This is a genomic window from Streptomyces sp. NPDC087215, from assembly GCF_044744885.1.
Classification (GTDB): Bacteria; Actinomycetota; Actinomycetes; order Streptomycetales; family Streptomycetaceae; genus Streptomyces.
In genome coordinates this window covers 57,672-113,206 of record NZ_JBIUZD010000015.1, presented here as the reverse complement: position 1 = coordinate 113,206, position 55,535 = coordinate 57,672, and the positions used below count along the sequence as shown (strand labels likewise).

Below are 55,535 nucleotides of genomic sequence, written 5' to 3'. Positions count from 1 at the left end.
GCCGAGGTGTTCAGGGCCGGGATCGAGGCTGTCGTCGAGCAGGCCAGGGCCGCCGCACCGGCCCCGCTGCCCGCCACCCCGCCGACCGGCCTCCCGGACGCCCCGGCACTGCCCGCGCTCCCGGCGCTCCCGGTCGACGCGCCCGAACTGCCCGTGGAGCCTCCGCCGGTGCCCGTCGACCCGCCCCGGCTCCCGGTCGAGGTGCTGGTCAAGCCCCCGGTGGACGTGCCCGGACTGCCGGTGAAGCCCCCGCTGCCGACCCGCTGGCCGTCCTCGTTCCGTACCGGTCAGGCGTACGCCCGACCGGTACGGGTGCGTGTGATCGGCAAATAGCACCGGTCCGCATCGATCGGGTGCAGTGTCGAGAAATCCTTCCTCCCGGAGTTTCCGGGAAGCGCACCTCTCGTTACAGAAGCAGAACGGCGCACGGGATTCGGTCAAAGACCTTTTTCCGTACGTGACTTGAAAGAACAGAGGAAGGATTCTCCCCATGAAGCCCACCAAGGTAGCCGCGGTCGTCGCCGGTTCGCTGATGGCGCTGGGTGCCGCCGCGCCCGCCATGGCCACGGAGGCGCTGACCCCGACCAGCCTGAACGGTGGTCTGGAGGCGATCGCCGCGAACGGTCTGAAGTCGGACGCGCTGAGCAGCACCACGGACGGTTCCCCGGTCAAGACCGTCACGGACGCCACGAACCAGCTGAACAAGGCCACCAAGGGAGCCCCGCTGCTCGGTGGCCTGCCGATCCCCGGCGGCCTCCCGCTGGGTGGCTGACGCTTCCTCAGTACGCGGGATTCTCCGGGCATTTACGGAGCTGTTCGGCTCCATTACCCACGGTCGGCTGATCGAATGATTTTCTGATCAGCTGCCGTGTGGCCCGCGTAACGCTTGACGCGCGGCCCCCTACTCTCTTGTCCATTCCCACGCGAAGGTCGGCGTGGAACAGGCCGGTCGGAGCGAGGGGGGATCCTCGTCGGCCTCTCCCTTTCCCAGAGGAAGAGCGGTATGCGGTCCATCATCAGCAGGAAAGTACTCACCGCGGCGGCAGCGACGGGCATCCTGTCGCTGAGCGGCGGATTCGCCCTGGCCGCGAACGCCCACCACGGTACGGACGACGGGTACGGCACGACCGCCGCGGGTCACGCGCAGGCCCCCCGGCCCGCGGGCGTCTGCGGAGAGGGCTTGGATCTCGGCGGATACGTCGCCGCCGCCGTCGGCGATCTCTGCGCCCCAGCGGAGGGCCCCGGCGGCTACGGCGCCCCAGCGGAGGGCCCCGATGGCTACGGCGCCCCAGCGGAGGGCCCCGATGGCTACGGCGAAGAACCGACGCACCCGCCGACGAAGCCCCCCACGCACCCGCCGACGACACCTCCGACGAAGCCCCCCACGCACCCGCCGACGACACCTCCGACGAAGCCCCCCACGCATCCGCCGACGAAGCCTCCGACGCATCCGCCGACGAAGCCCCCCACGCATCCGCCGACGAAGCCTCCGACGCATCCGCCGACGAAGCCCCCCACGCATCCGCCGACGCATCCGCCGACGCATCCCCCCACGCATCCGCCGACGAAGCCTCCGACGCATCCGCCGACGAAGCCTCCGACGCACCCGCCGACGCATCCCCCCACGCATCCGCCGACGAAGCCTCCGACGCATCCGCCGACGAAGCCTCCGACGCATCCGCCGACGCATCCCCCCACGCACCCGCCGACGACACCTCCGACCAAGCCGCCGACGCATCCCCCCACGCACCCGCCGACCACGCCTCCCACCACGCACCCGCCCACCACGCCTCCCGCCACGCACCCCCCGACGGTTCCTCCGACCAAGCCCGGAGAGCCGCACCTCCCCGACACCGGAAGCGATCCCGCGCTCTGGGGCGCGGCCGCGATCAGTGCCGCGCTGATCGTCGGCGGCACCGTCGTCCGTCTGCGGGGCGGCCGGGTCAGCCGCCGCCACTGACCCCCACCGAGCCGACGCCGTGTCCGATCCCCCCCCGGGCACGGCGTCAACCAGGGCCCTCACCGTCACCGGTGAGGGCCCCGTGCGTTGCTGCACACGGGTTAGTTCCGCCACGTTTCGGCCAAGGGTCTCGTTCACCTCATATGAATCTGCGTTCTCACGCGGGCATGGGGCTCCTCATGACCGCCTTCGCCTCCGCCGCCCTGGCTTCCCCCGCAGCCGCCGTCGAAGCACCGGTGGTCGTTCCGCTCCAGGGCCTGGAGCCGATCCTGCCGATGGCCGCGCCGACCGTGGCGACCGGCGTGCCCGTCCCGATGCCCGGTGCCCCCACCGGTTTCCAGAAGGGCCTGGGAGCCCTCCCCGACCTCGCGCTGCCCAGCGTGCCGCTCACCGGCACCCTGCCGGGGACCGTCGTCGACGCCCCGCTGCCCCAGCTCGTCAAGGACAGCGAGCCCGGCCGCGCGCTGCTCAGCAGCCCGCACTCCGAGATGCGGGCCGCCACCCCCGGCGCCGTCATCGGCACCCCCCTGGAGGCCCCGCGCGGCGACGGGCTCGCCGGACTGCCCGAGCTGACGAAGCCCCGCGTGGGTCTGCTCACCCCGGTGCTCAGCGGCGCCCTCGAACCGCAGCTGGGCCTGGCGCCCTCGGGGCACTGACCCCGCCCCCGTCCGTTCTTCCGTACGGGCCGTCACCGGCCGGGTGAAGGCACGATTCCTCCCGCCGTTCCCCGGCTCCTCGCGCGCTGCGGGAGACGGCTCGTCGTCCGTACGCGGTCCGTTGTCCGAGAACCGTCCCGCCGCATCCGGCGGCGACCGGCATTCGGACGGCGGACCGTTCTTTCGGTTTTCCTTTCTCACTTTCGGCCCAATGCCCGTGACCCGTCCCGCCGACCGGCGTTGAACGGGAACGACGGCCGTGATCCCTGCGGCCGCTTTCCAGCTCAAGGAGTTCTTGATGTCTCGCATCGCGAAGGCTGCCGCTGTTCTCGCCGGCACGGGTGCCGTTGCCCTCAGCGGAGCCGGCCTGGCCGTCGCCGACGCCGGCGCCGGGGCCGTCGCCGCTCACTCGCCCGGTGTCGCCTCCGGCAACGCCGTGCAGGTCCCGGTCCACATCCCGGTCAACCTCTGCGGCAACACCGTCAACGTCATCGGTCTGCTGAACCCGGCCTTCGGCAACACCTGCGTCAACGCCGACGGTGGCCACGACGACGGCGGCTACGGCGGCTGATCGCCCGTGACACAGGTGTCCCCCCGGTCCTGCGGGCCGGGGGGACACCCGCGTCCGGGGCCGCCGCGTCAGGCGTAGCGGTAGATCCGGCTGTGGTCGAACAACGACGCCGGGGTCACCCCCCAGGGCTTCATCGCCTCGTGCCGCGCCACGACCTTCCGGTACTGCGCGTCGCCCAGCGGCGGCGGCTCCGCCGGGAGGTAGGCGGCCCCCGGATTGCGCTGCTGCCACCGCGACCACACCAGGTCCACGAAGGAGTGGTGCAGCCAGAACACCGGGTCGTTCACCGAGCCGCCGCTCAGCATCATCCCGCCGATCCAGCGGTGCACCCGGTTGTGGACCCGGAACCGCTCGTTGCCCCGGCCCCCCGCCCAGCCCTCCAGCCGGTTGCGGAAGCCCGAGGCGCTCGTCGAGTTCCAGGGCGCCACGTCGTACGCCCGCTCCCGCATCACCTCGTCGAGCTCCGCCGAGGTCGGCAGCGCGATCGGGTCGCGCGGGCGGCCGAAGTCCCTGGTCAGGAAGTGGTCCTCGGTCATCGACGCGGTGATGTCCCAGCGCCCCGAGGAGTACGCGAACGGCCCGGTCATCACCTGGAGGTCGGCGCGCCGCCCGTTGCCGCCCAGGAAGTCCTCGGCCCACAGCGACGACGTCGGGGAGTCGTCCTGGGTCCAGTCCCAGTACGGGACGGCGACCCTGGAGTCGATCCGGCGCAGGGCCGTCTCGAAGTCCAGCAGGAACTTGCGGTGCCAGGGCAGGAAGCTCGGCGCCATGTGGGCGGTCCTGAGCCGCCCCTCGCCGTCGGACGTGTAGTGGTCGATGTGGGTACGGACGAATTCGTCGTACCCCCCGGTCCTCTTGAGCTCCAGGACGGCGGCGACGAACGTGCGCCGCTCGGCGGCCGTCAGATCGCGCTGGTTCTTACGCGTGTACACCACGGGGACTCCCTCCCGTCGGGGCGGTGTGGACGCCGTGGGCGCCCGCGAGCGGGGAGAGCCGGGCGGTCCCCAGCTCGTCCACGGCCGCGCGGACGGCCGCCAGCGGCGTCGGGCAGGACTCGTAGTGGTCGATCGGGGTGATGTAGCCGCCGTCGGCACAGCGCATCAGCTGGAGCGGCCGGCCGTCGACGAAGGCGGCCGGAGCGCCCCCGGCCCCGGACCGGCCGACGATGCGGCGGCCCCGGTACATCTCGTCGAAGGCATGGGGATCGCCTGGTTCCGCCACGGGTCCCCCCGATGGCGGACGGTCCGTGACCCGGCCGAGCGCGCCCCCCGTGAAAGCGGTGACGGCGAGCGCGAAGAGGGACCGCAGTGCGACGCGGCGCGGGACGATCATCAGTGATCTCCTCGGGGTCGGCTGGGCGTCCCCCGCTCCGGGGAAAGGGAGAGGCCTCAGGGCACAACGATGAAACCCCGGGTTCGTTGCGCCGGAAATGCCAGCGGTGTGAATGTCGGCCGTTCGGGTGAAAGCGGCGCGGGGAAAGGGTGGTTGGAGCACTAGCATCCCGATTCATGACCACTTCCAACGTCGTTTCCTCGACGCGCAGTGCCTCCCCGCTGGGAACTCTCACGGTGATTCCGTGGTCCAGCGAGCCCACCGCCGAATCGGCCGGGACGCCGTTCCTGATGGCGTACTCGCTCGGCGACGGCCGGGACGGACCGGAGGCCGGTCAGCAGGCGCTGCGGGCGGCCCTGGAGACCATGAACCTCTCCGTGGGCGACCGGCTCTTCGACCTCGACAAGGACGCCGGGATCAACGCCTCCCTGATCGTCGAGGGCGGCTCCGCCGTCCTCAACCTGCCGTTCCTGAAGGTGCAGTGCCCGGTGCCCGACGAATGGCAGGCGGCGGCCCGCGAGTCCGGGAAGGTCTACCTCCTGTGCTCGGTGCGCCCCTGGCCCGAGGCCGTACCGGGGCGGCCGGTCGAGGAGGAACTGCTGCGGTCCTTCGTCGCCGACGAGGAGACGCTCGCGGACTGCGCCCACGTCCTCATGCCGGTCCGTCGCCTCCAGGGCTGAGACGGGAAGGGGTCGCGCCATGGCGACGGTGAACGTACGGGGCGGGGTGCCGGGACAGCGGCAGGAGGAGACGTCCGGGCGGGAGACCCCCGGGGCGCTCGGCGCGGGCCGGGCCCTCGCCTGGGTGCTGATGGTCACCGGGGCGGCGGGCACGCTGGCCGGCTGGGTGATCACCATCGACAAGTTCCACCTCCTGGAGGACTCCGGCTTCCAGCCCGGGTGCAGCCTGAACCCGGTCGTCTCCTGCGGCAGCGTCATGAAGAGCGAGCAGGCGGCCGTCTTCGGCTTCCCCAACCCGATGCTGGGGCTCGTCACGTACGCGGTCGTCGTCGCCGTCGGCGCCGGGCTCCTCGCCGGGGCCCGCTACCGCCGCTGGTACTGGCTCGGCCTCAACGCGGGCATGTTGTTCGGCGTCGGTTTCTGCACCTGGCTGATGTACCAGTCGCTGTACGAGATCAACGCGCTCTGTCTGTGGTGCTGCCTGGCCTGGGTCGCCACCATCGTCATGTTCTGGTACGTCACCGCGCACAACGTGCGGCACGGTGTGATCCCCGCCCCGGCGGGGCTGCGGACCTTCTTCGGCGACTTCGCGTTCGCCCCGCCCGTCCTGCACATCGGGATCATCGGGATGCTGATCCTGACCCGCTGGTGGGACTTCTGGACCGGCTGACGTGAACCGTCCCTCCCTCGGGCCGCGGGCCGCACTGACCGTGCTGCTCGCGGCCGTTCTCGTGCTCCTGCTCCCGTACGACCGGCTCGCGCCCGGCGACCGGGGCGCCGGTGTGTCCGGGCCGGGGCCGCTCCCCGGGGTGCCCTCGGGGTTCTTCACCGGCTCGGACGCGACGGGGGTGCGCCGGATCGCGGGGGCGCAGGCATGGCTCGGCGGGGACGCCCTGACCGTCGGGCACACCTATCTGCCGGGGGACCGCTGGTCCAACATCGAGGGGCATCCGGCGCTCTTCGGGCCGTGGGCGGGCTGGAAGGCGGCCCGGCCCGGACGGCTCTTCGTGCTCAACGTGCCGCTGCTCGACCGCAGCGAGGAGGGACTGCCGGACCGCGAGGTGCGGGCGGGGCTGAGGGACGGCGCGGCGGGCGCCTTCGACCGGCACTTCCGGACGCTGGGGGAGCGGCTCGTGGCGCACCGGCTCGGGGACGCGGTCCTGGTCCTGGGCTGGGAGATGAACGGGACGACGTACAGCCACCGCTGCGGCCCGGACCCCGCGGCCTGGAAGGCGTACTGGCGGCGGGTGGTGGGGGTGCTGCGGGCGGTGCCGGGGCAGCGCTTCCGCTTCGACTTCACGCCGAGCCGGGGGCGGGACGCCGTCGAGTGGCCGCGCTGCTACCCCGGGGACGACGTCGTCGACGTGATCGGGATGGACGCCTACGACCAGCCCGCGGGGCTCTCCTTCGAGGGGCAGGTGACCGAGGAGTACGGGCTCGCGCACCACGTGGCCTTCGCGGCGGCGCACGGCAAGCCGGTCTCGTACCCGGAGTGGGGGCTCTTCCGGAACGGCGACAACCCGGCGTACGTACGGGGGATGCTCGACTGGTTCGCGGCGCACCGGCCCGTCTACCAGACGCTCACGGACTACTGCCCGCACGGGGTGTGGGGGTGTGCCGGGAATCCGGCCTCGGCCCGGGTGCTGCGGAGGGCGCTGAGCTCCCCTGAGGGTCCCTGAGGGTTCCGGCGGGTCCTGGGGGGCCCGGCCGGTTCCTGGTGGGCCCGGCCGGGCGGGGCCGGTCAGGAGTGCTGGTAGGCGACCAGGGAGATGCCGACGTAGTGCACGATGAACGCGGCCAGGGTCAGCGAGTGGAAGACCTCGTGGAAGCCGAACCAGCGCGGTGACGGGTTCGGGCGCTTGATGCCGTAGATCACACCGCCCGCGCTGTAGAGCAGCCCGCCGACGACGACCAGGACCAGGACGGCGATGCCGCCCGCGCGCATGAAGTCGGGCAGGAAGAAGACGGCGGCCCAGCCCATCGCGATGTAGCAGGGCGTGTACAGCCAGCGGGGCGCGCCGACCCAGAAGACCCGGAAGGCGATGCCTGCCGCGGCGGCGGCCCAGACCGCCCACATGAGCGGCTTCGCCGTGGAGTCCGGCAGGAGCAGCAGGGTGAGCGGGGTGTAGGTGCCCGCGATGATCAGGAAGATGTTGGCGTGGTCGAGGCGCCGGAGGACGGCCTCGCCGCGCGGTCCCCAGTTCCCCCGGTGGTAGAGCCCGCTGACGCCGAAGAGCAGGCAGGCGCTGAGGACGTAGACCCCGCAGGCGAGGCGGGCGCGGGGCGAGTCGGCGAGGGCGACCAGGACGAGGCCCGCGACGATCACGGCGGGGAACATGCCCGCGTGCAGCCATCCCCTGAGCCGGGGCTTCGTCGGAAGCGACGGGGGACGCTCGATCGGGGGCACTTCCGGGAGGGCTGCTGTCATGGAAAGGAATCGTACCTACGGTTCCGTAGGTCCCGGATACGAGTGGCGATGCTCACATGGGCGGGCCCCTGGACATATGGGCGAATCGGGCGGATGATCAAATGAGTGCGGTCGGCACCGGATGAGCAGCTACGAAGCGTCCGGGTCGCGGCCCCCACGGGGCACACAACAAAAAACCCCTCGACAAGGAGCAATCGTGGCGCGCGACAACGCGGCTCCCCTCAACCTTCCGACCCAGCACCAGGAGCTCGTCTCCTGGGTGAACGAGATCGCCGAGATCACCCAGCCGGACGCCATCGTCTGGTGCGACGGCACCGAGGCCGAGTACGAGCGCCTGTGCGGGGAGCTCGTGACCAAGGGCACGTTCAAGAAGCTCGACCCGGGCCTGCGCCCGAACTCGTACTACGCCGCCTCCGACCCGTCCGACGTCGCGCGCGTCGAGGACAGGACCTTCATCTGCTCCGAGAAGGAGGAGGACGCGGGCCCGACCAACCACTGGAAGGCCCCGGCGGAGATGAAGGAGATCTTCACGGGCGAGCAGGGCGTCTTCCACGGCTCCATGCGCGGCCGCACCATGTACGTCGTGCCCTTCTGCATGGGCCCCGTCGGTTCCCCGCTCTCCGCCATCGGCGTCGAGATCACCGACTCCGCGTACGTCGCCGTCTCCATGCGCACCATGACCCGCATGGGGCAGCCCGTCCTCGACGAGCTGGGCACCGACGGCTTCTTCGTCAAGGCCGTCCACACCCTCGGCGCCCCCCTCGCGGAGGGCCAGGAGGACGTGCCGTGGCCCTGCAACACCACCAAGTACATCTCGCACTTCCCCGAGACCCGCGAGATCTGGTCGTACGGCTCCGGCTACGGCGGCAACGCCCTGCTCGGCAAGAAGTGCTACGCGCTCCGCATCGCCTCCGTCATGGCCCGTGACGAGGGCTGGCTCGCCGAGCACATGCTCATCCTCAAGCTCACCCCGCCGCAGGGCGAGCCCAAGTACGTCGCCGCGGCCTTCCCCTCGGCCTGCGGCAAGACCAACCTGGCCATGCTGGAGCCCACCGTCCCCGGCTGGACCGTGGAGACCATCGGCGACGACATCGCCTGGATGCGCTTCGGCGAGGACGGCCGCCTCCGCGCCATCAACCCCGAGGCCGGATTCTTCGGCGTCGCCCCCGGCACCGGCGAGCACACCAACGCCAACGCCATGAAGACCCTCTGGGGCAACTCCGTCTTCACCAACGTCGCCCTCACCGACGACGGCGACGTCTGGTGGGAGGGCATGACCGAGACCCCGCCCGCGCACCTCACGGACTGGAAGGGCCAGGACTGGACGCCCGCGTCCGGGACGCCCGCCGCCCACCCCAACGCCCGCTTCACCGTCCCGGCCGGACAGTGCCCGACGATCGCCCCCGAGTGGGAGGACCCCGAGGGCGTCCCGATCTCCGCGATCCTCTTCGGCGGGCGCCGCGCCTCCGCCGTCCCGCTGGTCACCGAGTCCTTCGACTGGAACCACGGCGTCTTCCTCGGCGCGAACGTCGCCTCCGAGAAGACCGCCGCCGCCGAGGGCAAGGTCGGCGAGCTGCGCCGCGACCCCTTCGCCATGCTGCCGTTCTGCGGCTACAACATGGGCGACTACATGGCCCACTGGGTCAAGGTGGGCGCCGACGCCGACCCGGCGAAGCTCCCGAAGATCTACTACGTGAACTGGTTCCGCAAGAACGACGCGGGCCGGTTCGTGTGGCCCGGCTTCGGCGAGAACAGCCGCGTCCTGAAGTGGATCGTCGAGCGCCTCGACGGCACGGCCGAGGGCGTCGAGACCCCCATCGGCGTCCTGCCGACCACGGACTCCCTCGACACCGACGGCCTGGACCTCCCGGCCGACGACCTGGAGTTCCTCCTCAAGGTCGACCGTGACGTGTGGCGCGAGGAAGCCGCCCTCGTCCCCGGCCACCTCGACACCTTCGGCGACCACACGCCGAAGGAACTGTGGGACCAGTACCACGCGCTCGTCGAGCGCCTCGGCTGATCCCACCCCCCGTCTCGTGGTGGGTTGCCCCGACATTCCGCCCTGACCAGTGGGGTCACGACGGCTCACCACGACGCGACCGGCCCCCGGAGCCCCCTCAGGCTCCGGGGGCCGGAGCATGTCCGCGGTCAGTCGCCGCGCTCCTCCACGTACCGGGTGTGGATCCGCTGCCGGAGCTCCTCCGCGTCCCGCAGGGCCCCCGCGACCGCGCCCGCCTCCTCCCGCAGCGCGGCCAGCTGGCGCTCCAGATGTGCCTCCGGCGCCTCCGTGCCCGGTGCGAAACGCGACCACCACCGGGTCCGTACGAAGGTGTCGACGGCCTCCGGCACGTCCTGGCGGACCGCGCGGGCCAGCACGTGGAGATGGTCCGGATCGCTCACCGAGCCCGGCGCGAGCAGGGCCTCCAGGAGGGTGTCCAGGGCGGTGAGGGACGCCCGCGCGGCCGGTGGCAGCTCCACCTCCGCCAGATACGCGCGCAGGGCCGCGAAGTCGGCCCGCAGCCCGTCCAGCCGGTCGCCCTCCTCGGTGAAGTCCGGGGCGTCCGGGCGCTCCGGCGGGGCGATCAGCGCCCCCGCCGCGTAGAGACCGGCGACCACCAGCGGCCACAGGGCGCCCGCCGTCCCGGTGAGCGCGAGGCCCACCCCGGCCAGACCGCAGACGCAGCCTGCCAGGTTCTTGCGGGACCCGGCGTACCCGGCGAGCCGGGCGGCCGGGCCGTCACTGGTAGCCACGGATCTCCTCGAAGGCGCCGTCGAGCGGGCCCCTCGTCGCGTCGAACAGCTTGCCCCCGGTGAGCCCCGCGATGTGGTCCAGCGCGCCCCGGTCGGAGTCCCCGAACAGGATCGGGAAGACCGGGGTGTGCCGCTGCGCGGCGGGCAGGGAGCCGTAGAAGCGGTCGAAGGCGGCGGCCGGGTCGCCGTCGGTGTTGTCCCCGTCCGTCATCAGCACCACCGAGGTGAACGTGTCCCCGGGGGTCCGGCCGAGGAAGCGGTACGCCTCCTGGAGGCTGGAGTAGATCGCGGTGCCGCCCGAGGCGGTGAGCCCGCGCGCGTCGGACGCGATCGCGTCCAGCGCGGACCTCGGCGCCGCCGGATCGACCGTGTGCGTGCGCATCCCGTCCCGCTTCACCGCCGAACCGAACGGCATCAGGGTCACCTCCTCGCGGTCGCGGAAGTCCCCGGTCAGCTCCACGAGGGCCGCCTTCAGCCGGTCGAGCCGGTCACCCGCCATGGAACCCGAGGTGTCGAGGACGTACACCGTGCGGGAGGGCCTGCGCAGGGTGTTGTCGTACGCGTCGAGCAGTCCGTCCGCCACCGCCCGGCTGCCCGGGAACGGCAGCTCGCGCCGGGGGTCGCGGGCCAGTGCCGCCGCCGGTTCCACCCCGGGGACCACCGGCCGCCGCAGTGTCGTCGTGGTGATCCGCCGCTGTGCCTCCGGGGTGCGCAGATACGTGGTGAGCCGTCCCGCCGCCTCCTTCGCCTCCGGGCGGGCCGAGGTGAGCAGGGTCAGCGGGTAGTCGGCCGTCACCACCCCGTCGGAGGGGCGGATCACGGTCAGCTTCCCGGGTGCGGACAGCAGCACGGACTCGTAGTTGACCAGCGCGTCCACGTCGGTCCTGCGGGCGTACGCCGAGGCCAGCCAGCCGGAGGAGCCCGAGGTCAGCTTCTGCCCCCGGAAGAACTCCCTCAGCCGGGGCGTGGCGCGGTCGACGTCCCGCCCGGTCAGCGCCGACTGGGCGCCGGAGAGCCCCGAGGCCACCGAGACGAGCGCGGAGAAGCCCGAGTTGGAGCGCTTCGGGTCGGTCATGCCGTACGTCAGGCTCCCGGCGGCCACCGCCCGGTGGAGCTGCGACCAGGTGACCTTCGCCGGGTCCCAGCCGAGCCGGGCCACCGCCTCCGGGCGGACGCCGACGGCCACCGGGGAGGCCATCACCGGGGTCTCGCCGGTGATCCGGCGGGCGGTGTCGGGGCGGATCCGCAGGTAGGCGTTGGAGGAGAGCCAGACGGCGTCGTACGCCTCGTCCGCCTCGCCCGAGGCGATCTGCTCGACGGCGTCGAGGGTGCCGACGTAGGTGGGCCGGACGGTGACGCCGGTCGCCGTCCGGGCCTCGGCGAGGACCGGCGCCATGTCGGCCAGCTCGGAGGAGGCGAGGACCCGGAGGGTGCCGGGGGCGTACTCCCGCCCGTGCCCGTCGGGGCCGCCGTCGCTGCCGCCGGGGGTGGAGCAGGCGCCGCCGGTGGCCGTGACGAGAAGGGCGAGCGCGATCCCGACGAGAGCGCGGGGGAGCGCGCGGGGGCGGCGCCGGACCGGGGGGAGGGGCGTGGCGCGGGGTGCTGTGCGGGGCGTGCGGGTGGTCATGCGGGGTCGCCTTCTGCCGGGGGGGCCGGTGCGGGAGGTGGCGGGGGAGACGGTCCGGGACGGCGTGCGGGTCCGGGTGCCGGACGGCGGGCGGGGTACGGGGTGCGGTGCGGCGGGGGGCGTGGTGCGGGTGGTCATGCGGGCCGTGGTGCGGGTGGTCATGAGGAGTCGTCTCCCGACAGCCGGCCGGTGTGACTGCTGCGGTCCAAGTGGGCTCCGGACTGCCGGAGTTCGGCGGTCAGCGCGTCGACGGTCGCCGCCATCGACTCCGTCGCCCGTGCCCTGTACGTGTCGATGGCGTCCAGGGTCCGGTGGATCTGCTGGAACGCGGTGCGCAGCGTCTCCGCGCCGACCGCCGGGTCGGACGCGATGCGCTGGACCTCGCCCGCCTGGCTCGCCAGCATCTCCGCGTTGCCCCGGACGAGGTCCTCGGTCGTCGAACGCAGCGCGGTCACCTGCTCGGTGACCTTGCGCTGGTTCTCCAGGGCGGCGGCGAGCATCACCGCGATCCGCAGCGCCGACAGGGTCGTCGTCGCCGCCCGTTCGACGCCCTTGACCAGTTCGTCGTTGTTCCGGCGCACCACGTCCATGGCCAGGTACCCCTGGGCGCAGACGGCGAGCTGGGTCAGCAGGTCCTGGTGCTTCTGCCGGACGGGGAAGAGGAGGTCGGCGCGGAGCGCGTCCGCGTCGGCCGGGTCGGGGGTGCGTGCGACGCGCTCCTCCACGGCCGCGTCGAGGGCCTCGGTGAGCACCGCGTACTCCTGGAGCCCGCTCATGGTCTCCCAGAGGCGGGCCCGCTCGGTCAGCAGCGCGGCGTTGTCCCGGCGCAGTTCGTCCTGGCCGCCGCGCAGTGCGCCGACGATCCGGTCCAGCGTGGTCCGCGCGGAGGCGTACGCGGCGACGTGGTCGCGGAACCGGTTCCCGCCGGGGAGCTTCGCCAGGAGGCCCCTGAGGCCCTTGCCGGGGGTGGCCCTGGGGTCCAGGTCCTCGACGGCGCGCCGGAGTTCGACCAGGCAGGAGCCGACCCGGGCCTGGGCGCCGCCGCCGGAGGTGCCGGAGGCGCCGGTGCCCAGTGAGCGGACCGTGCGGTCGAGCATCCGGTTCGACTGCTGGGCGGCCGAGCGCATCTCGCCCGTGCCGAGCGCCGAGATCTCGCCGACGCGGCCCGCGAACTCGGGGGAGCGGACGTCGAGTCCGTCGAGCGATCCGACGTACTCGGCGGCCCGGCGGGACATCTCGGTACGGACGGCCCCGTCCAACGGCACCAGACCGGCGGCCCGCTCGGGGCGGACCGGCGGGACGGGCTCGGGCGGGGTGAGGACGAGCGGGGTGTCGTGCTCGGGCGGTGTCAGGGCCATGGTCCTTCTCGGGTCCTCGGGTGTGGTCATGCGGTGCCCCCCTGGTCGCGGGCCCGCAGGGCCATCTCGCGCAGCACCCCGCCGGTGGGCACGGGTGCCTGGCGGACTCCGGTCAGCGTCTGGTCGAGGTAGGCGGTGTGGGCCCCGGTCGCGGTGCTGAACTCGTCCGCCGCGCCCTGCGGGCGGAAGCCGTGGCGGACCACCAGCCTGCGCAACTCCGGGTCTTCGGAAAGGAGTTCGCCGAGACGGCGGCCGTTCTCGGTGAGCGGTACGAGGGTGTGGTCGCTGTTGACGGTGGTGTCCGGGTAGAGGACGACGAGGTCGCCCATCGGGCGTCCGGCCAGGAGCTGCGCGGCGACCTGGGACTCGTACACGAGGACGAGCGGATTGCCGACGCCGCTCACGAAGTCCCGGAAGGGGGCGTCGGAGCCGGACTGCTGGGCGCCCTGCACCTGGATCAGCTTGCGGAGCAGCGGGGCGGTGCGGGTCACGGCCGCGCTGTCGGCCGCGACCCGTCCGCCGTCGGCGACATAGCTCGCGGCGGCCAGGTAGAGGGCGCCGGAGCTGGAGGCGAGGGGGTCGGTGGAGGTGATGAAGACGGTGCCGCCGAGTTCGGCGTGGCCCGTGGAGCCCTTGAGCTGCTGCCAGGTCCGGTCGGCGCGGGCCGCCGCGAGGTAGGCGCCCATCCTCAGGGTGCCGCTGGTGCCGCGCGGGCCGAGGGTCGCCAGACCGTTCCCGGCGAGGACCCGGGCGGCGGCGCTGTGCGCGACGACGACGAGCGGCGAGTAGAAGGGGCGCAGCGGCGCGGTCGCCGCCCGGTCCTTCGTCCTCGCCCTGGCGCGGAGTCCGTCGGCCGGGCCCTTGGCGGCGGGGAAGGCGAAGTCGTAGCCGTCCAGGGGCAGTTCCTCCATGTCCCAGGACCCGGAGGTCTCGGTCACCACGGTGAGGCCCTTCGCGGCGAGGGCCTTCACCACCTGCGGGTCGGCGAAGAACTCGGCCTTCTCCGATCCGATCACTCCTCGCACGGTCTTCGTCGCCGTGCCCGTGTCCTTGTCGCCGCCCGTCACGAGGACGGCGGCCACGCCGCCGAGGAGCAGGGCGGCCAGGACGATTCCCAGGATGCGTCTCACGCGGGCAGCGTGCTCGCGGAAACCCACGTTCCAGGGGGAGTCGGGTGTACGGGGGGTGAAGGGCCGATCCCGGTACCGAACCGGAGCGGGGGGTACCGCGCGCTCCCGGTGGAGCGGGTGGCGGACCGCCGCTCCGGGTGGTGGTGACGCCGCTGGCGGTGAGGGCGCTGCTGGTGGTGAGGGTGCCGCTGGTGGCGGGGGCGCCCGTCGTCCTCGTGCCGGTCGGGATCTTCGTCGGATTCCGTCCGCGCGCGGGGGAGCCGTCAGGGCGCGCCCTTCCCGTCCGGCGGCGTGACGGTCGCGCGGTGCGGTCCGGTGCGGTGTGGTGCGGTCCGGTGCGGTGTGGTGCGGTCCGGTTCGGCCCGGTGTCCCGGCGGCCGGTGGCGGAGCTTCCGGTCATCGGCCGGGCGTCCGGGAGGGCGGCCGTACCGTGCGCGGGGAGTTCCTGGACGGCCGGGTGGGGAAGGCGGTCGGCCGGGCCGTCGGGGCGGCTCCGGAGCTCACGCCAGGGGCGAGGGACCGGACGTCGGTCGCGGGTGCCGGGGGCTTCGGGGAGGGTCCGCCGAGCCGTGTCGTCCGGGGCGCGGTCCTCGCGTCCGCCGGACCGCCGGTGGCCGTCGGCCCGTCGGGGCCGTGCGGTGGGTGGCACCCGGTCCGCGCGTTTCGTGGCGCGCGGACCGGGGCCGTCAGGGGGCGCCGACCAGGGGTTCCCCGGCCAGTGCGGCGGTGTGCGCGTCCATGCGCCCGGCGGCGAGGATCGCGGCGGCGGTGTCCGCCCGGGAGGCGGCGACGACCAGGGCGCGGCCCGCGAGGGCGTGCGCCCTGTGGTGCAGGTCCCTCGGCGCGGCGCCGCTCAGACCGGCGTGCCGGGCGGGCGGCGCGCCGCGCAGCCGCGCCACCTGGCGGGCGATCAGCTCGCCCGCCTCCGTGTCGCCCAGTTCGTCGGTGACGGCGAGCAGGGCGGCGAGGTGTCCGGCGAGCTGGATGTCCAGCTCCTCCTCGCGGGAGCGGTGCGGATACGCGTCCTGGGTGTCGTCGGCGATCCGGTGGACCGACTTGGTGCGGATCGGTTCGTACATGGGGACGGCCTCCTGAGGTGCTCGGGGGCCATCCTAGCTTAGATTTCGTCTAAAGTTGAGTGCTGTCCGGTGTGGGTGTGCGGAGCGGTGACGCCCCCTGGACGACCTGCCGGTCAGTGCTGGCCGTACCCGTCCAGGAACCGCCCGATCCGCGTCACCGCGTCCGCCAGATCCGCCGCCGCGGGCAGGGTGACGATCCGGAAGTGATCGGGCTCGTGCCAGTTGAAGCCCGTCCCGTGGACCACCATGATCTTCTCCGTCCGCAGCAGGTCCAGGACCATCTGCCGGTCGTCCTTGATCTTGTAGACGTTCGGGTCGAGCCTCGGGAACAGGTACAGCGCCCCCTTCGGCTTCACGCACGTCACCCCCGGGATCCGGGTCAGCAGCTCGTACGCGGTGTCCCGCTGCTCCAGGAGCCGCCCGCCCGGCAGCACCAGGTCCTCGATCGACTGGCGGCCCTGGAGCGCCGCCGCCACCGCGTGCTGCGCGGGCATGTTGGCGCAGAGGCGCATGTTGGCCAGGATCGTGAGGCCCTCGATGTACGAGGACGCGTGGTGCTTCGGGCCGCAGACCGCGAGCCAGCCGGAGCGGAAGCCCGCCACCCGGTAGTTCTTGCTCATCCCGTTGAAGGTGAGGACCATCAGGTCGGGGGCGACGGCGGCGGTCGGGGTGTGCGTGGCGCCGTCGTAGAGGATCTTGTCGTAGATCTCGTCCGAGCAGACCACCAGATCGTGACGGCGGGCGATCTCCGTCAGGGAGCGCAGCATCTCGTCGTCGTAGACCGCGCCGGTCGGGTTGTTCGGGTTGATGATCACGATCGCCTTGGTGCGGTCGGTGATCTTCCGCTCGATGTCCGCGAGGTCCGGCATCCAGTCCGCCTGCTCGTCGCAGCGGTAGTGCACGGCCGTACCGCCCGCGAGCGACACCGACGCCGTCCACAGCGGGTAGTCCGGGGCGGGGACGAGGACCTCGTCGCCGTCGTCGAGCAGTGCCTGCATCGACATCTGGATCAGCTCCGAGACGCCGTTGCCGAGGTAGATGTCCTCGACGGAGAGCGGGATGCCCTTGGTCTCGTAGTGGCTCATCACCGCGCGGCGGGCCGCGAGCAGTCCCTTCGCGTCCCCGTAGCCGTGCGCCTCGGAGAGGTTGCGCAGGACGTCTTCCAGGATCGCGGGCGGGCACTCGAAGCCGAAGGCGGCCGGATTGCCGGTGTTCAGCTTGAGGATGCGATGACCCGCGGCTTCGAGCCGCATCGCCTCTTCGAGCACCGGACCCCGGATTTCGTAACAGACGTTGGCGAGCTTCGTGGACTGGATCACCTGCATGTCGAGAGCTTACGGCCGGGCGGGGCGGGCCGCCTCGTGTTTTGGACCACGTGGATCACACCGAGGGCCCGCTGGGACAGGGGTCCGTCGGCCCGCGGGCCGACGGGGCGGGCGGGGACACCCGGACGGCGGGATAGGTTGGGCGGTCATGTGGGTTTTCAGCGCCTCCGGATGCCGGTGGCTGGGTGTGGCCGGATCGCTCGCCGTCGCCGCGGGCGGATGGGCCGCCGGAACGCTGCCGGTCCTCGGCGGCCGGGGACTGTGGGAGCCGCGCGGCTCCGCCCTCACCCTGGCGGGCGCCCTCCTCGCGTACCTCGGCCTCGCCGTGCTCGTCGCCGCCTGGTGGCGGTACGGCGTCCTGCTCGCCCGGGGGCGGCGCCACGGCGTCCTCACCACCCTCGCCTGCTGGACCGCGCCGCTGCTGTTCGCGCCGCCGCTGCACAGCGCCGACGTCTACAGCTACATCGCGCAGGGAGCCATGGTCGTCGAGGGGCACGACGTGTACGGCGGCGGGCCCGCCCTCCTCGGCCCCGGCGAGCTGGGCACCGACGCCGCCGCGTCCGTCGGCGGCCACTGGACCGACACCCCGGCACCGTACGGGCCCGCCTTCCTCGTCCTGGCCCGGCTGGTCGTCGAACTGACCGGCGGCTCGGTCGTCCCCGCCGTGCTCGGTATGCGGCTCCTCGCGGTCGGCGCGCTCGCCCTGATCGTCTGGGCCGTCCGGGCGCTCGGCGGCGGACCCGGCGGACGCGACGGCGCGGTGTGGCTCGCCGCGCTCAACCCGCTGCTGCTGGTCCATGTCGTCGGCGGCGCCCACAACGACGGTCTGATGGCCGGGCTGATGCTGGCGGGCGTGGTGCTCGCCGTGCGCGGGCGCTGGGTGCTCGGCTGCGTCCTCGTCGGACTCGCCATGATGGTCAAGTCTCCGGCGGCGGTGGCGCTGCTGTTCATCGGCGTGACGATCGCCCGGCGCGACGGCGGAGTCCGGGGCGTCCTCAGGGGACTCGTCCTGCCGGGGCTCGTCGCCGCCACGGTGGCCGCCGCCGCGACGGTCGCCGCCGGGACCGGCTTCGGCTGGCTGCGGACGCAGAGCGTCGCCGGGACCATCCACACCGCGCTCTCGGTCACCAGCGACCTCGGGCTCGGCCTCGGGCTGCTCCTCGGCGACGACCCCGACCCCGTGAAGAACGTCGTGCAGAAGCTCGGGCTGCTCCTCGCGGCCGTGATCGTCCTGGAGCTGGCCCGGCGGGCCCGGCTGGGCCGGATCGACCCGGTCCTGGGCCTCGGCCTCGCGCTCGTCGCCCTGGTGGCGCTCTCCCCGATGGTCCAGCCCTGGTACCTGCTGTGGGGGACGACCGTGGTCGCGGCGACGGCGTGGCGGAGCCGGTCCGGACAGCTCCTCGCGGTGCTCTCGGCGGCGCTCGTCTGGGAGACGGCCCCGTCCGGACGCACCCCCTGGTACGGCTTCGCGCTGGCCGGGGCGGTCCTCGCGGCCGGTCTGCTGTGGGCGCGGCGCGACCCGTGGCCCCGGGCGGACGAGCCCGTGCCCGGTCCGTCCGTCGGCCCGCAGGCGGGCCCGCCGGTCGAGCCGCCCGCCGACTCGTCCGCCGGAGCGGTGGCGGCCGGGCGGTAGGGTCCCGCCGCTTCCGGCGGTGGCGCCGGGCCCTGGGGGCGGGGCGGGTCCGGTGGCCGTCGCCGGGTCCGCCCGGCCCGGGGCGCGGGGCCGGTCAGTGGGTCTCCGCCAGGCCCGGGGTGTGCGGTGGGTCTCCGCCCGGCCCGGGGCACAGGGTCGGTCAGCGGGTCCGGCGGACCGACCTTCCCGCCAGCGTGTCCGTGCGCCGCCCGTCCTCCATCACGAAACGGCCGTCGACCAGGACGTGCGGGATGCCCGTGGGCAGCGTCCGGGGCTCGGCGTACGTCGAGCCCGCGCCGACCGTCTCCGGGTCGAAGAGGACCAGGTCCGCCACGTACCCCTCGCGGACCAGACCCCGGTCCGGCAGCCGCAGCCGGGCCGCCGGACGCCCGGTCAGATGGGCCACGCACTCCTCCAGGGAGAGGACGCCCAGCTCGCGGACGTACCGGCCCAGGTACCGGGGGAAGGTGCCGTACGCCCGGGGGTGCGGCTTGGTGCCCTGGAGGATGCCGTCCGAGCCGCCGGTGTGCGCCCGGTGCCGCATGATCGTCCGGACGTTCTCCTCGTGGCCCACGTGCTGGAGGATCGTGGAGCCGAGCCGGTCCGCCAGGAGCAGGCGGCGGGCCGTCGGCCAGCCGTCCACCCGGCGGCCCACGTACGGGGCGAGCCCCGGCTCCGAGACCCCCGAGATCTCGATGGTGTCCCAGTCGACCGGCACCCCGTGGCAGCCGTCCGAGCCGACGACCTCCAGATGGTGCCGGATGCGCTCGGCCGTCGCGTCGTCACGGAGCCGGGCGAGGACCGCCTCGGGACCGCCCTCGCCCGCCCAGCTCGGCAGCAGCGCGACCAGGGTCGTACAGCCGGGCGTGTACGGGTACGTGTCGAGGCTGATGTCCGCGCCCCCGTCCATGGCCGCGTCGAGCAGCGCCAGCAGCTCCGGCGCCCGGCCCTCGTTCACCCCGAAGTTCATCGTGGCGTGGGCCAGGTGCAGCGCGCAGCCCGCGTCCCGGGTCAGCCGCACCATCTCCTCGTACGCCCGCAGCGCCCCCGCCCCGTACGAACGGTGGTGCGGGCAGTAGTAGCCGCCGTACTCGGCCACGACCCGGCACAGCTCGGTCAGCTCGGCGTCCGGCGCGTACATCCCCGGGGTGTACGTCAGGCCGGACGACATGCCGACGGCGCCCTGCTCCAGGCCCTCCGCGACCAGCCGCCGCATCCGGTTCAGCTCCGCCTCGCCGGCCGGCCGGTCGTCCCAGCCCACGGCCAGCATCCGGACCGTGCCCTGGGGGACGAGATAGGCCGCGTTGACGGCGATGCCCCGGCCGTCGTGGCCCCGGTCGAGACGGTCGAGGTACTCGCCGACCGTGCGCCAGTCGAAGTCGATGTCGTCGCCGGAGCCGTTCCAGCCGGTGATGGCCCTGCGGACCTCCGCGAGCGTGCGGTCGTCGGTCGGCGCGTACGAGAGGCCGTCCTGGCCCAGCACTTCGAGTGTCACGCCCTGCGCGGCCTTCGCCAGGTGCTCCGGGTCGCGGAGCAGCGCGAGATCGCTGTGGGCGTGCATGTCGATGAAGCCGGGGGCCAGCACGAGCCCCCCGGCGTCCACGGAGCGCCGGGCGGTGGGGCGCGGGCACCCGGCCGCCGCGGCCTCCCGGACGATCGCGGCGATCCGGCCGCCCTCGATCGCCACGTCGGCGCGGTAGGAGGGGCCGCCGGTGCCGTCGACGACCTCCGCGTCACGGAAGACGAGATCCATGGCTGTCCTGTTCTCTCCGTTCCCTCCGGTCTAGAAGAAGGTCCGGACGTAGTCGACCACCGTGCCGTCCGCCTCCACCAGCGGGATCAGCTGCCACTTGTCGAAGGCCGTGCACGGGTGCGAGAGCCCCATGCCGAGCCAGTCGCCGACCTCCAGGGCGGCGCCCTCCCCGGTCCGTACCCAGGCGTGCTGGTCGGAGAGCCCGGTCACGGTGATGCCGTCGGCGGGCCGGATCTCGCCGGTGTGCCCGTCGCGGACCACCTGGGCCTCGGGCAGGTGCAGGTCGTGGGCGGCGTCGCGCTTGCCCGCGTTGGTGAACGCCTGCTCGGGCGTCGGGCGGGACACCACCTGCGACCAGAGCCGGAACGCGGGCTCCAGGGCGCCCTCGTCGGGGACCCGGTTGAACGGGGTCAGCTTCCGGTAGTGGCCGTCGTCGTGGGAGACGTACGCGCCGGAGCGCAGCAGCCGCAGGACCGGCAGGGACAGCGCGGGGACCTCCGAGAAGACCTCGGCGACCGCGTCGAACCAGGCGCTGCCGCCCGCGCTGACGACGATCTCGCCGATCGCCGGGTCGAAGCGGCCCGCCGCGTCGAAGCGGGCGGCGAGCGCGGTCAGCCGACGGAGCCAGGTCCGGACCCGCTCGCCGTCGGCGTCCGGCACCTCCCCCTCGTACCCGGCGACGCCGACGAGCCGGAGCGTCCCGGTCGCGGCGACCGCGTCGGCGACCGCCGCGCAGTCGGCCTCGGTGCGCGCTCCGGTACGGGCCCCCTCGCCCGCGCCCAGTTCGACGACGACGTCCACCGGGCGGGTCGCCCCGGCGGCGCTCAGGGCCTCGTCCATGAGCTCCACGCCCCGGGCGGAGTCGACGTAGCAGACGAACCGGAAGCCGGGGTCGGCGTCCAGTTCGGCGGCGAGCCAGCGCAGCGCGACGGCGTCGACCAGTTCGTTGGCGAGGAAGATCCGGGCGATGCCGTGGGCCCGGTAGACCCGGGCCTGGTGGGGCACGGCGGCGGTGATGCCCCAGGCGCCGTGCGCGAGCTGCCGGTCGAACAGCTGGGGGGCCATGGAGGTCTTGCCGTGCGGGGCGAAGGCGAGGCCGTGGCGCTCGGCGTACGTCTCCAGGAGGCGCAGGTTGTGCTCGACGGACTCGGCGGACAGGGCGAGGACGGGGGTGGTGAAACCGCCGGTGAAGAGGTTGCGCCGCTGGGCCGCGAGCTCGCCGACGGTCAGGCCCTCGGCGTCCGGGGGCAGGGCCTTGAATCGGTGGTCGACGCGCTCGTTCGCCAGGTCGGGCATGAGGCCTCCTCATCGAGGGTGTTGCAGAATGTGCAACACTCATTGCGCATATTGCTCATCGCTGTCTAACATCCGGGCCGAGGCCGGGTCAATGGAATCCGGAGAGTCGAGCCACGGGGAGCCCGAGAGTGAGCGGACACGCGCCCGCGGACCCGAGCGGGGACGCGGCTCCCGGCGGGACGCCGGGGAACGCGGCACCGGGCGGGGCGCCCGGGAACGCGATGGGGCCGGGGGCCGCCGAGGCTCCCGGCGCGGTGCCGCCCGCCGGTGCGGCCACGTCACCGGCTCCGGCGGCCCGCGAGGCGGCCCCGGCGGGCGCCGTGACGCCCGCGCGCGCCCGGGAGGCCGACCGGCCTCCCGGCCCGGCCCCCGTGCCGGACACGACGACCGCGCCCGGACCGGTGCGGGTGACTGCTCCCGCACTGGCTCCGGCTCCCGCTCCGGCTCCCGCACCGGCTCCGGCCCGGACGGCGGCCCCGGGGCCCGCACGGGCGCGGGCGGGCGCCCCGCTCCCGGTGTCGGTGTCCGGCGCGGTCCTGGTGGAGCGTTCCGCCCCGGCGGAGGTCCCGGTGCCCGGGGCGTCGGGCGCGTCCGGACCGGTGTGGGCGGGTGCTCCGGTCCCGCCGCCCGTGTCGGTGGGCGTGGGTGCTTCGGTCCCCGTTCCCGTGCCCGCCCTGGACGGCCGCGCCCCGGCGGAGGTCCTGGTCCCGCCGCCCGTGTCGGTGGGCGTGGGTGCTCCGGTCCCCGTCTCCGTGCCCGCCCTGGACGGCTCCGTCCCGGCGGAGGTCCCCGTTCCCGCGGCCGACGTGGTGCCCGTACCGGCGTCGACGGGTGCTCCCGCCGGGGGAGAGTGCCCCGTGCCCGTCCCGGCCGTGGCGCCTGACCCGGGGGACGGGGCGGTGACCGGGCCCGATGTCGTCTGTCTCGGCGAGTCCATGGTGACCTTCCTGCCCACCCGGCCGGGGCGGCTCGCCGACGTGCCCGCGTTCACCCGGGCCATCGGCGGCGCCGAGTCCAACGTCGCCTGCGCCCTCGCCGCCGCCGGACACCGGGTCCGCTGGGTCGGCCGGGTCGGCCGCGACGGCTTCGGCGACCACCTCGTCGAGACCATCGCCGCCCACGGCGTCGACGTCCGGGACGTCGGCCGCGACCCGCGCCGCCCGACCGGCGTCTACTTCCGCACCGCCGCCGACCGCTCCACCGACGCCCACGAGGTCGCCTACTACCGGGCCGGTTCCGCCGCCTCCGCGATGTCGCCCGCGACCGTGCCGTACGACACCGTCGCCGACGGGCGCGTCCTGCACCTCTCCGGCATCACCGCCGCCCTCTCCGCCGACTGCCTGGCCCTGATGCGCGAGCTCACCGCCACCCGGCCGGGCCGCCCGCTCGTCTCCTTCGACCTCAACTACCGGCCCGCGCTCTGGTCCGGCGGCCCGGCCGCCGCCGGACCCGTCCTCCTCGACCTCGCCCGCCGCGCCGACCTCCTCTTCGTCGGCGCCGACGAGGCCGCCCAGGTGTGGGGCCTCGCGGACCTCGACGCCGTCGTGGCGGCGCTCCCCGAGCCCGCCCTGCTGGTCGTCAAGCTCGGCGAGCACGGCGCCGTCGCCGTCGACCGCCGCGACCGCACGGCCGCCCCCGCCGTCACCCGGGTCCCCGCCCCCCGCGTGGACGTCGTCGCCCCCGTCGGCGCCGGGGACGCCTTCGCCGCCGGGTTCCTCTCCGCGACCCTGCGCGGGCTCGACGTCCGGGCCCGGCTCCGGCACGGACACCTGGCCGCCGCCGCCGCGCTCACCGTCCCCGGCGACCTCGCGCCGCCGCCCCGCCGGGCCCACGCCGACCGGCTGGCCGCGCTCGACGACGCCGCCTGGGGCACACTTCACCTCGGCCCCGGCTGGACCGGGGACGACCAGGAGGTACGCACCCCATGAGCCAGACCGTCGACCGGGCACTCAGCATCCTGCCGCTGCTCGCCCAGGGCCCCGCCGACCTCGGGCAGGTCGCCGACCGGCTCGGCGTGCACAAGTCCACGGCCCTGCGCCTGCTGCGCACCCTCCACGAGCACGGCCTCGTGCACCGGCAGCAGGACCAGCGGTACCGGCTCGGCGCCCGGCTCTTCGCCCTCGCCCAGGAGGCCGTGGAGAACCTCGACATCCGCGAGATCGCCCACCCGTACCTGACCGCGCTCAACGAGCGGATCGGGCACACGATCCACCTCGCGGTCCACGAGGAGGGCGAGGTCCTCTACATCGACAAGGTCGAGAGCCGCTACCCGGTCCGGATGTACTCGCGCATCGGCAAGCCCGTCGCGATCACCGTCGCCGCCGTCGCCAAACTGCTCCTGGCCGACCTCCCCGAGCAGGAGCGGCGCGCCATCGCCGCGAAGCTCGACTACCCCCCGTACACGCCCCGTTCGACCCCGAACGCCGCCGCCTTCCTCAAGGAGCTGGCGACCGTACGCGAACAGGGCTGGGCCACCGACCTCGGCGGCCACGAGGAGTCCATCAACTGCGTGGGCGCCCCCGTCCGCGGCGCCGACGGGCGCGTCGTCGCCGCGATGTCGGTCTCGGCGCCCAACGTGGTCGTCACGGCCGAGGAACTCCTCACCCTCCTCCCGCAGGTGCGCCGCACCGCGGACGCCATCAGCCGGGAGTACTCCGGCACCGCCCCGGGCGCCGACCGCGAGTACCCCGGCACCGCCCCGACCAAGGACACCGCATGAGCGAGAAGACCGCGATCACCCCCGCCACGCACACCGCCCCGCCCGCGAAGTTCTCGCACGGCGTGCGGAAGGGCAACATCCTCCAGGTCGCCGGTCAGGTCGGCTTCCTGCCCGCCGTCGAGGGCCAGGCGCCGACCGTCGCCGGGCCGACCCTGCGCGAGCAGACCCTCCAGACCTTCGCCAACGTCAAGGCGATCCTGGAGGAGGGCGGCGCGAGCTGGGACGACGTGATGATGACGCGCGTCTACCTGACGGACGTGGACCACTTCGCCGAGATGAACGAGATCTACAACCAGTACTTCGAGGAGCAGGGCCTCAAGGCCCCCGCCTCGGCCCGTACGACCGTCTACGTCGGCCTCCCGGCCGGTCTGCTCATCGAGATCGACGCGCTCGCCGTCCTGGGCTGAGCCCCGGCGGAACACGAGGGGGCGCCCCGGCCGCGCGGCCGGGGCGCCCTCACGCGCGCGTACGGACCGTCAGGCCGCGCAGTACTGCGCCTGCTTGCCGATCGAGCGGTACATGCAGTCCGCGTTCTCCAGGAGCTGCAGGACGGCGTCCCGGTTGCGGCTGGTCTCGCGCTCGATGACCTCGTCGGGCGGGTAGAAACCGCCCCCGCCGGCCGAGGCCGGGTACATCTCGAAGGTGTACCCGAAGATCCGCTGCGAGCCCCACAGCCAGTCGTCTATCGACCCGTCCGTGATGTACAGGTCACTGGACTGCTCGGGCGTGTAGCCGTTGCTCGCGGCCATGCTCGTGCCGACCTTCGCGAAGGCGTCCCGGTCGTCCTGGGTCATGCCGGGGGCGGTGTTCGCGGTGGTCCAGCCGAAGGGCCAGAGCACCAGTTCGCTGTAGGTGTGGAAGTCGATGGCCGCGGTGATCTGCTGCTTGCCGCCGACCACCCGGGTGCGCACGAAGTCGGCGACGACCTTCACCTCGGGGGCGGACTCGGGGGCCGCGCCCCGGTAGGTCTCGGAGCTCTTGGAGCTGGAGGAGCCGCCGCAGCAGCCCCACTTGTAGTCCCAGTTCCGGTTGGTGTCCGTGCCGATGTACGAGGAGCCGGAGTTGGGCTGCCGGTTCTTGCGCCAGCTGCGGTAGGAGCCGGTGGCGATGTCGTACTCGCCGCCGTCCGGGTTGAGGTCGGGGACGATCCAGATCTCGCGGTTGTTCACCATGTTCGTGATCCGGCTGTCGGTGCCGTACCCGGCGCCCAGCTCGCGCAGCAGGTACAGCGCCATCTCGACGGTGAGGTGCTCGCGGGCGTGCTGGTGGTGGGTGAAGAGGACCTCGGGCTCGTTCTCGTCGGTGGCGACGTTGTCGCTGATCTTGATGGCGACGATGTCCCGGCCCTCGTACGACTTCCCGATCACCCGCCTGCTCATGATCGACGGGTACTGGGCGAGCCGCTGGGCGATCTCCGTGTTCGTCTCCGCGTAGTTGTGGTACCTCGCGTCGGCGGAGGGGAAGTCGAGCGGGCCGAGGGCGGACCGGGCGGACTCGCCCCGGTCGGGGGGCGCGGGCAGCGCGGTGACCCGGTGGCCGAGCGCCCTGAGCCGCTTCAGCTGCTCGGTGTTGGCGCTGACGACGACCGAGCGGGCGTCGACCTCGTCGATGGAGACGCCGGTGGCGGCGGCGAGCGCGGTGCGGTCGGCGGCGGTGGCGGGTCCGGCGACCTCGTACTGCCGGATCACCTCCTCGGCGCCGGAGGCGATGCGGGCGGCGGTCGGCGCCGGGTCGGCCCCGGCGGGGGTGGAGAGGGCGGAGAGGGGCGCCGCGAGGGCGAGCGCCACGAGGGCCGCGAGGGTGGCGGTCCTTCTGCCGCGGGTGGGACGTCGCATGGTGTCTCCTGGGTGGGGAGTGTGGGGGAGTGCGACAAACGCGTGCGGGTGTCCGGCCACATGGTGGGGCCATGTCATGGACTGGTCAAGGTGAGGAGTTCGGCCACGGTGGCCCGCGCGAGACCCTCGGGGACATGTCGTGGGGCACGAGCCGGGCGAAACGGTACGAGGCCGCCGCCGGGGCGGGGAGGCGGAAGGGCCGGGCGGCGCCGGGGCCGGGCGGCGCAGGGGGGCGCCGGGGCCGGACGCGCCGCAGCGCCGCCGGGGGAGCGGCGGCGCTGCGGGTGGGGTGCCGTACGGCCGGACCGGAGCGGCGGGGTGTCGCGGCGGACGGAGCCCGCGACGGGGTGTCGTGCGGTGCCCGGCGGGACGGGGTGTCGTGCCGGGTCGAGGCGGACGGGTTACGGCAGGCCGTGGACGTGCGGGCCGACCGCGTTCGACCAGGCGTTGCCCGCCGTCGCGTCCCAGTTGGTCGACCAGGTCATCGCGCCGCGCAGGGTCGGCCACGCCTGGGCCGGCTTGTAGGTGCCGCAGCCGGTGAGCTTGGTCAGGCAGTCGAGCGCGTTCTTCACGATCTGCGGGTCGACGTAACCGCTGCCCGCGCCCCGGGTGGAGGCGGGGACGCCCAGGCCGACCTGCGAGGGGTCGAGACCGCCCTGGATCTGGATGCAGGCGAGCGCGGTGAGGAAGTCCACCGAGCCCTGGCTGTAGACCTTGCCGTCGCAGCCCAGCATCGCACCGCTGTTGTAGTACTGGGTGTTGACGACCGTGAGGATGTCCTTCACCGCGAGCGCCGTCTTGAAGTACTCGGTGCCCGTGCTCTGCATGTCGATGGTCTGCGGGGCCATCGTCAGGACCATGGTGGAGCCCGCCTTGGCGGAGAGCTGGCGCAGCGCCTTGGTCAGGTAGGTCGAGTTGATGCCGTGTTCGAGGTCGATGTCGATCCCGTTGAAGCCGTACTCCTGGAAGAGGGTGTACGCGCTGTTCGCGAAGGCGGTGGCGCTGGCGTCACTGTTGATCGTGACGTTGCCCTTCTCGCCGCCGACGGAGATGACCACCGACTTGCCCGCGGCCTTCTTCGCGGCGACGTCCGCCTTGAAGTCGGCGACCGAGGCGTAGCCGACGGCCGGGTCCAGGTTGAAGGTGATCTGGCCGGGCGTGGTCGTCGAGTCCGCGAAGGAGACGGCGATGATGTCGTACTGGGCCTGGACGTCACGGAGCTTCTGGACCGTGGCGCCGTTGTTGAAGTTCTGCCAGTAGCCGGTGACCGCGTGCTTGGGCACGGCCGGGCCGGGGCCCGTGTTGTCCTTGGTGGTCCTGGCCGCGACGGCCGTGGACTTGGCGGACTCGCCCGCGGTGTTCGTCGCGGCGACCTGGAACTGGTACGCGGTGTCGGCGGCGAGACCGGAGACGGTGGCCGAGGTGCCGGTGACCGTCTGCGGGTTGGCCCCGTCGCGGTAGACCTTGTAGGCGGTGGCTCCGGCGACGGCGTTCCAGCTCAGGGCCACCGACGAGGAGGTGACCGTGCCCGTGGCGAGACCGGCCGGGGTGGCCGGGATCACCGGGTCGGGGTCCGGGATGCCGCCGCCGTCCGGCCCGAAGACGCTGACGTCGTCCACGACGTAGGCGGAGGTGCCGTACCAGCCGTGGGTGTAGATCTGCACCGAGGTGGTGCTCGCGCCGGTGGTGAAGGTGGTGGTGAGCTGCTTCCAGGTGGGGCTGTCGGGCGACCAGGTGGAGACGGTGCCGGTGCCGGTCCCGGTGTTGGCGGCGCCGAGGTAGGCGTAGCCGCCCTGGACCCACGCGCTCAGCGTGTACGTCGAGTTGGGCTTCACGGTCACGGTCTGCGTGCACTTGGCGTTGTCGAGCCCGCCCGGGGCGGCCCTGAGGGCGCCCGCTCCGGTGCGGACCGGGGTGGCGACGACGGCGCCGCTCCCGGCGGAACAGGCCCAGTTGGCGAGGCCGTTCTCGAATCCGGCGTTCTTGGCGACGTTGACGTCGGCGGCCTGGGCGGTGCCGGCTCCGCCGACGAGGACGAGCCCGGTGCCGACGGCGAGCGCGAGGGCTCCGCCGAGCCAGCGGCGTCCGTGCGGGCGGATGGTGGTGCGGTCCACGTGCATCCTCCGGTGGGGGAGTTGTGGGGATCTGGAGGTGCCGTACGTCGTCGTACGGGGCCCCGTACGGGGCTGTGCGGGGGTACGGAAAACGTGCGGTGTACGAAGAGGTGCGGGGGGAGTGCGGACGGCGGCCACCGTTGTCGGAACAAGCTGGTCCAGACCAATCCCGTTGTCAAGACCTCTGACAGCAAGGGCTGTTCGGACGGGGTGGAGGGCGGGGCGGAGGTTCGGGGTGGAGGGCGCGGTGGAGACCGGGGTGGAAGCCGGGGTGGAAGTCGCGGCGGAGCGCGGGGAGAAGGCCGGGGCGGAGGGTGTGGTGGCAGTCGTGGCGGAGGCCGGAGCGGAGGGCGGGGCGAAGTCGGGGCGGAGCACGGGCGGGAGGGCCCGGCCCCGGGGCCGGGCCCGAAGAAAAGGGAGGAGCTTGGTGGATTGTGTGTTCACCACCCCGGGTGGCCTGGATAAGGTGCAGAGGCGGCGGCGCCTGCGGTGACGCCCCGAACGCGGTAAGTGATCCGCGGCCCCCGGGACGCGGGAGGCCGACGGAGACGGGGGGTCCGACGTGCCGACAGCGATCGCGGTCACCAGCGCCGATCTGGTGCTGCCCCCCACCGACCCCGGAACCCCCCAGGCGGCCGTCCTCCCGGCCCCCGGGAGCCAGCCGCTCGACGCCTCCGTCGCCGACATGCAGCAGCTCCTGGCCCGTTACGGACACGTGGTCGTGGTCTGCCCCGCCTCCGCCCCGGCGCCCGTCGAGCACCGGCTGCGCGCCGTCCGGGGCCTGCTGGAGAGTGACCGGATCGCCCTGGTCCGCACCGATCTGCCACCCCTCGGCGCCGCCGTCCTCGTCCGCCAGCTCCGGCAGCTCGCGGGCTGCGACCTCAGCCCCGGAGTCCTCGCCTCCGCCGCCCGGCTGCTCGCCCACTACATCTACGCCGGAGCCGTCCTCGGCAGCGTCTCCCGCCTCGACCGCGTCCCCGTCGGCCTCGGCTCCCACCTCAAGAGCTGGCTCCCCGGCGCCCACTTCGCGGTCCTCGCGGGACCGACCCCCCAGATGATCCGCCTGGGCAACAGCGGAGAAGTCCTCGCCGGGCCCGAGTTCGCCACCGAACTCCTCCTCGCCCGGGGCCAGCTCCAGACCGACTGGCCCGCCACCACCCTCACCCCCGGCTGGGGCATCGGGGGCCAGATCCAGGAGGTCCCGCTGCCCGGGGCCTCGCCCGGCTGGTGGGGCACCGCGAAACTCGTCGAGTTCGCCGCGTACCTCCCCGACCTGCCGGTCCTCTACCAGCTCGTCTCCTCCGTGCGGCGCGAGACCTGTCACTGGTGCGCCATGGACCTCATCGGCGACCGCTGCGGATTCTGCGCCGCGCCGGTCGCCGGGCACCCCGTGCCGGCGCCCGCGCGGGACGCCGCACCGTGACCGGCACCGCCCCCGCCCGCTCCGACCCACGCCCCCGATCGAGGTAGTCCGGCCATGAACTCCCGCCAGCGCCGCGGCGTCATCCTGCTGCTGCTGTCCGTCCTGTGCGCCCTCGGCGCCTTCGCCGGTGTCCTCGCCGTCATCAGCGACGTGAACTCCAAGGTCGGACCGGAGACCACCGCGTACCGCATCAAGGACGACGTGGCCCCCTACACCGCCCTGCGCCCGAGCCAGTTCGAGAAGTTCAGCCTCCCCGAGCGCTGGCTCTCCGGCACCGCCGTCACCGACCTGCGCCAGATCGAGGGCAAGATCGCCGTCACCCGGCTGAAGGCCGGTTCCCTCCTGCAGTCCGACATGATCGTCAAGCGGCCCGAACTCCAGCCGGGGCAGCAGGAGATCGCCATCATGATCGACGCCGGAACCGGTGTCGCCGGAAAGATCACTGCCGGGGCCACGGTCAACATCTACGCGACCTTCGCGGGCGAGAAGAAGGGCGAGGCCTCCCAGTCCCGCATGATCGTCGCCGGGGCCCGGGTCATGGACGTCGGCCGCCTCACCCCCATCAGCGACCGCTCCGACCGTACCGACCGGGCCACCTCCGCCGTCCCCATCACCTTCGCCCTCTCCACCCTCGACACCCAGCGCGTCGCGTACGCCGAGTCCTTCGCCGAGCACGTGCGCCTCGCCCTCGTCGCCCCCAGCACCGGCGGCGCCCCCGCGGACAAGGGCGACCGCACCTACACGCTCGAAAAGGACAAGTGAGGCCGGTATGACCATCAGGATCCTGCCGGCCGTCGGCGACCCCGACGCGGCCCGGTCCGTGACCACTCTGATCGGCCAGCTCCCCGACGCCGAACCCGCCCCGCCGGTCACCGACTCCACCCAGCTCGTCGACACCCTCGCCCGGCTCGCCGCCGCCTCCCTCGACGAACTCCCCGAGGTCGTCCTCGTCCACGAGCGGATCGGACCCGTCCCCGCCCTCGAACTCGTCCGCGAGGTGGCCCTCCGCTTTCCCGCCGTCGGCGTGGTCCTCATCACCGCCGACGCCAGCCCCGTCCTCTTCTCCGCCGCCATGGACTCCGGCGCGCGCGGTCTGGTCACCCTCCCCCTGGGCTACGAGGAACTCGCCAGCCGCGTCCAGGCCGCCGCCCAGTGGTCCCTGGGCGTCCGCCGCCACCTCGGCGGCGGCGCCGAACAGGTCACCGGGCCCGGCGGCATGGTCGTCACCGTCAGCGGCGCCAAGGGCGGTGTCGGCACCACCGTCACCGCCGTCCAGCTCGCCCTCGCCGCCCGCGCCTCGGGACGGACCGTCGCCCTCGTCGACATGGACCTCCAGAGCGGCGACCTCGCCTCCTACCTCGACGTCCAGTTCCGCCGCTCCGTCGCCGACCTGGCCACCATCACCGACATCTCGACGAGGGTCCTCCAGGACGCCGTGTACGTCCACGAGACCGGCCTCTCCCTGCTCCTCGCGCCCGCCGAGGGCGAACGCGGCGAGGAGGTCACCGACCGCGCCGCCCGCCAGATCGTCAGCGCCCTGCGCGGCCGTCACGAGGTCGTCGTCGTCGACTGCGGCTCCCAGCTGAGCGGCGCGGGCGCCGCCGCCGTCGAGATGGCCGACACCGCCCTCCTCGTCGTCACCCCCGACGTCGTCGCGGTCCGCGCGGCCCGGCGGACCGTCCGCATGTGGGAACGGCTCCAGGTCCGCAAGGCGGAGGAGACCGTCACGGTCGTCAACCGGCACAGCCGTTCCACCGAGATCCAGCCGCCCCTCGTCCAGAAGATCACCGGCACCCGGGTGGCGGGGGTCTCCGTCCCCGCGCAGTTCAAGGAGCTCCAGGCCGTCGTCGACGCGGGAAAACTGCACGAACTCGACGCCAAGTCCACGGTCAAGCAGGCCCTGTGGGCCCTCGCGGGAGAGCTGGGCCTCGTCGGGACGGCCGCCGCCGGGGCCGCCGACCGGCCCGGCAAGCAGCTCGTGCGCGCGGGCGACCGGGGCTCCCTCGGCCTGCGCCGCCGTACCGGAGGACGCTGAGCCGTGACCGCGATCCGGGACGACGACGGGGGACAGGTGGCGGTGGAGTTCGTCGGCATGGTGCCGGTGATCCTGCTGACCCTCGCCCTGCTCTGGCAGATCGTCCTGGTCGGCTACGCGTACACCCTGGCGGGGAACGCGGCGGACGAGGCGGCCCGCGCGGCGGCGGTCGGCGACGACTGCGGCGAGGCAGCCCTGCGCCACCTCGACGGAGCCTGGGCCTCCGGCGCCTCGCCGCACTGCTCGAAGGGCGGCGGCATGGTCACGGCGGTCGTCACGATCGACGTCCCCCTCCTGGTCCCGGGCCTCGGAAGCCTCCTCCCGGTCAAGGCCGAGGCGGCGGCGGTGGACGAGGAGGACCTCGCCCGATGACACACGAGAACCGGACCCGTCTCCGTACGAGCACCGCCGAGAGAACCCCTGCACGGGACCACACCCCCACCGGCCCGGGAACGGCCCCGGGGGGTGCTCGTACGGGGGCGGGCCCGGCTGCGGGGGAGGCGCCCGGCGCCGGTACCGCCCCGGGCTCCCGCGCCCGCGCGGCGACGGGTGCGTCGGGTACGGCCCTGAGCCGCGCCCGTACGCCGAGGGGCTCGCGGGCGGGGGAGTCGGCCCCGGGCCGCGCCGCTGTCCGTACGGCGGCGGATTCGCGTACGGGGAAGGCGCCCGGCGCCGGTACCGCCCCGGGCCCCCGCGCCCGCGCGGCGACGGCCCCGCGCGCGGGAGCGGCGCCCCGCGCCGGTACCGCCCCGGACCCGCGCCCCGCCCCCGCGGCGACGGCCGCGACCCCGTCCCACCGGGCGACCCGGGCGACCGGACCGTCCGCCCGGCACCGTGACCGGGGTCAGGTCGCCGTCGAGTACCTCGGCTTCCTGCCCGTCCTGCTGCTCGTCGGACTCGCCGGGCTCCAGCTCGGCGTCGCCGCGTACGCCGTCCAGCAGGCGGGCACCGCCGCACGGGCCGCCGCGCGGGCGGAGGCGGTGCGGGCCGAGGACCCGCTCGGGCCCGACCCCGGCGCCGTCGGCCGCGCCGCCGCCCCCTGGGCCACCGCCGTCGACGTGGGCCCGGTGGGCGACGCGGCCGTCGCCACCGTCACCGTCCGCGTCCCCTCCGTCGTGCCCTTCTGGGACTTCGACCCCGTCGAGAAGACCGCCACCATGCCCCTGAGCGACGAGGAGGCCCGGCCATGAGCCTGCGGTCCAGGATCAACGCCCCCGAGGAGCGCGGCGGCCCCGCCTCGGCCCGGGAGGACGGCCACCTCGTCGCCGCCTTCCGCGCCAAGCTCCTGGAGGAGATCGACCTCACCGAGATGTCCGCGCTGGCCGCCGCCGAGCGACGGGCCCGGCTGGAACGCGTCCTCGGCCACATCATCAGCCGCGAGGGCCCGGTGCTCTCCACCGCCGAACGCTCCCAGCTGATCCGCCGGGTCGTCGACGAGGCCCTCGGACTCGGCGTCCTCGAACCGCTCCTCGAAGACGCCTCCATCACCGAGATCATGGTCAACGGCCCCGACCAGATCTTCATCGAACGCGCGGGCCGCGTCGAACTCCTGCCGCTCCGCTTCGCCTCCCACGACCAGCTGATGCAGACCATCGAACGGATCGTCTCCACCGTCAACCGGCGCGTCGACGAGTCCAACCCGATGGTCGACGCCCGGCTCCCGTCCGGCGAACGCGTCAACGTCATCATCCCGCCGCTCTCCCTCACCGGCGCCACCCTCACCATCCGCCGCTTCCCCCGCGCGTACACCCTCCACGAGATGGTCGGCCTCGGCTCCCTCGACGAGCAGATGCTGCTGCTGCTCTCCGGGCTCGTCCAGGCCAAGTTCAACCTGATCGTCTCCGGCGCCACCGGCACCGGGAAGACCACCCTCCTCAACGCCCTCTCCGGCCTCGTCCCCGACGGCGAACGCATCATCACCATCGAGGACTCCGCCGAACTCCAGCTCCAGCAGTCCCACGTCATCCGGCTCGAAGCCCGCCCGCCGAACATCGAGGGCCGCGGCGCCATCACCATCCGCGACCTCGTCCGCAACTCCCTGCGGATGCGCCCCGACCGGATCATCGTCGGAGAGGTCCGCGGCGGCGAGACCCTCGACATGCTCCAGGCCATGTCCACCGGCCACGACGGCTCCCTGGCCACCGTCCACGCCAACTCCGCCGAGGACGCCCTGATGCGCCTCCAGACCCTCGCCTCCATGTCCGAGGTCAAGGTCCCCTTCGAGGCGCTCCGCGACCAGATCAACAGCGCCGTCGACGTCCTCGTCCAGCTCACCCGGCACCCCGACGGCACCCGCAGGATCACCGAGATCTCCGTCCTCGCCTCACACGGCAGGGAACGCTTCCTGCTCGCCACCGTCTGCCGCTTCCACGCCCAGCCGCTCGCCGCCGACGGCCGGGTGTACGGACAGTTCACCTACCACCCGCTGCCCCGGCGCGTCGCCGAACGCCTCTACCTGGCGGGCCAGCCCCTCCCACAGGCCTTCGGCGTGGCCCCGACCGACGCCCACCTCACCACCCGCGAGGCGGAATGATGACCGACCCCTTCTGGCTCACGGTGGCCGTGACGCTGCTCGCCTGCGCGCTCGGCATCACCGGCGTCCAGCTGTACGCGAGCGGTGCCCGCCGCCACGCGGCCCTCGTCGCCCGCCTCGACGACACCGCCGCACCCGGCACCGGGGGCCGCCGCCGCGCCTTCCGGGGCATCGACCGGCGCGTCCGGCGCACCGCCCTCGGCCGGGGACTGGAACTGCGGATCGCGGCCACCGGACGGGACATCACCCCGGGCGAGTTCACCGTCGCCCTCGCCGTGACCGTCGTCGTCCTCTGGACGGCGGGACAGGCCGCGCTGTCCCCGTTCTTCGGCCCGATCTGCGGACTCCTCGGCATCTGGGCCGCCCTCGGCTACCTCAACTGGCAGCGCCAGAAACGCATCGAGAAGTTCATCAACCAACTCCCCGAACTCTCCCGCATCCTGGCCAACGCCACCCAGGCCGGACTCGCCCTCCGGATGGCCCTCAGCCTCGCCGCCGACGAGCTCGAATCCCCCGCAGGGGACGAACTGGAGAAGGTGGCGCAGCAGTTGGCCGTCGGAACCTCCCTCGACGACGCCCTCGGCGAACTCGCCGAACGCCTGCCCTCCCGGGAACTCGTCGTCCTCGTCACCACCCTGGTCCTCGCCAACCGGGCGGGCGGCACCGTCGTCTCCTCCCTGCGCAACCTCACCGAGACCCTGGAGGAACGCAAGGAGACCCGGCGCGAGGTCCGCACCCAGCTCTCCCAGGTCAGCATGACCGCGTACTCCGTCCCCGTCATCGGCATCGGCTCGCTCTTCCTCATCGACAACATGCAGCCCGGCGCCCTCGACCGCATGACCGGCTCCGGCATCGGACAGGCGGCCGTCGTCGCCGCCTTCGCCCTGTACGCGGTCGGCTTCGTCGTCATCCGCCGCTTCTCCAAGATCGACGTGTAGGGGCCGCGCCATGGGACTCCTCCTCTCCCTCCTCGCCGGGCTCTCCGTCGCGGGCATCGGCTACGGCCTGCGCCTCTACCGCGCCGACGCCAAGCTCCCCGACGACCTCAGGCTCGCCCTGGAGGTCGGCGCCACCCGCACCGGCGCCGTCGACTCCGCCGTCGACCGACTCGGGATGCGCTGGTCCCCGGCGGTGCTGCGCCTCATGGGCCCCACGCGCGTCAACGCCGTCCGCCGCCGCATCGACCTCGCAGGGAACCCCGGCGGCCTCACCATCGACCGGTACGGGGCCCGCCGGGCCGTCTACGGCTTCCTGGGCCTCCTCGGCGCCCTCGTGATGCTCGGCAAGGGCTCGTACCTGACCGCCCTGCTGCTCCTCGCCTTCGGCGCCTTCTGGACCGAGGTCGGCATCTGGTCCGCCGTCCGCATCCGCAAGGACCAGATCGAACGCACCCTGCCGGACTTCCTCGACGTCCTCGCCGTCGTCGTCTCCGCCGGACTCGGGTTCCGCCAGGCCCTCGAACGCGTCGCCGAGAAGTACGAGGGCCCCTGGGCCGACGAACTCCGCATCACCCTGCGCCAGATGGACATGGGCGTCAGCCGCAGACAGGCCTTCGACGAACTGCGCCGCCGCAACGACTCCGAACAGGTCGCCCAGTTCGTCACCGCCCTCCAGCAGGGCGAGGAGCTCGGCGCGCCGATCGTCGACACCCTCATCCAGATCGCCGACGACATGCGCCGCACCGACGCCCAGAACGCGCGCCGCAAGGCCGCCAGGGCGGTCCCCAAGGCGACCATGGTCATCACCACGCTCATGGTCCCCGCCACGATCATCCTGCTCGGCGCGGGCCTCTTCCTCGGCACCGGCACGGACTTCGGCTCGGTCACGGGCGAGTGAGGGGGACGGGATGAGGAACGGCGAACGGGCCCGGGAGCCGCAGCGGCGGCCGTACCGCCGCGAGGCGCGGCCGTACGGAGAAGGCGGTCAAGAACCACATCTTCGTCAAACTGCCCACCCGGACCCGCACCGAGGCCATAGCCTCCAGGCTGGGCACCGGGCCCCGCCCACGACCGGACCTGACGAACGGGTCCCGGGGCCCTGGGTAGTGAGGAACGCACGGGCGTACAGTGCCGGTGCGCAGGCGTCCGGACGCGGAGGGGACCACGATGAACGACGCGATGCTGAAGCTCTTGACCAAGGCCAGAGTCCACACCACCACGGCCCTGCTCCGCAGGGACCGCGGCCAGACGGCGGTGGAGTACCTGGGGATCATCGTGGTGGTGGTGGCGATCGTGATCGCGATCACGGGCACGGACATCGGAAGCACGATCCTGACGGCCATCAAGAACAAGATCGCCAAACTCACCGGCTGATCATGGCCGTTCGCGGGCGCGACGACTCGGGACAGGCCTTCCCCGTCTACATCGCCGTGATCGCGGGCCTGCTCTTCCTGGCGTTCGCCTACTTCGTGGTCGGGGCGGCCACCACCCTCCGCGGCGGCGCCCAGACCGCGGCCGACGCCGCCGCGCTGGCGGCGGCCCAGGACGCCCGTGAGCAGTTGCGCACCGAGTGGCTGAGGGTGATCGGGGACCCCGCGCAATGGGACCCGATCCTGCGGGGCAGGGGCTATCGGGACGGCCCCGCCTGCCTCCGCGCGGCGGACCTCGCGGACCGGAACGGTGCCGCGCTGGCCGCGAGCGGTGGCTGTGAACCCCTGGTGACGGGGGACGAGGGGTTCAGGGTGACCGTGCGCACCACGGGGACGGTCGGGCGGTCCCTCGTCCCCGGTACGGAATCCCAGCACGCCGAGGCCTCCGCCGAGGCGGTGATCGAGCCCCTCTGCAGCTTCGAACCGCCGGAGCCGACCGCGCCGCCCACCGAACCGACGGCACCACCGACGGAACCGGGAGGGCCCGACCAGCCGGAGGACCCGGGTCCGGAGGAGCCCGAGGTGGTCACGGGCCTCATCTGTGACGGCGAGGAACTGGAGATCGACCCGGCGGACCCGGTGCTTCCCGGCGCCAAGGACCTCTTCACTGTTCGACTGACCGACTGACCGACTGAGCTGCGACGGCGAGTACAGAAAAGGGCGGTAATGAAAGCACGGTACGGGAGGAAGCCCCACAGGGCTCTGGCTGTCGTCGCTGTCGTGGCGCTGTCCGTGGTCGGCTGTGGGGCCCAGGACACCCCGAAGGACGAGAAGCCCCCGGCGAAGACGTCGGCGGCGTCCCCGAAGGGGGGCGCTCCCGCGCAGAGCACCCAGGGCGCGGAGGAGCCCGCCGAGACGCTGGCGCTCCTCAAGGGGCAGGACGGTTTCGAACTGACCATCAACTCCGCGGTGCGCGACGCCGGTGGATTCCTGACGGTCAAGGGCAGCCTCAAGAACACCAAGGACGAGGGGCGCGCGGTTCCCGACACACTGCGGGGGGACGAGACCGAGGTGCTCAAGCACGGGACCTCGCTGGGCGGGGCCACCCTCCTCGACTCCGCGGGCAAGAAGCGCTACTACGTCCTGCGGGACACGGACGGCCGCCCCCTGACGACCACGGGGCTCGGCATCCTGTCGGCCGGAGAGTCCGTCGCCGTCTTCCTCCAGTTCCCCGCCCCACCCCCCACCACCACCGACGTCTCCTTCCAGCTGCCCACCTTCGAACCCGCCACCCTCAAGCTCTCCTGAGGCGACGCCATGACGACGACATACCGCCGCCTCGCCGCTCTCGTGGTCGTTTCCGTGGTCCTGGGGACCCTCACCGGTCCCGTCGCCCACGCCGACGATCCGCCGGGTTCCGCCGGGACCTCCTCCCCGCCGCCCGCCATCGACTCCACCGCCCCGGGCCTGATGCTGCCCGACGGCGCCACCCTCGCGCCCGCCAAGGTCCTCGACATCAAGCAGATCGTCGAGGACGAGGGCGGTGAGGAGCGCCGTCAGGACACCAACGTGGACGTGACCTTCGCGCTCCAGGCCGAGGTCCTCTTCCCGAAGGACAGCGCCAAGCTGAGCCCCGCCGCCCACGGCCGTATCGCCGCCGTCGCCGCCGAGATCACCAGGCTCGGTTCCGGACGGGTCCGGGTCTTCGGCTTCACCGACGACCTGGGGACGTACGAGCACGGTCTGAAGCTCTCCAAGGAGCGTGCCGTCGCCGTGCAGCAGGTGCTGTCGCGGACCCTCCCGCCGGGCACCGCCTTCGACATCCGCGGCTACAGCGAGGACTTCCCGATCGCCGACAACGGCTCCGAGGAGGGCCGGAAGAAGAACCGTCGCGTCGAGATCTCCTTCCCCCGCACCTCGGCACCCTCCGCGCCCTCGGCTCCCTAGGCCGCGCTCCTGTCCGGATCGCGCCTCCCGCGCCGGTCCGGACAGGGGCCCCTTCCGGGATCGGTGAACCGTACGAATTTACCGAAGCACTCGGAAGGAGGACGTTCCGTATGGTCCTGGGAAAACCCGGCGAAAGGTGTCGTCAGGAAAGCGCAAAAGTGGGGGGACACCCCCGGTGACCGGGAGCACCCTGGACACATGACGACGACACCGGGTGAATCCCCGGGCGTGCAGCTGGTGAGTGACCTCGTCACCCGGCTGCCCGAGTTCCGGGGCAGGTACGAGAGCCACGTCTTCCATCAGGGCGCCGTGCAGCCGCACGTGTTCTTCTGGGACGTCGTCCAGGACACGGTCCGTTCCTTCCTCGGCGAGGACAAGGGCACGGCGGACTGGCGCCGGACGCTCGCCTTCCTGGAGGAGCAGTCCTGCCGGGGCGTCCTGGGCGTCGACGAGGTGATCGTCACCTCGTTCCTGGGCGACCTGCCCTCCCCGAAGGAACCGGGCCACGCCATCGTGGACCAGCTGGGTCCGCTGATGGCCGCGAGGTACGGCCGCATAAGGCCGCGCGGCTGAGACGGCGGGGGCGCCGGGATAATCGGGCGCATGTCCCTGCCCCGCCCCGTCAGCACCGCCCGCCCCACCAGCGCCTTGCGTCCCATCAGCACCTCGCGTCCCGACCGCCACACCCTCCTCGCCCTCGGCGGCTACGCGGCCACCCGGATCATCGGTCTCGCCGTCCTCGCCCTCGCCGCCGCCCTGACCGGCAAGGACGGGCTGCACCGGCTCAACGGCCGCTGGGACTCGGTCTGGTACCGGCGCATCGCCGAGCACGGCTACGGGTACGAGGTCACCCTCCCGAACGGTGACCTCCACGCGGACCTGGCCTTCTTCCCGCTCTTCCCGGCCCTGGAACGCGGCCTGTCCACCGTCCTGCCGATCGACGCGGCCACCGCCGGTCTCGTGGTCTCGTGGACCGCCGGGCTCGTCGCCGCCTGGGGCATCCACCGGTGCGGCACCCTCGCGTTCGGCCCGCGCGCGGGGGTCCTGCTCGCGGTGCTCTGGGGGGTGTACCCGACCGCGTTCGTGCAGTCGATGGCATATACGGAGACCCTGTTCACGGCCCTCGCCGCCTGGTCGCTGTACGCGGTCCTGCGCGGGCGCTGGCTCCTCGCCGGTGCGCTGTGCGCGGCGGCGGGACTGACCCGGCCGACCGCCGTCGCGCTGATCGCCGCCCTCGGGATCACGGCCCTCGTCACGCTGGTACGGGACCGGCGGCTGCCCCCGAGGGCGGTGGCGGGGGTGCTGCTCGCGCCGCTGGGCTGGCTCGCGTACATCGTGTACGTCGGTGTCCGGCAGGGCTCGGCGACCGCCTACTTCGAGGTGCAGGCCGCCTGGGGGAACTCCATCGACGGCGGTGTCGCCCTCGCCCGGTTCATCGCCGGGCTGCCGTGGCCCGCCGCCCTCGGGCTCTGCGCCGCGCTCGCCCTCCTGGGCTGGCTGGTCGCGCTGTGCGTCCGGCAGCGGCAGCCGCTGCCGCTGCTCGTCCACACGGTCGGCGTGGTCCTCGTCTCGCTCGTCGGCGCCGCGTACTTCGGGTCCCGGCCCCGGCTGATGATGCCCGCCTTCGGGCTGCTGCTGCCGCCCGCCGTGGCGCTCGCCCGGCTGCGGACCCGCACGGTGGTCCCCGTCCTGGCCGTCCTCGCCCTCGCCTCCGCCGGGTACGGGGCGTTCACCCTCCTCGGTCCGGGCCCGCCGTGACGACCGCCGGGAGCGCCCCGGCGCCCCCGGCCCGCCACAGCGACCGGTCGCGGGGTCTCCGTGGCGCCCCGGGCCCGCCGCGGCGACCGGCCGACGGGCATCTCGGCACCCGCCCCGGCGCCCGGCCGAGCGGCGCCCCGGCTACCCCGGCCCGTCGAGCCCGGCCCGTCGAGAGCCCGGTCCGTCGAGCCCGGCTCCGTCGACCCCCGACCCCGTCGAGCCCCCGTCAGGACCTCCCCGGGCCACCCGGCCCCCCACCACGCCGTCAGTTTCCGGACGCTCCCCCCGCTTCCCCCTCCACGCGCACGCGTACCCCCCGCCGCAGGCCCCAGGCGGCCATCGTGCCCGCCTCCGCCTCCAGGACATGGCGGCCGCGTGGCCGGATCATGCCGAGTCTGCCCGGCCGCATCGTCACGACCGACCGGACCCTGAACGAGCCGTCCAGATGGGCCACGTCGATCGGGAACCGCATCCCGAAGGTGTGGACGCTGTTCGTCCGGACGATCAGCAGCGCCCCCGCGATCCCGTCCCGGCCGAGCAGCCCCCGCCGCCGCGCGCGGTACGAGGCCGCCACCTCCAGCGGCACCCCCACCCCGCCGGGCACCGTCAGCGTCCCGGCCCCGTCCTTCCATCTCCCCATGCCCCAGACCGTAGCGCCGCCCCGGCCCCGGGGCGTCCCGTCCACCGGATCGCCGCTCCCCGGCCGGGCCCGACGAACGCACCGGCGAACGACACCAGCAGGGCGACACCAGCCCCTAGGGTCAGCCCCGTGTACGTCACCCTGATCGCCCTCGCCGCCCTCTGGGGCGCCGCCGCCGGTCTGCTCGTGCCGCGGGCCGCCTACCGGCTCGCCGTGGCCTCCGACGAGCCCCGGCGGGACCGCTGCCCCGCAGGGCACCCGTTCGCCGGGCCCGCGCGCGGCTGGCTCGGCGGCCCCGGCCGCGGGGAGTGCGCGACGGCCACCGCCCCGCTCACCGCGCCGCTGCTCACCGCCGTGAGCTGCGCCGCGCTCGCCGCCGCCACCGGCGGCCCCCGGCCCGAACTGGCCGTATGGCTGCTCGGCGCGCCCTTCGCGGTGCTCCTCGCCGGGATCGACGCGCGGGTGCGCCGGCTCCCGGACGGCCTCACCCTGCCGCTGGCCCTCGCCGTCCCGCTGCTCCTGGGCGCCGCCGTGCTCCTCCCGTACGAAGCCGGTTCCTGGCGGCACGCCCTGCTCGGCGCGCTCGTCCTGGGCGGTGCCTACCTGCTGCTCTTCCTGGTCAATCCGAGCGGGCTCGGCCTCGGTGACGTGAAGCTGGCGCTGCCGCTCGGCGCGGCCCTCGGCTGGTACGGCTGGGGCGTCCTCTTCGTCGGGGCCTTCGCCGGGTTCCTGTTCGGCGCGGTGTACGGCCTCGGGCTCGTCCTGCTGCGGAGGGCGGACCGCTCCTCCGCGATCCCGTTCGGCCCGTTCATGCTGGGGGGCGGACTGCTCGGTCTGCTCCTCGGCGCGTTCACGGCCGTCTCCTGAGGCGCTGCGAGACCCCTGAGGCACTTCGAGACCCCTGAGGCCTGTGGGGGCCCCGGCCACCCGCAACCGCGTCAACGGCTCACCCCGGCCGTCCCTCCTGGGAGGGACGGAACCCCGCCGCCACGCCGGGGCGCAAACCCGCCACAGGCCCCCGGAGCCCTTGTCCCACAAGGGATCCGACTCGTTCCGGCGACTTCCTCCGGCGCGCGTGGCGCGCGGCACGACTATCGAAGGGTTATGGTGGAAACCCCCCCTCGGGCCGGTCCGTATCCCCCCCACGGACCGGCCCGTTTTTTCTCTCCCGGCGATTCGCCCGGTGACCTGTCCGGTGATCCGTCCGGCGACACGCCGACGGATCCCAGGCCCGGGGCGGGGCTCAGCCCCGGCCGGCCCAGATGTTCGTGCCCTCGGTGTCGACGGCGAACGAGTCGATCTCCGCCAGCTCCTCCGAGGTCAGCGGGGCACCCGCCAGGGCCGCCACGTTCTCCTCCAGCTGCGCGACGCTGGACGCGCCGATCAGCGCCGAGGTCATCCGCTCGTCCCGCAGCACCCACGACAGCGCGAGCTGCGCCAGGGACTGCCCGCGCCGCTCCGCGATGTCCGCGAGACCGCGAAGGCGCCGCAGCACCTCGTCGGAGAGCAGGTTCGGGTCGAGGGACTTGCCCTGGGTCGCCCGGGAACCCTCGGGGATGCCCTTCAGGTACTTGTTGGTGAGCAGGCCCTGCGCCAGCGGCACGAAGGAGATGCAGCCCATCCCGGCCGCCTCCAGGGTGTCGAGCAGGCCGTCCTCCTCGGTCCAGCGGTTGATCATGGAGTACGAGGGCTGGTGGATCAGGGCGGGCACGCCCATCTCGCGCAGCAGCCGCGCGGCCTCGGCGGTCTGCTCGCCGTTGTACGAGGAGACGCCCACGTACAGCGCCTTGCCCTGCTGGACGGCGGAGGCCAGGGCCCCCATCGTCTCCTCCAGCGGGGTGTCCGGGTCGAAGCGGTGCGAGTAGAAGATGTCGACGTGGTCGAGGCCCATCCGCTTCAGGGAGGCGTCGAGCGAGGACAGCAGGTACTTGCGGGAGCCCCACTCGCCGTACGGGCCGGGGTGCATCTCGTACCCCGCCTTCGTCGAGACGATCAGCTCGTCCCGGTACGGCGCGAAGTCCTGGGCGAAGAGCTTGCCGAAGTTCAGCTCGGCGGAGCCGGGCGGCGGCCCGTAGTTGTTCGCCAGGTCGAAGTGGGTGACGCCGAGGTCGAAGGCGCGCCGGAGGATCGCACGCTGCGTGTCGAGCGCCCGGTCGTCGCCGAAGTTGTGCCAGAGGCCGAGGGAGATCGCGGGGAGCTTGAGGCCGCTGCGGCCCGAGCGGCGGTACTCCATGGTGTCGTAGCGGTCCGCGGAGGCGCGGTACAGGGGGGAATCAGTCACGTATCTCTGCTTATCACGGACTTGTGACAGTCCCGGGCTGGGAGGGCGTCGCCCGTGCGCAGTAGTGTGGCGGCTTGCGGACCGCCGCGGTGGGGCGGACCCGCCGCTGCACGGAGGGGTAAAGAACGGTGAACCTGCGCGACCTGGTGTACGGGCTCTACGCACGCCGGGTGGAAGGCCGCCTCGACCACACCCAGGTGCCCAAGCACATCGGGGTCATCCTCGACGGGAACCGTCGCTGGGCCAAGGCCTCCGGCGGGACCCCGGAGCAGGGACACCGGGCGGGCGCGGACAAGATCCAGGAGCTGCTCGGCTGGTGCGCCGAGACCGACGTCGAGGTCGTCACGCTCTGGATGCTCTCCACGGACAACCTGAACCGGCCCGAGGAACAGCTCGGGCCGCTGCTCGGGATCATCGAGAACGCCGTGCGCGCGCTCGCCTCCGACGGCCGCTGGCGGGTCCACCACGTCGGCACGATGGACCTGCTCCCGGCGCGGACGCAGACCGTGCTGAAGGAGGCCGAGCAGAACACCCACGACAACACGGGGATACTCGTCAACGTGGCGGTGGGCTACGGAGGCCGGCAGGAGATCGCGGACGCGGTCCGCTCGCTGCTCCTGGAGCACGCGGAGCGCGGCACGAGCTTCGAGGAGCTCGCCGAGACCATCGACGTCGAGCACATCTCCGAGCACCTCTACACGCGCGGCCAGCCCGACCCGGACCTGGTGATCCGCACCAGCGGCGAGCAGCGGCTCTCCGGGTTCATGCTGTGGCAGAGCGCCCATTCCGAGTACTACTTCTGCGAAGTGCACTGGCCCGCCTTCCGCAAGGTCGACTTCCTGCGGGCGCTGCGCGACTACGCGGCCCGCCACCGGCGCTACGGGACCTGACCCCGGCCCGGAACCTCCCCGGAACCTCCCTGGGACCTCCCCGGGACCCTCCCGGAACCGATCACCCGGTGTTCACGAACACGTCGTCGTGGGTGCCTGCATGGCGGCCCCTGTTCGAGGGCATATTCACGGTGAAGTGAGCGGCACGGAGACCGCCACCCGGGAGGCCCCTTGCACCAGGACGACCGTGCGGGACACGCACGGGAGAAGCGGAGGGCCGAGGTACGGCCCGCGCACGGCGGCCCGCACCCGGTCCCATTCCGCAGCGACACCTGTTCCGTCGCACCCCGACCTCACAGGGGTCTTCCGAGGGGGTCTGTCCTTCCGTGGTGACCAGCACGAAGCGCCGCCTTTCAGACCGGCGCACCTATGTTCTCGACACCAGCGTCCTGCTGGCCGACCCCAACGCGGTCTCCCGCTTCGAGGAGCACGAGGTAGTGCTCCCGATCGTGGTGGTGACGGAGCTGGAGGCCAAGCGGCACCATCCGGAGCTCGGCTACTTCGCCCGGCAGGCCCTGCGCCTCCTGGACGACTTCCGGGTCCGGTACGGACGCCTGGACGCCCCGCTCCCCATAGGGGATCTGGGCGGCACCCTGCGGGTCGAACTCAACCATTCGGACCCCTCCGTCCTGCCCGCCGGTTACCGGCTGGGGGACAACGACTCACGGATCCTCGCGGTCGCGCGCAACCTCCAGGCGGAGGGGTACGACGTCACGGTCGTCTCCAAGGACCTGCCGCTGCGCATCAAGGCCTCCTCGGTCGGGCTGCTCGCCGAGGAGTACCGGGCCGAGCTGGCCATCACGGACGCCAACGGCTGGACCGGGATGTCCGAGCTGGGGCTCTCCGCCGACCAGGTGGACCTGCTCTACGACCAGGACTCGCTGTACGTGCCGGAGGCCGCCGAACTGCCGGTCCACACGGGCCTGGTGCTCCAGTCCGAGCGCGGGAAGGCGCTGGGCCGGGTCACCCCCGACGGGAACGTGCGGCTGGTCCGGGGCGACCGGGAGGCCTTCGGGCTCCGGGGCCGCAGCGCCGAGCAGCGGATCGCCCTCGACCTGCTGCTCGACCCGGAGGTCGGCATCATCTCGATGGGCGGCCGGGCCGGCACGGGCAAGTCCGCGCTCGCGCTCTGCGCGGGCCTGGAGGCGGTCCTGGAGCGCCGCCAGCACCAGAAGGTGATGGTGTTCCGTCCGCTGTACGCGGTCGGCGGCCAGGAGCTCGGCTATCTGCCGGGCAGCGAGGCCGAGAAGATGAGCCCGTGGGCGCAGGCCGTCTTCGACACGCTGTCCTCGGTCGCGGGCCGGGAGGTCATCGAGGAGGTGCTCGGCCGGGGGATGCTGGAGGTCCTGCCGCTGACCCACATCCGGGGCCGCTCGCTGCACGACGCGTTCGTCATCGTCGACGAGGCCCAGTCCCTGGAGCGGAACGTCCTGTTGACCGTTCTGTCCAGGATCGGGTCGAATTCGCGGGTCGTGCTCACCCATGACGTGGCCCAGCGGGACAACCTCCGGGTCGGCCGGTACGACGGAGTCGTCGCCGTGGTCGAGAAGCTGAAGGGCCATCCGCTCTTCGCGCACGTCACGCTCACCCGCTCCGAGCGCTCCCAGATCGCGGCGCTCGTCACGGAGCTGCTGGAGGACGGTCAGATCTGACCGTTTCATGCGCATCCGTGCGCGTACGGAAGTTGGCGCCGTCCGGCCGGGCGCAGGAGCCTAGCCGGGCGGCGCCGCCGTGTCCGCCACATCCTCCAAAACACTTGCCCCCGGTCGGGTGTGAGCTTTCACACGCAAGCGGGAATTGCCTTGCGGTGGCGCCGTCCGGCAAAGTCTTGCTTCCGTCAGGCCCCGCATACGGCACACGTGCACCCTCGGGGGTGCCACAGCGTCACCACAACTCAACAGCCGTCAGCCGTATGCCGCCCACAGCACCACGGGCCCGTGTCTCCTGTGACCCCGTACGTCGGAGACCAGCGCCAGGGGCACGATTTCGCTCGCGTGGTCACCTGTGCGAGCGATGCTGGAAGGAAACCGTGTGAGCCGGATCTCGGTCCGGGGATTCGCGGTGGCTTCGGCCACTGCGGTCACCACCGTCGGCGCCGTCGTGGGCGTTGCGTCGGGTAACGCCGCTCAGCCCTCGGACGACAACTTCGAGGCCGCCGCGGCCGACACCACGCTGCTCGCGGACATCCCCGCGGGCGAGCAGGCCCAGGTACAGGTCTCGTCCCTCGCGGAGCAGGCCGACGTCCAGGCCGCCGCCGCGGACTCCGTCGCGAAGAAGTCCGCCGAGGAGACCGCCCGTCTCCGCGCGGCCAAGGACGCCGAGGCCAAGAAGGAGGCCGCCGACAAGGTGGCCAAGGCCGAGAAGGAGCGCAAGGAGAAGGAGAAGGAGGAGCGCGCCAGCCGTGCCGCGGCCCGCGACGCCTCGTCCTTCGCGCCCCAGAGCTCGTACTCCGTCGCCGAGGTCAAGGCGATGGCCCGCCAGATGGTCCCGGCCTCGCAGTTCCAGTGCTTCAGCAACATCGTGAACCACGAGTCCACCTGGAACTACCTGGCGGTCAACCGCTCTTCGGGCGCCTACGGTCTCGTCCAGGCGCTCCCGGGCAGCAAGATGGTCTCGGCCGGCGCCGACTGGCAGACCAACCCCGCCACCCAGATCAAGTGGGGCCTCAGCTACATGGACTCCAGGTACGGCGGCCCCTGCGGCGCCTGGTCGTTCTGGCAGGCCAACCGCTGGTACTAGTTCCGGGCGCTCAACCTCGGGAAGCCCCTCGCCGTCCTACGGTGAGGGGCTTCGTGCGTGTAGGTTCGAAGGTCCACCGCCTCCGGGGGAGTCGGCGGGAACGGAGTCGTCGGGGGGAAGAGGAAAGAGATGGCGAGAGTGCCGGCGTGGCTGGGACGGCTGGGCGCGGGCCTGAGCCGCATGGGTGAACGTCTCGACGAGCGCAGGGCCGAGGCGGAACGCGACGAACCGGTCGGACCGGTCGGGTCCCACAGGACCGCCGGGGACCCGGTCGGTGACACCGCCGGGCGGACGCCCGCTCCGGACCCGGACACCGCCGCGCCCCTCCCGGGGACGACCGCGTCCGAATCCGGCCGCTCCGTCCCCGCGCCCCCCAGCTACGCCCCGGCGGTCGCCGCCCGGCCCGATCCGGTCGACGCGATCCCCTGGGGGATGCGGGTGGCCGCCGAGGCGAGTTGGCGCCTCCTCGTCTTCGCGGGGACCGTCTGGATCCTGATGAAGGTGATCAGCTCCGTCCAACTGGTCGTCCTCGCCTTCGTCGCCGCGCTCCTCGTCACCGCCCTGCTCCAGCCCACGGTCACCATGCTCCGGCGCAAGGGCCTGCCGCGCGGACTCGCCACCGCCGTCACCGCCGTCTCCGGCTTCGTGGTGATGGGCCTGGTCGGCTGGTTCGTGGTCTGGCAGGTCGTGGACAACATCGACAACCTGTCCGACCAGATCAAGGACGGTATCGAGGAGCTGAAGCGCTGGCTGCTCGACAGCCCCTTCCATGTGACCGAGCAGCAGATCAACGGCATCGCGAAGAACCTCAGCGACTCCGTCGGCGCCAACGCCGAACAGATCACCCAGGTCGGGCTCCAGGGCGTCACGGTCGTCGTCGAGACGATGACCGGCATCCTGCTCGCCATGTTCTCCACGCTCTTCCTGCTGTACGACGGCAAGAAGGTCTGGGAGTGGACGCTCAAGCTGGTGCCCGCCCAGGCGCGGCCGGGCGTGGCCGGAGCCGGGCCGCGCGCCTGGCGCACCCTCACCGCCTATGTGCGGGGCACGGTGCTGGTCGCCCTCATCGACGCCGTCTTCATCGGTCTCGGACTCTGGTTCCTGGAAGTGCCGATGGCGGTGCCGCTCGCCGTCTTCATCTTCCTCTTCGCCTTCATCCCGCTGGTCGGCGCGGTCTTCTCCGGGGCGCTCGCCTGTGTCGTCGCCCTCGTCACCAACGGGCCCTTCACCGCCCTGATGGTGCTCGTCGTCGTGCTCGCGGTCCAGCAGATCGAGGGCCATGTCCTCCAGCCGTTCATCCTCGGGCGGGCGGTGCGGGTCCACCCGCTGGCCGTCGTCCTCGCGGTCGCCGCGGGCGGTCTGACCGCGGGCATCGGCGGTGCCGTCGTCGCGGTGCCGCTGGTCGCCGTCGCCAACACCGTGGTCGGCTACCTCCGTGCGTACAGTGCGGAGCAGGCGCTCCGCAGCACGCCGGAGCCGCGCGGGGCGACCGCGTTCGAAGTGGCGCCGACGCCCGCCCCCGGCACGCTCGCAGCCAAGGGGGAGGACACGTGATATCCGAGCCGGAGCTCGAAGGCGGCACGGGGTTCGACACGATCGAGGTGCTGACGGAGGTCCGTCCGCCGCGCGCCCCCCGGGCCCGGCGCCCGTGGCTGTGGGCGCTCGGCGGCGCGGTGCTCGCCTCGGCGGTCTGGGGCGGTGGGCTCTACGCGTACGAGCGACGGCAGGAGCGGGGGCCCGACCTGCGGGGGTACGGGCCGGTGGGGGCCGAGCTCTGCGAGAAGGCGGAGTTCAAGGCGCTCAGCGGCATCCTGGGCAAGCCCGGTGGAGCCGGGGACGGACCCCTGCTGGAGGAGCCGGCCCTCCTCATGTCCTCGTGCAACATGGCCTTCGGCTCGGCCGAGACCGGCTATCAGCTCTCCCTGCGCTACACCCTGCACAAGGTGACCGATCCGGGGCCGGAGTTCGCGGCACACGCGAAGTACTACGACCTGAACACCCCGATCGAGGGCATCGGGGACCAGGCGTTCTTCGACGACCGCAGTGGCGAGGGCGGTGAGATGCGCGTCCTCGACGGGCAGGCCGAGATCGAGCTGACCCTGTACCGGCAGTACGGCACCGACGCCGACGGGAACATGATCGAGGAGACGAAGCCGCTCGACCTCTCCGGCATCGAGGTCCCGATGACCCAGGACGTGCTGGCGCTGATGGAGGCGCTCAAGAAGTGACCCCGCCCGGTGCGCCGGGCAGCACGGAAGGGCCCCGGGGCGTGCTGCCCCGGGGCCCTTCTCGTACGGCTCGGACCGCGCCCGGCCCGCTCGGACCGGATCGGCCCGCTCGGCCTACTCGGCGGCGAGCACCGCTTCCGCGTCGAGGGTGACGCCGACCGCCTGGATCACCGCGGCGATCTTGACGGCCTCCTGGACGGTGGTGCGCTCGACACCGGCCTGGCGCAGGACCTGCTCGTGCGAGTCCAGGCACTGGCCGCAGCCGTTGATCGCGGAGACGGCCAGCGACCACAGCTCGAAATCGACCTTGTCGACGCCCGGGTTGCCGATGACGTTCATCCGCAGACCGGCGCGCAGCGTCCCGTACTCCGGGTCCGACAGCAGGTGCCGGGTCCGGTAGAAGACGTTGTTCATCGCCATGATCGCGGCGGCGGACTTGGCGGCCTGGTACGCCTCGGGCTTGAGGTTGGCCTGGGCCTCGGGCTCCAGCTCGCGCAGGACCTTCGGCGAGCGCGAGGCGATCGCGCAGGCCAGGACGGTGCCCCAGAGCTGCTGCTGCGGCAGCTCGCTGTTGCCGATGACCGAACCCAGGTTCAGCTTCAGGTCCTTGGCGAAGTCCGGCAGGGCGGACTTGAGTTCGTCGAGAGCCACGTCAGCTCACTCGCCCGAGAGGAGCGAGGCGGCGTCGAGGGTGCCCTCGCCCTTGTTCCAGTTGCAGGGGCACAGCTCGTCGGTCTGCAGGGCGTCGAGCACCCGCAGGACCTCCTTGGGGTTACGGCCGACGGAACCGGCGGTCACCATGGTGAACTGGATCTCGTTGTTCGGGTCCACGATGAAGACGGCGCGCTGGGCGAAGCCGTCCTCGCCCTCGACGCCGCAGTCGCGCATCAGCTCGTGCTTGGAGTCGGCCAGCATCGGGAAGGGCAGGTCACGCAGGTCGGCGTGGTCCTTGCGCCAGGCGTGGTGGACGAACTCGGAGTCGCCGGAGACGCCGAGGATCTGGGCGTCACGGTCGGCGAACTCGTCGTTCAGCTTGCCGAAGGCGGCGATCTCGGTGGGGCAGACGAAGGTGAAGTCCTTCGGCCAGAAGAACACCACACGCCACTTGCCCTCGTAGGACTTGTGGTCGATCTGCTCGAACTCCTTGCCGCTCTCCAGCGACACGCAGGCGGTCAGGTCGTAAGCGGGGAACTTGTCACCGACAGTGAGCACGCGCTCTCCTTGCAGGCAGGAAGGGTCCCTTTTGGGGTCTTCCGTGGGGGTTGGACAAGTCACAGCATGGCACGGGGTGCATTGATCAGTGAAATAGCTAGAGTGGTTCATGTTGATCGAAGGTGGTTATCAGTGGCATCCCCTTACAGTCCCCCGCACCCCCAGAACCGGGGCAAACAGCCGAGCCTCTCCCAGCTCAGGGCGTTCGCCTCGGTCGCCGAGCACCTGCACTTCCGTGACGCGGCCGCCGCCATCGGCATGAGCCAGCCCGCGCTCTCGGGCGCGGTGTCGGCACTCGAAGAGACACTCGGTGTCCAGCTCCTCGAACGGACGACCCGCAAGGTCCTGCTCTCGCCCGCCGGGGAACGGCTCGCGGTCCGCACCCGGGCGGTCCTCGACGCGGTGTCCGAGCTGATGGAGGAGGCGGAGGCGGCGCAGGCGCCCTTCACCGGGGTGCTGCGGCTCGGGGTGATCCCCACCGTCGCCCCGTACCTGCTGCCGACCGTGCTGCGCCTGGTCCACCGGCGCTATCCGGAGCTCGACCTCCAGGTCCACGAGGAGCAGACCTCCTCGCTCCTGGAGGGACTCGCCGCCGGGCGCCTCGACCTGCTGCTGCTCGCGGTGCCCCTCGGCGTGCCCGGTGTCACCGAACTCCCGCTCTTCGAAGAGGACTTCGTCCTGGTCACCCCGCGGGACCATCCGCTGGCGGGCCGGGACGACATCCCCCGCGAGGCGCTGAGGGAACTCCGGCTGCTGCTCCTCGACGAGGGGCACTGTCTGCGCGACCAGGCGCTCGACATCTGCCGGGAGGCCGGGCGCGCCGACGGCGCCGAGGTCACCACCACGGCGGCGGGGCTCTCCACCCTGGTCCAGCTGGTGGCCGGGGGCCTCGGGGTGACCCTGCTGCCGCACACCGCCGTCACGGTCGAGACCGCCCGCAACAGCGCCCTGCGCACGGGCCTGTTCACCGGACCCGCGCCCGCGCGGCGGGTCGCCCTGGCGATGCGGACCGGGGCCGCCCGGCACGCCGAGTTCGGCGAGCTGGCGGAGGCCCTGCGGGAGGAGCTGCGGGGGCTGCCGGTCCGGGTGGTGGACGGCGATTCCTGAGGGCGCCGTCCCGCCGTCCCGCCGCCGCGACGGCGCGACGGCGCCGGGCCGGTGCCGGTCCGCCGCTCCCTTGCCGACGGGTCCCCGGCGCTGCGCCGGTACGCGAGGACGGGCGGCGGTTCCTGGAACCCCCCGGTGCCAGGAACCGCCGCCCGTCCTCGTACATCCGCCCGGAGGGTTACTCCGTGCGCAGGCCGTCCGCGCGCATCAGGCGCCACAGCGCGGGCATGGTCAGCAGCGTCACCGCCGCGATCAGGCCGAAGCCGATGCCGACCACCGGCAGGAAGACCCACCAGTCCTGGACCCGCTGCCCGCTCATGCGCAGCAGGACGAGGCCGAGGCTCAGCCCGCCCGCCACGGCGAGGAGCAGTCCGAGGACGATCGGCACGGCCGTCTGCCACAGCACCGACCAGCTCAGCGTGGAGCGCCGGGTGCCGAAGGCGACGAGCGAGGACAGCAGCCGTCCGCGGTCCCTGAGCTGCTCCAGGGTGGTCACCAGGAGCGAGGCGGCCACCAGCAGCATGGTGAGGGTCGAGCCGACGAGGATCCCGGTGCGGACGCTGCTGAACTGGGCGTTCCGCTCGGTGTCCGAGAGGGACCGGACCCAGGACGTCGGGTCGATGGCCGCCGCCGTGTTCCGTACGAGTTCGGCGGCGTCGGGCACGGCCGGGTCGAGCCGCACCATGGCGAGCGCCTCGGGCTCGTCCAGCCGGGTGGCGTCGATCGCGGACGGGGTGGCGAGCACGCCGTACTGGTACGAGCCCGTCGGGTCGGGGCGGGAGGTCACGGTCCGCGCGTCGGCGGGGATGCGCCACTCGGGCAGCGGGGTGCCCGCAGGGCGCTTCGGCGCGTCCGGGTGCGGATGCGGGTCCCGCAGGGCGACCGTGGCGCCGGGCCGCGCGGCCCGGGTGACCCAGCTGTCCGGCGGGGCGCCCTGGACGCCGTGCGCGAGGAGGACGAAGACGTCCCCGTCCGCGCAGGAGGGCAGCTTCGCGAACTCCCGGAGCGAGGGGCAGTCGCCGACCCGGACCGAGGTGATCGGGGCGAACTCCTCGCCCTTCCGCAGCGGCCCGGAGCGCCACAGGTGCGCCTCCATGACGCCGATGACGCCGGTGACGCCCCCGGTGGAGCCGATGCGGTCGATCGCCGCGCGGGCCTCGCCGGAGGTCCGGGCGTCGGTGGTGACCGCGATCTGGGCCCGGCTGGTGTCCTGGCCGGACGCCTGGGTGAAGTCGGTCTCCATCGCCTGGAACAGCATCTGGAGCGCGATGGCCCCGGTCGCGGCGACGACGATGCCGCTGACCGCTCGGGCGGCGGTGCCGCTGCTCAGCTGGAGCCTGCGGACCGCGAGCTGCCAGGCCACGGGCCCGGCGTGCAGCCGTTTCACCCCCGCCTCGACGAGCCAGGGCAGCAGGGTGGTGAGGCCGATCAGGGCGAGGGTGGTGCCGCCCACGACGCCCGCCGTGTCGATGCCGGTGTCGGTGATCTCCACCCGGCCCGTCATCCGCGCCAGCAGGGCGACGCCCGCCGCGAGGAGCAGCAGCCGCCACCAGAGCCTGCGGCGGCGCGGGGTGGAGGTCCGGACGACGCCGAGCGGTTCGATCGCCACTCCGCGCAGCGCGAAGAGGGTGACGACGACCGAGGCCACCGGGACCGAGGCGAGGGCGAGCGCGGCGAGCGCGGGCATCGGGACGACGTCGGACGGGAAGGCGTTGACGTCCCAGACGGTGAAGGCGCCCGCGAACCGCCGGGCCACCGCGAAGAGCCCGGCGCCGACCAGCAGGCCGAGCAGGGCGCCCGCGAGGGACTCGCCGGCCGCGATGCGCCGGGTCATGGCGGTGTCGGCGCCGACCAGGCGCAGGGCGGCGAGCCGCCGGTCGCGCTGTTCGCCGCCGAAGCGGACGGCGGTCGCGATGAAGACGAGCACGGGGAGGAGCAGGACGACACAGGCGACGACGACGAGGAGCAGGAGGAAGCCGTTGAAGGGTTCCTCGGGCACGGACCAGCCGTAGCTCACCCCGCGCCCGTCGGCGTCGTCCTCGGTGAGGAAGCCGACGTGGACGACGTACCGCAGGTCGGACGGGCCGATGAGGCCGTCCTTCCCGAGGGTTCCGGCGATCTCGTAGGGGAGGCGTTCCTTGAGCAGGGCGCCCTCGGGGGAGCCGAGCAGCTCGCGGAGGGCGGGGGAGACCAGCATCGAGCCGCGCGCGGGGAAGGCGTCCGCTCCCGGGGGGACCGTGGGCGCGTCGCCGTCGGGCCGCAGCAGCAGCCCGGAGACGGAGGCGTCCCGGTAGAGGGTGGACCGGGTGAGGTGGAGGAAGGTGGCGGGCCCGGGGGAGGTGACCTGCCCACTGGCGTCGACGGCGCGGGCGGAGTCGCGCACCTCCCGCTGGAACGTCATGTTCGGCAGGGAGGCGGCGAGCAGCAGCAGGGTGACGCCGAAGCCGACGCCGGTCGCGGTCAGCAGGGTGCGGAGCAGTCCAGGACGGCCTCCGGTGACGGCGAAGCGGGCGCCGAGGCCCAGGTCGCGGGCCCAGGTGCGGAGCTTCACGCGGCCCACTCCGCGTCCCGTACGGCTCCGTCGCGCACGACGACCTCGCGGTCGGACCAGGCGGCGACGCGGGCCTCGTGGGTGACGAGGACGACGGCGGCACCGGTGTCCCGGGACGCCTCGGTGAGCAGCCGCATGACCCGTTCGCCGTTGAGGGAGTCGAGGGCGCCGGTGGGCTCGTCGGCGAAGATCACCCGGGGGGTGGCGACGAGCGCGCGGGCGACCGCGACCCGCTGGCCCTGGCCACCGGATATCTCACCGGGGCGCTTGCCCGCGATGTCCTCGACCTCCAGGCGGGCCAGCCACTCGGTGGCCTTGGCCTCGGCGGCCTTCCGCTTCTCGCCGCCCAGGCGGAGCGGCAGGGCGACGTTCTCCGCGCAGGTCAGCTCGGGGACGAGCTGGCCGAACTGGAACACGAAGCCGAAGTCGGTGCGGCGCAGGGAGCTGCGGGCGGTGTCGGAGAGGGCGGTGAGCTCGCGTCCGCCGTAGGTGATGGTGCCCGCGTCGGGGCGGACGATCCCGGCCAGGCAGTGCAGCAGGGTCGACTTTCCGGAGCCCGAGGGGCCCATGACGGCGACGACCTCGCCCGCCCGGAGGGCGAAGGAGGCGCCCGCGAGCGCGGGCGTGGGGCCGTAGGCCTTGTCGAGGCCGGTGGCGAGGAGCAGCGGTCCGGCGGTCATCGGCGGACCTCCTCGGCGAGCTGGTCGAGGCGCGCGGTGGTCAGTTCCAGCCAGCGCAGGTCCGCTTCCAGGTGGAACAGGGCGTGGTCGCAGATGAGCTGGTCGGCGAGGTCGCCGTCCCGCTTGCGCCGGGTGAGCTCCCGCATCAGGCGCAGGTGCTCGGCGCGCTGGCTGTCGAGGAGCTCGGCGGCGCCCCGGCCGGTGAGCAGGGCCAGGACGACCTTGGTGTAGAGGACGGAGTGGAGGTACGGCTCCGGCTTCTCCGGGGTGGCGAGCCACTGGGCGACGTCGGTGACGCCCGCGTCGGTGATGGCGTACCGCTTCCGCTCCGGGCCGCCGCCCGCCTCGACCCCGTCGACGACGACGAGGCCGTTCTTGAGGAGCCTGGACATGGTCGAGTAGACCTGGCCGTAGTGCAGCGGCCGGTCGTGGCCGAACCTGTCGTCGAAGGCGCGCTTGAGGTCGTAGCCGTGGCGCGGACCGGACTCCAGGAGCCCGAGGAGGGTGTGACCGATGGACATGGCGGTCACTGTACACCCGGTGTATACGCCGTATGTATAGACCCTCCGGACAAACGGAATGCGGTCTTCAGGCAACCATCCGGCGCGCCCGCACGTCGGTTCCTCTGGACATGGGTGCTGATTCTCACGTCCTGAAAAGGCGTGATCGGTTGTTCTTTGTCCGCGTCGCCGGTGTTAGCTGGCTAGCTGAGCGCGCCCGGAGCGGGCGGGACGGGGACCGGGGTGCCGGTACACACGACGAGCGGAGCGACAGGACACATGGGCGGACCTGACAAGAGCAAGGCGAAGAAACGCGGACTGCGCCGTCTCTTCTCCTGGAAGAAGCTCCTGGGCACCTTCTTCGTCTTCTGCCTGCTCGCCATGGGTGCCCTGTACGTCGTCTACCTCATGGTCCCGGTGCCGAAGGCCAACGCCGAGGCGACCATGCAGAGCAAC

At 73.1% G+C, this 55,535-nt stretch carries 54 protein-coding genes (2 of these 54 cut by a window edge); 34 read left to right on the top strand and 20 right to left on the bottom strand.

Features of this window, described 5'->3' with window-relative positions; all coding sequences use genetic code 11:
• The 4 genes from ACIO92_RS28765 to ACIO92_RS28750 all read left to right on the top strand — a co-directional run.
• Positions 1–333, top strand: partial view of a hypothetical protein gene (locus ACIO92_RS28765; RefSeq protein ID WP_402283334.1) — the 3' portion only. Its footprint begins 282 nt before the window's first position; the window shows 333 of its 615 coding nt (coding positions 283–615); the start codon falls outside the window, past its left edge; its stop codon occupies positions 331–333.
• 157 nt (positions 334–490) lie between these two features.
• Positions 491–772 carry a hypothetical protein gene (locus ACIO92_RS28760; RefSeq protein ID WP_366439972.1) on the top strand — a complete coding sequence of 94 codons (282 nt, stop codon included), beginning with the start codon at positions 491–493 and terminating at the stop codon, positions 770–772.
• A gap of 1,331 nt (positions 773–2,103) precedes the next feature.
• A complete protein-coding gene (locus ACIO92_RS28755) occupies positions 2,104–2,616 on the top strand; it encodes a hypothetical protein (RefSeq protein WP_366439974.1) in 513 nt (170 codons plus the stop codon).
• A 298-nt stretch (positions 2,617–2,914) separates the two neighbouring features.
• Positions 2,915–3,187, top strand: a complete 273-nt coding sequence (locus ACIO92_RS28750; RefSeq protein ID WP_366439975.1) for a chaplin — start codon at positions 2,915–2,917, stop codon at positions 3,185–3,187.
• Between the two features lie 68 nt (positions 3,188–3,255).
• On the opposite strand, the gene ACIO92_RS28745 is transcribed toward ACIO92_RS28750, so the two are convergent.
• Both ACIO92_RS28745 and ACIO92_RS28740 read right to left on the bottom strand, forming a co-directional pair.
• Entirely contained in the window at positions 3,256–4,122 is an 867-nt protein-coding gene (locus ACIO92_RS28745; protein WP_401240752.1) for a tyrosinase family protein, read from the bottom strand.
• A complete protein-coding gene (locus ACIO92_RS28740) occupies positions 4,106–4,519 on the bottom strand; it encodes a tyrosinase family oxidase copper chaperone (RefSeq protein ID WP_366439977.1) in 414 nt (137 codons plus the stop codon). The genes ACIO92_RS28745 and ACIO92_RS28740 overlap by 17 nt, the downstream gene beginning before the upstream one ends.
• Before the next feature lie 176 nt (positions 4,520–4,695).
• Here ACIO92_RS28740 and ACIO92_RS28735 point away from each other — a divergent pair, with 176 nt between their 5' ends.
• The 3 genes from ACIO92_RS28735 to ACIO92_RS28725 are packed head-to-tail and all read left to right on the top strand — an operon-like array spanning position 4,696 to position 6,878.
• Positions 4,696–5,199 (top strand): DUF5949 family protein, encoded by a 504-nt coding sequence (locus ACIO92_RS28735; RefSeq protein WP_366439978.1) that lies wholly within the window; start codon positions 4,696–4,698, stop codon positions 5,197–5,199.
• Positions 5,200–5,218: 19 nt separating this feature from the next.
• On the top strand, positions 5,219–5,869 hold the full coding sequence (locus tag ACIO92_RS28730) for a vitamin K epoxide reductase family protein (protein WP_366439979.1): 651 nt from the start codon (positions 5,219–5,221) through the stop codon (positions 5,867–5,869).
• A 1-nt stretch (position 5,870) separates the two neighbouring features.
• A complete protein-coding gene (locus tag ACIO92_RS28725; protein WP_401240756.1) occupies positions 5,871–6,878 on the top strand; it encodes a glycoside hydrolase family 26 protein in 1,008 nt (335 codons plus the stop codon).
• A 62-nt stretch (positions 6,879–6,940) separates the two neighbouring features.
• Here ACIO92_RS28725 and ACIO92_RS28720 read toward each other — a convergent pair whose 3' ends face one another.
• Positions 6,941–7,627, bottom strand: coding sequence for a hemolysin III family protein (locus tag ACIO92_RS28720; protein ID WP_366439981.1), 687 nt, complete (start codon positions 7,625–7,627; stop codon positions 6,941–6,943).
• A gap of 196 nt (positions 7,628–7,823) precedes the next feature.
• Between ACIO92_RS28720 and ACIO92_RS28715 the strand changes: the two genes are divergently transcribed.
• Positions 7,824–9,647 carry a phosphoenolpyruvate carboxykinase (GTP) gene (locus ACIO92_RS28715; RefSeq protein ID WP_402283330.1) on the top strand — a complete coding sequence of 608 codons (1,824 nt, stop codon included), beginning with the start codon at positions 7,824–7,826 and terminating at the stop codon, positions 9,645–9,647.
• Between the two features lie 128 nt (positions 9,648–9,775).
• Here ACIO92_RS28715 and ACIO92_RS28710 read toward each other — a convergent pair whose 3' ends face one another.
• The 6 genes from ACIO92_RS28710 to ACIO92_RS28685 all read right to left on the bottom strand — a co-directional run bounded on the left by ACIO92_RS28710 (position 9,776) and on the right by ACIO92_RS28685 (position 16,897).
• Positions 9,776–10,378 carry a hypothetical protein gene (locus ACIO92_RS28710; RefSeq protein WP_401240761.1) on the bottom strand — a complete coding sequence of 201 codons (603 nt, stop codon included), beginning with the start codon at positions 10,376–10,378 and terminating at the stop codon, positions 9,776–9,778.
• Positions 10,365–12,005, bottom strand: coding sequence for a substrate-binding domain-containing protein (locus ACIO92_RS28705; protein ID WP_401240764.1), 1,641 nt, complete (start codon positions 12,003–12,005; stop codon positions 10,365–10,367). The genes ACIO92_RS28710 and ACIO92_RS28705 overlap by 14 nt, the downstream gene beginning before the upstream one ends.
• 158 nt (positions 12,006–12,163) lie before the next feature.
• Positions 12,164–13,393 (bottom strand): toxic anion resistance protein, encoded by a 1,230-nt coding sequence (locus tag ACIO92_RS28700; RefSeq protein WP_402283327.1) that lies wholly within the window; start codon positions 13,391–13,393, stop codon positions 12,164–12,166.
• Complete coding sequence (locus ACIO92_RS28695) at positions 13,390–14,520, bottom strand: hypothetical protein (RefSeq protein WP_366439987.1); 1,131 nt, start codon at positions 14,518–14,520, stop codon at positions 13,390–13,392. Before ACIO92_RS28695 ends, ACIO92_RS28700 begins: the two co-directional genes overlap by 4 nt.
• Before the next feature lie 659 nt (positions 14,521–15,179).
• Positions 15,180–15,572, bottom strand: coding sequence for a hypothetical protein (locus ACIO92_RS28690; protein WP_401240773.1), 393 nt, complete (start codon positions 15,570–15,572; stop codon positions 15,180–15,182).
• A 113-nt stretch (positions 15,573–15,685) separates the two neighbouring features.
• Entirely contained in the window at positions 15,686–16,897 is a 1,212-nt protein-coding gene (locus ACIO92_RS28685) for a pyridoxal phosphate-dependent aminotransferase (RefSeq protein WP_366439988.1), read from the bottom strand.
• Positions 16,898–17,045: 148 nt separating this feature from the next.
• Between ACIO92_RS28685 and mptB the strand changes: the two genes are divergently transcribed.
• Positions 17,046–18,530, top strand: a complete 1,485-nt coding sequence (gene mptB / locus ACIO92_RS28680) for a polyprenol phosphomannose-dependent alpha 1,6 mannosyltransferase MptB (protein WP_366439989.1) — start codon at positions 17,046–17,048, stop codon at positions 18,528–18,530.
• A gap of 160 nt (positions 18,531–18,690) precedes the next feature.
• On the opposite strand, the gene ACIO92_RS28675 is transcribed toward mptB, so the two are convergent.
• Complete coding sequence (locus ACIO92_RS28675) at positions 18,691–20,283, bottom strand: D-aminoacylase (protein WP_366439990.1); 1,593 nt, start codon at positions 20,281–20,283, stop codon at positions 18,691–18,693.
• A 30-nt stretch (positions 20,284–20,313) separates the two neighbouring features.
• The gene (locus ACIO92_RS28670) at positions 20,314–21,579 is read right to left on the bottom strand and encodes an alanine racemase (protein WP_402283324.1); all 1,266 of its coding nucleotides are present in this window, start codon (positions 21,577–21,579) and stop codon (positions 20,314–20,316) included.
• Between the two features lie 935 nt (positions 21,580–22,514).
• On the opposite strand from ACIO92_RS28670, the gene ACIO92_RS28665 reads away from it, so the two are divergent.
• The 3 genes from ACIO92_RS28665 to ACIO92_RS28655 are packed head-to-tail and all read left to right on the top strand — an operon-like array spanning position 22,515 to position 24,705.
• Positions 22,515–23,507 (top strand): sugar kinase, encoded by a 993-nt coding sequence (locus ACIO92_RS28665; RefSeq protein WP_402283365.1) that lies wholly within the window; start codon positions 22,515–22,517, stop codon positions 23,505–23,507.
• The gene (locus ACIO92_RS28660) at positions 23,504–24,298 is read left to right on the top strand and encodes an IclR family transcriptional regulator (RefSeq protein WP_401240779.1); all 795 of its coding nucleotides are present in this window, start codon (positions 23,504–23,506) and stop codon (positions 24,296–24,298) included. The genes ACIO92_RS28665 and ACIO92_RS28660 overlap by 4 nt, the downstream gene beginning before the upstream one ends.
• Positions 24,295–24,705 carry a RidA family protein gene (locus tag ACIO92_RS28655; RefSeq protein ID WP_188270661.1) on the top strand — a complete coding sequence of 137 codons (411 nt, stop codon included), beginning with the start codon at positions 24,295–24,297 and terminating at the stop codon, positions 24,703–24,705. The genes ACIO92_RS28660 and ACIO92_RS28655 overlap by 4 nt, the downstream gene beginning before the upstream one ends.
• Positions 24,706–24,774: 69 nt before the next feature.
• Here the strand turns inward: ACIO92_RS28655 and ACIO92_RS28650 are convergent, their stop codons facing one another.
• Together ACIO92_RS28650 and ACIO92_RS28645 are read right to left on the bottom strand one after the other, a co-directional pair.
• Positions 24,775–26,133, bottom strand: a complete 1,359-nt coding sequence (locus ACIO92_RS28650; RefSeq protein WP_401240781.1) for a M14 family metallopeptidase — start codon at positions 26,131–26,133, stop codon at positions 24,775–24,777.
• A 401-nt stretch (positions 26,134–26,534) separates the two neighbouring features.
• Positions 26,535–28,253 (bottom strand): chitinase, encoded by a 1,719-nt coding sequence (locus ACIO92_RS28645; protein ID WP_402283321.1) that lies wholly within the window; start codon positions 28,251–28,253, stop codon positions 26,535–26,537.
• 556 nt (positions 28,254–28,809) lie between these two features.
• On the opposite strand from ACIO92_RS28645, the gene ACIO92_RS28640 reads away from it, so the two are divergent.
• The 14 genes from ACIO92_RS28640 (at position 28,810) to ACIO92_RS28575 (ending at position 40,251) form a co-directional block, all read left to right on the top strand.
• Positions 28,810–29,670 carry a hypothetical protein gene (locus ACIO92_RS28640; protein ID WP_366439995.1) on the top strand — a complete coding sequence of 287 codons (861 nt, stop codon included), beginning with the start codon at positions 28,810–28,812 and terminating at the stop codon, positions 29,668–29,670.
• Between the two features lie 54 nt (positions 29,671–29,724).
• Positions 29,725–30,432, top strand: coding sequence for a Flp pilus assembly protein CpaB (locus ACIO92_RS28635; RefSeq protein WP_366439996.1), 708 nt, complete (start codon positions 29,725–29,727; stop codon positions 30,430–30,432).
• Positions 30,433–30,439: 7 nt separating this feature from the next.
• Positions 30,440–31,705, top strand: a complete 1,266-nt coding sequence (locus ACIO92_RS28630) for a CpaE family protein (RefSeq protein ID WP_402283319.1) — start codon at positions 30,440–30,442, stop codon at positions 31,703–31,705.
• A gap of 57 nt (positions 31,706–31,762) precedes the next feature.
• Entirely contained in the window at positions 31,763–32,077 is a 315-nt protein-coding gene (locus ACIO92_RS28625) for a pilus assembly protein (protein ID WP_401240884.1), read from the top strand.
• A gap of 500 nt (positions 32,078–32,577) precedes the next feature.
• The gene (locus ACIO92_RS28620; protein WP_402283363.1) at positions 32,578–32,895 is read left to right on the top strand and encodes a TadE/TadG family type IV pilus assembly protein; all 318 of its coding nucleotides are present in this window, start codon (positions 32,578–32,580) and stop codon (positions 32,893–32,895) included.
• Complete coding sequence (locus tag ACIO92_RS28615; protein WP_351791225.1) at positions 32,892–34,238, top strand: CpaF family protein; 1,347 nt, start codon at positions 32,892–32,894, stop codon at positions 34,236–34,238. The genes ACIO92_RS28620 and ACIO92_RS28615 overlap by 4 nt, the downstream gene beginning before the upstream one ends.
• Positions 34,235–35,176, top strand: coding sequence for a type II secretion system F family protein (locus tag ACIO92_RS28610; protein WP_401240789.1), 942 nt, complete (start codon positions 34,235–34,237; stop codon positions 35,174–35,176). Before ACIO92_RS28615 ends, ACIO92_RS28610 begins: the two co-directional genes overlap by 4 nt.
• Before the next feature lie 10 nt (positions 35,177–35,186).
• The gene (locus ACIO92_RS28605) at positions 35,187–36,074 is read left to right on the top strand and encodes a DUF5936 domain-containing protein (protein WP_351791220.1); all 888 of its coding nucleotides are present in this window, start codon (positions 35,187–35,189) and stop codon (positions 36,072–36,074) included.
• Between the two features lie 269 nt (positions 36,075–36,343).
• The gene (locus tag ACIO92_RS28600; RefSeq protein ID WP_402565742.1) at positions 36,344–36,550 is read left to right on the top strand and encodes a Flp family type IVb pilin; all 207 of its coding nucleotides are present in this window, start codon (positions 36,344–36,346) and stop codon (positions 36,548–36,550) included.
• 2 nt (positions 36,551–36,552) lie between these two features.
• Positions 36,553–37,233: a pilus assembly protein TadG-related protein gene (locus ACIO92_RS28595; protein WP_402283316.1), complete on the top strand. Its 681-nt coding sequence runs from the start codon at positions 36,553–36,555 to the stop codon at positions 37,231–37,233.
• Positions 37,234–37,272: 39 nt separating this feature from the next.
• Positions 37,273–37,854, top strand: coding sequence for a hypothetical protein (locus tag ACIO92_RS28590; RefSeq protein WP_402283314.1), 582 nt, complete (start codon positions 37,273–37,275; stop codon positions 37,852–37,854).
• 9 nt (positions 37,855–37,863) lie between these two features.
• Complete coding sequence (locus ACIO92_RS28585) at positions 37,864–38,493, top strand: OmpA family protein (RefSeq protein ID WP_366440004.1); 630 nt, start codon at positions 37,864–37,866, stop codon at positions 38,491–38,493.
• A gap of 198 nt (positions 38,494–38,691) precedes the next feature.
• Positions 38,692–39,066, top strand: coding sequence for a hypothetical protein (locus tag ACIO92_RS28580; protein ID WP_366440005.1), 375 nt, complete (start codon positions 38,692–38,694; stop codon positions 39,064–39,066).
• 30 nt (positions 39,067–39,096) lie between these two features.
• Positions 39,097–40,251 carry a hypothetical protein gene (locus ACIO92_RS28575; protein WP_402283312.1) on the top strand — a complete coding sequence of 385 codons (1,155 nt, stop codon included), beginning with the start codon at positions 39,097–39,099 and terminating at the stop codon, positions 40,249–40,251.
• Positions 40,252–40,516: 265 nt separating this feature from the next.
• Here ACIO92_RS28575 and ACIO92_RS28570 read toward each other — a convergent pair whose 3' ends face one another.
• Entirely contained in the window at positions 40,517–40,891 is a 375-nt protein-coding gene (locus tag ACIO92_RS28570; protein WP_366440007.1) for a DUF192 domain-containing protein, read from the bottom strand.
• A 129-nt stretch (positions 40,892–41,020) separates the two neighbouring features.
• Between ACIO92_RS28570 and ACIO92_RS28565 the strand changes: the two genes are divergently transcribed.
• On the top strand, positions 41,021–41,758 hold the full coding sequence (locus ACIO92_RS28565) for a prepilin peptidase (RefSeq protein ID WP_401240805.1): 738 nt from the start codon (positions 41,021–41,023) through the stop codon (positions 41,756–41,758).
• 376 nt (positions 41,759–42,134) lie between these two features.
• Here the strand turns inward: ACIO92_RS28565 and mgrA are convergent, their stop codons facing one another.
• Positions 42,135–43,172, bottom strand: a complete 1,038-nt coding sequence (gene mgrA, locus ACIO92_RS28560; RefSeq protein ID WP_366440009.1) for an L-glyceraldehyde 3-phosphate reductase — start codon at positions 43,170–43,172, stop codon at positions 42,135–42,137.
• A 128-nt stretch (positions 43,173–43,300) separates the two neighbouring features.
• On the opposite strand from mgrA, the gene ACIO92_RS28555 reads away from it, so the two are divergent.
• The 5 genes from ACIO92_RS28555 (at position 43,301) to ACIO92_RS28535 (ending at position 49,029) form a co-directional block, all read left to right on the top strand.
• Positions 43,301–44,062: an isoprenyl transferase gene (locus ACIO92_RS28555; protein ID WP_351791197.1), complete on the top strand. Its 762-nt coding sequence runs from the start codon at positions 43,301–43,303 to the stop codon at positions 44,060–44,062.
• Positions 44,063–44,388: 326 nt separating this feature from the next.
• A complete protein-coding gene (locus ACIO92_RS28550) occupies positions 44,389–45,714 on the top strand; it encodes a PhoH family protein (protein ID WP_366440010.1) in 1,326 nt (441 codons plus the stop codon).
• 379 nt (positions 45,715–46,093) lie between these two features.
• The gene (locus ACIO92_RS28545; protein WP_366440011.1) at positions 46,094–46,801 is read left to right on the top strand and encodes a transglycosylase SLT domain-containing protein; all 708 of its coding nucleotides are present in this window, start codon (positions 46,094–46,096) and stop codon (positions 46,799–46,801) included.
• Between the two features lie 129 nt (positions 46,802–46,930).
• Positions 46,931–48,355 carry an AI-2E family transporter gene (locus ACIO92_RS28540; RefSeq protein WP_402059814.1) on the top strand — a complete coding sequence of 475 codons (1,425 nt, stop codon included), beginning with the start codon at positions 46,931–46,933 and terminating at the stop codon, positions 48,353–48,355.
• Complete coding sequence (locus ACIO92_RS28535) at positions 48,352–49,029, top strand: hypothetical protein (RefSeq protein ID WP_366440013.1); 678 nt, start codon at positions 48,352–48,354, stop codon at positions 49,027–49,029. Before ACIO92_RS28540 ends, ACIO92_RS28535 begins: the two co-directional genes overlap by 4 nt.
• A 114-nt stretch (positions 49,030–49,143) precedes the next feature.
• Here ACIO92_RS28535 and ACIO92_RS28530 read toward each other — a convergent pair whose 3' ends face one another.
• Both ACIO92_RS28530 and ACIO92_RS28525 read right to left on the bottom strand, forming a co-directional pair.
• Complete coding sequence (locus tag ACIO92_RS28530) at positions 49,144–49,680, bottom strand: alkyl hydroperoxide reductase (protein WP_366440014.1); 537 nt, start codon at positions 49,678–49,680, stop codon at positions 49,144–49,146.
• Positions 49,681–49,686: 6 nt separating this feature from the next.
• Positions 49,687–50,241 carry a peroxiredoxin gene (locus ACIO92_RS28525; protein ID WP_351791181.1) on the bottom strand — a complete coding sequence of 185 codons (555 nt, stop codon included), beginning with the start codon at positions 50,239–50,241 and terminating at the stop codon, positions 49,687–49,689.
• Between the two features lie 132 nt (positions 50,242–50,373).
• Between ACIO92_RS28525 and ACIO92_RS28520 the strand changes: the two genes are divergently transcribed.
• A complete protein-coding gene (locus ACIO92_RS28520; RefSeq protein ID WP_366440084.1) occupies positions 50,374–51,348 on the top strand; it encodes a hydrogen peroxide-inducible genes activator in 975 nt (324 codons plus the stop codon).
• 178 nt (positions 51,349–51,526) lie between these two features.
• On the opposite strand, the gene ACIO92_RS28515 is transcribed toward ACIO92_RS28520, so the two are convergent.
• From ACIO92_RS28515 to ACIO92_RS28505, 3 genes are read right to left on the bottom strand one after another with little or no spacing between them, the layout of a single operon-like run.
• A complete protein-coding gene (locus ACIO92_RS28515) occupies positions 51,527–53,899 on the bottom strand; it encodes an FtsX-like permease family protein (RefSeq protein WP_402283307.1) in 2,373 nt (790 codons plus the stop codon).
• A complete protein-coding gene (locus tag ACIO92_RS28510; RefSeq protein ID WP_366440086.1) occupies positions 53,896–54,579 on the bottom strand; it encodes an ABC transporter ATP-binding protein in 684 nt (227 codons plus the stop codon). Before ACIO92_RS28510 ends, ACIO92_RS28515 begins: the two co-directional genes overlap by 4 nt.
• Positions 54,576–55,100, bottom strand: a complete 525-nt coding sequence (locus tag ACIO92_RS28505; protein WP_366440087.1) for a PadR family transcriptional regulator — start codon at positions 55,098–55,100, stop codon at positions 54,576–54,578. Before ACIO92_RS28505 ends, ACIO92_RS28510 begins: the two co-directional genes overlap by 4 nt.
• Positions 55,101–55,358: 258 nt before the next feature.
• Between ACIO92_RS28505 and ACIO92_RS28500 the strand changes: the two genes are divergently transcribed.
• On the top strand, positions 55,359–55,535 hold the 5' portion of the coding sequence (locus ACIO92_RS28500) for a transglycosylase domain-containing protein (protein ID WP_402283305.1). 2,034 nt of this gene lie beyond the right edge of the window; 177 of the gene's 2,211 nt are visible here — the first part of the coding sequence; it begins with the start codon at positions 55,359–55,361; its stop codon lies beyond the right edge, outside the window.

What these genes read in the sequence shown, in the direction of transcription:
- ACIO92_RS28590 (WP_402283314.1), top strand. Translation starts at nt 37,273, where the DNA reads ATGAAAGCACGGTACGGGAGGAAGCCCCACAGGGCTCTGGCTGTCGTC.
- ACIO92_RS28740 (WP_366439977.1), bottom strand. Translation starts at nt 4,519, where the DNA reads ATGATCGTCCCGCGCCGCGTCGCACTGCGGTCCCTCTTCGCGCTCGCC.
- ACIO92_RS28600 (WP_402565742.1), top strand. Translation starts at nt 36,344, where the DNA reads ATGAACGACGCGATGCTGAAGCTCTTGACCAAGGCCAGAGTCCACACC.
- mptB (WP_366439989.1), top strand. Translation starts at nt 17,046, where the DNA reads ATGTGGGTTTTCAGCGCCTCCGGATGCCGGTGGCTGGGTGTGGCCGGA.
- ACIO92_RS28760 (WP_366439972.1), top strand. Translation starts at nt 491, where the DNA reads ATGAAGCCCACCAAGGTAGCCGCGGTCGTCGCCGGTTCGCTGATGGCG.
- ACIO92_RS28685 (WP_366439988.1), bottom strand. Translation starts at nt 16,897, where the DNA reads ATGCAGGTGATCCAGTCCACGAAGCTCGCCAACGTCTGTTACGAAATC.
- ACIO92_RS28575 (WP_402283312.1), top strand. Translation starts at nt 39,097, where the DNA reads ATGTCCCTGCCCCGCCCCGTCAGCACCGCCCGCCCCACCAGCGCCTTG.
- ACIO92_RS28750 (WP_366439975.1), top strand. Translation starts at nt 2,915, where the DNA reads ATGTCTCGCATCGCGAAGGCTGCCGCTGTTCTCGCCGGCACGGGTGCC.
- ACIO92_RS28700 (WP_402283327.1), bottom strand. Translation starts at nt 13,393, where the DNA reads ATGACCACACCCGAGGACCCGAGAAGGACCATGGCCCTGACACCGCCC.
- ACIO92_RS28690 (WP_401240773.1), bottom strand. Translation starts at nt 15,572, where the DNA reads ATGTACGAACCGATCCGCACCAAGTCGGTCCACCGGATCGCCGACGAC.
- ACIO92_RS28595 (WP_402283316.1), top strand. Translation starts at nt 36,553, where the DNA reads ATGGCCGTTCGCGGGCGCGACGACTCGGGACAGGCCTTCCCCGTCTAC.
- ACIO92_RS28655 (WP_188270661.1), top strand. Translation starts at nt 24,295, where the DNA reads ATGAGCGAGAAGACCGCGATCACCCCCGCCACGCACACCGCCCCGCCC.
- ACIO92_RS28585 (WP_366440004.1), top strand. Translation starts at nt 37,864, where the DNA reads ATGACGACGACATACCGCCGCCTCGCCGCTCTCGTGGTCGTTTCCGTG.
- ACIO92_RS28650 (WP_401240781.1), bottom strand. Translation starts at nt 26,133, where the DNA reads ATGCGACGTCCCACCCGCGGCAGAAGGACCGCCACCCTCGCGGCCCTC.
- ACIO92_RS28570 (WP_366440007.1), bottom strand. Translation starts at nt 40,891, where the DNA reads ATGGGGAGATGGAAGGACGGGGCCGGGACGCTGACGGTGCCCGGCGGG.
- ACIO92_RS28705 (WP_401240764.1), bottom strand. Translation starts at nt 12,005, where the DNA reads ATGACCACCCGCACGCCCCGCACAGCACCCCGCGCCACGCCCCTCCCC.
- ACIO92_RS28645 (WP_402283321.1), bottom strand. Translation starts at nt 28,253, where the DNA reads ATGCACGTGGACCGCACCACCATCCGCCCGCACGGACGCCGCTGGCTC.
- ACIO92_RS28580 (WP_366440005.1), top strand. Translation starts at nt 38,692, where the DNA reads ATGACGACGACACCGGGTGAATCCCCGGGCGTGCAGCTGGTGAGTGAC.
- ACIO92_RS28755 (WP_366439974.1), top strand. Translation starts at nt 2,104, where the DNA reads ATGAATCTGCGTTCTCACGCGGGCATGGGGCTCCTCATGACCGCCTTC.
- ACIO92_RS28730 (WP_366439979.1), top strand. Translation starts at nt 5,219, where the DNA reads ATGGCGACGGTGAACGTACGGGGCGGGGTGCCGGGACAGCGGCAGGAG.
- ACIO92_RS28510 (WP_366440086.1), bottom strand. Translation starts at nt 54,579, where the DNA reads ATGACCGCCGGACCGCTGCTCCTCGCCACCGGCCTCGACAAGGCCTAC.
- ACIO92_RS28675 (WP_366439990.1), bottom strand. Translation starts at nt 20,283, where the DNA reads ATGGATCTCGTCTTCCGTGACGCGGAGGTCGTCGACGGCACCGGCGGC.
- ACIO92_RS28610 (WP_401240789.1), top strand. Translation starts at nt 34,235, where the DNA reads ATGATGACCGACCCCTTCTGGCTCACGGTGGCCGTGACGCTGCTCGCC.
- ACIO92_RS28625 (WP_401240884.1), top strand. Translation starts at nt 31,763, where the DNA reads ATGGTGCCGGTGATCCTGCTGACCCTCGCCCTGCTCTGGCAGATCGTC.
- ACIO92_RS28660 (WP_401240779.1), top strand. Translation starts at nt 23,504, where the DNA reads ATGAGCCAGACCGTCGACCGGGCACTCAGCATCCTGCCGCTGCTCGCC.
- ACIO92_RS28635 (WP_366439996.1), top strand. Translation starts at nt 29,725, where the DNA reads ATGAACTCCCGCCAGCGCCGCGGCGTCATCCTGCTGCTGCTGTCCGTC.
- ACIO92_RS28605 (WP_351791220.1), top strand. Translation starts at nt 35,187, where the DNA reads ATGGGACTCCTCCTCTCCCTCCTCGCCGGGCTCTCCGTCGCGGGCATC.
- ACIO92_RS28735 (WP_366439978.1), top strand. Translation starts at nt 4,696, where the DNA reads ATGACCACTTCCAACGTCGTTTCCTCGACGCGCAGTGCCTCCCCGCTG.
- ACIO92_RS28720 (WP_366439981.1), bottom strand. Translation starts at nt 7,627, where the DNA reads ATGACAGCAGCCCTCCCGGAAGTGCCCCCGATCGAGCGTCCCCCGTCG.
- ACIO92_RS28505 (WP_366440087.1), bottom strand. Translation starts at nt 55,100, where the DNA reads ATGTCCATCGGTCACACCCTCCTCGGGCTCCTGGAGTCCGGTCCGCGC.
- ACIO92_RS28615 (WP_351791225.1), top strand. Translation starts at nt 32,892, where the DNA reads ATGAGCCTGCGGTCCAGGATCAACGCCCCCGAGGAGCGCGGCGGCCCC.
- ACIO92_RS28670 (WP_402283324.1), bottom strand. Translation starts at nt 21,579, where the DNA reads ATGCCCGACCTGGCGAACGAGCGCGTCGACCACCGATTCAAGGCCCTG.
- ACIO92_RS28540 (WP_402059814.1), top strand. Translation starts at nt 46,931, where the DNA reads ATGGCGAGAGTGCCGGCGTGGCTGGGACGGCTGGGCGCGGGCCTGAGC.
- ACIO92_RS28665 (WP_402283365.1), top strand. Translation starts at nt 22,515, where the DNA reads ATGGTGACCTTCCTGCCCACCCGGCCGGGGCGGCTCGCCGACGTGCCC.
- ACIO92_RS28630 (WP_402283319.1), top strand. Translation starts at nt 30,440, where the DNA reads ATGACCATCAGGATCCTGCCGGCCGTCGGCGACCCCGACGCGGCCCGG.